This is a genomic window from Ruegeria sp. D6 (assembly GCF_056534365.1).
Window position 1 is genome coordinate 280,953 of sequence record NZ_JBQFPH010000004.1, and the last position, 54,732, is coordinate 335,684.

The following is a 54,732-nucleotide window of genomic DNA, read 5'->3' on the forward strand; positions in this document are numbered from 1 at the left end:
CCGCGCTGAAACCTTGTTGGAGCAGGTATGAGGGTTTACGGCGTCACCGGTTGGAAAAACGCGGGCAAAACCGGCCTAGTGGAACGGCTGGTGGCTGAAATCACCGGACGTGGGTATACCGTTTCCACCGTTAAACATGCGCATCATTCCGTCGACGTAGACCATCCGGGTACCGACAGCCAGCGGCATCGCGCGGCGGGTGCGTCCGAAGTGCTGTTGGCATCCGGCCAGCGGATCGCACTGATGCAGGAGTTGCGCGGTGCGCCCGAGCCGAAGCTGGACACCCTGCTGTCGCGTTTGTCTCCGGTCGACCTGGTGTTGATCGAAGGCTTCAAACGCGAGCGTCACCCCAAGATCGAAGCGTTTCGCGCAGAACCCGAAAATCCGCTGATCGCCACGGATGATGACACGGTTCGCGCGGTTGCAAGTGATACGCCTTTGGAATTGGATTGCCCGGTGTTTGATCTGGATGATACGGCGGTCATTGCAGATTTTATTCTGGAAGAGGTCGGATTATGAGCACGCCGGATATCTCACCTCCGCCCTTGCGCAATGATTGTTTCGCCTTGCCTGCAGGGGTGAACTGGACACCCGTTGATGAGGCTCTGGCGCTTTTGCGAGACAGATTGTCGGTGGTAGCTGGGGTTGAAAACGTGCCCGTGATGCGGGCGGCGGGCCGAGTTCTGGCGGTGGACGTGTCGGCCAAACGATCAAACCCGCCTCAGCCCAACACCGCTGTCGATGGGTACGGATTTGCCGGTCCGGTGCCGGACGGACCCTGTGTCATGCCATTGGTTGAGGGCCGGGCGGCTGCGGGTGTACCCTTTGACGGTGAGGTCCCAGAGGGCCATGCGATACGCATTCTTACCGGAGCTGCACTGCCAAAGGGTGTTAATACGGTCATATTGGAAGAGGATGTGACCTTTGATCAGGGGCACATTGCATTCCGAGGTCCGTTAAAACAGGGCGCGAACACGCGAAAGGCAGGCGAAGACGTGGTTGAAGGCGCGCTGACCTTGCCAGTTGGGCGGCGTTTAACACCAACGGATCTGGCGCTTTTGTCGGCGGTTGGTCTGACTGAGGTTTCTGTCCGCAAGGTTTTGCGGGTCGGAGTGCTATCGACCGGGGATGAGTTGGTCGAGCCGGGTGACAGCGCCGGACTGGGGCAGATTTATGATGCCAATCGTCCGATGCTGCTGTCACTGGCCGAGCGGATTGGATTCAAAGCGGTTGATCTTGGGCGCGCCGAGGATGATCGCGCGGCGCTGAAACAGCATTTGGATCGCGCGGCTCAGCAAGTGGATGTAATCCTGACCAGTGGCGGGGCCTCCGCCGGCGATGAAGATCACGTCTCGGCTTTGTTGCGAGAGGCCGGGGCGATGCAGGAATGGCGCATCGCACTAAAACCCGGGCGGCCTTTGGCGCTGGGCATGTGGGATCAGACGCCGGTGTTTGGCTTGCCGGGCAATCCGGTGGCAGCACTGGTTTGCACGTTGATCTTTGCCTGCCCGGCACTGAACCTGTTGGCGGGTGCAGGATGGCAAGAGCCGCAAGGCTTCGACGTGCCCGCCGCGTTCGAAAAGCGCAAGAAACCGGGTCGTCGGGAATACCTGCGGGCGCGCATCCGTGAAGGACAGGCCGAGGTATTCCATTCGGAAGGATCTGGCCGGATCAGCGGGCTGAGCTGGGCCGAAGGCTTGGTCGAAATCGAGGACGGTGCCCGCGATATCAAGCCCGGCGATCTGGTGAGGTTCATACCCTACGGGAATTTTGGGCTTTAATCGAACGTCCCTGCGACACGCCCCACCAGCATGAAGGCACGCGCTGTGCGGGTTTCGCTCAGGGCTGTAAGCTCGGCATCGCTGGCATTAGGTTCGAACTCGACGATCATATGGTCAAAGCGGCGCAGGAAATGGTGTGCGGCATCGCGAAAGATCGGATCCTGTTTCATCCGCGCCGCAGTCAGCGCCAGTGACGAACGGTCCCGAATGCCACCCAAGGCAGCCACCGACCGCCCGCGCGCGCCTTGGGCAAATTGCCGCCAGACTTCGGGTCGCGCCATATCGGGGCGCAGGTCATCCATATAGATGCCTTCCTGGCTGAGAAGGGTCAGAACATCTTGTGAGGCCTGCACAAGTTTCGAGGTCTTGCGATCTTTCAATGCAAGCCGCAGCGCGTTAAATCCCTCGGCATCGCTTTGCGTCTCGGGGAAGTTCAGGGCGCGGATAAAGATGTCGGTGGGCAACGGGGGCGCAATTTCTTCCGCTGAGGTGCCAAGTTCCAACGAAGTCTGATTGGCCATGTCCGACGCGGGCCTTTGGGTGCGCCCGGGTTCACCGCGATTGGTCGAGAATGTCGCCAGCGCGCTCTCGGTCTTTTTTGCGCTTTCGGCGATTTCATCCAGTTTCTTGCCGACCGTCGGCTCATACGTGCTTGCCGCGCGTTGTTGCTGAACGACATAGCTGTTGCGGATCGCATCGATGGCTGTCTGCAGGCGGGCGCTTTCTTCGCGCATCACTCGGCTGGCGCGCATCGCAAGGGCTGCGACCCAGATCATTGCGACCGGCATGAACACCGCCAGGAAGGTGACGATGAACCCTCCTTGTTGCCCGCCGGGCAGTACCAGAAACACGACCGACACCACCAGCCAGATCAGGCTGAGAACAACTGCTGCAATCTCGATCTCGGTGACCGAACGGTGCGCCGGACGGTCGTAGATACCCAGCGAGGTTGGTTTCTCGGGTTCTTGCTCAGGTTCAGACCCTGACATGACAAACGCTCCGGTCAGGCGTATTCGATATTCAGAACTTCATAAGAGCGCACGCCTCCGGGGGTGCGGACCTCAACACTGTCGCCTTCTTCTTTGCCAATCAGGGCGCGGGCGATGGGGGATTTGATGTTCAGAAGGCCCGCTTCGATATTGGCCTCATACTCACCCACGATCTGCCAGGTCTTTTCTTCGTCGGTATCTTCATCCACCAACGTGACCTTCGCGCCGAACTTGATAGCCCCTGACAGTTTGGCCGGATCAATGACATCTGCCAGCGACAGGATGCCTTCAAGCTCTTTGATGCGGCCTTCGATAAAGCCCTGCTTTTCGCGCGCCGAGTGGTATTCGGCGTTTTCTTTCAGGTCGCCCAGTTCGCGGGCTGAGGCAATCGCCTCGATGATCGCCGGGCGCTCGACGGATTTCAGATTCTTCAGCTCTGCCTCGAGCGCGGCATTGCCCGAAGGCGTCATGGGGATCTTTTCCATTGTCTTGTCGTCCACGCAGAAATTGTTACGCCCCGCCGCACAATAGCGTCGGGGCGAAGGATGGGTTGGCAATTACCTGACCCAAATGAGGCGTGAATTGCAAGAGGGGAGGTGTGCGTTGTCAGTAAACTCGCAACTTAGCGCCGCCGTTCCGGGGGGCGGGTGCGTCTGTGGCGCTTTCCCAACAATTCTCCACTTCGCCAACGGCTGGCTTCGTGCCCAAGCCACAGCATCTCAATCATACTGAACCACTTCGAATTCGATGCCATTGTCATCTTCGAAATAGAACCGCTTGCCTGGCTCATAGTCTGCGTGGTTGTGCGGTTCAAATCCCGCTTTGCGGACCTTTTCCTCGGTGGCGTCGATATCCTCGACCAGCACACCTACATGGTTCAAGCCGCCCACGAAATCATAGCTGTTTTCGCCTGATGGCTTGGGATCGCCGGGGGCGTAGAGCGCCAGATAGGTATGTGGGCTGCCCACATGCACCGTATAGCCACCGGCAATGGCAGGGCCTTCCCAGCGTGTTTTCCAGTCGAAGACTTTCTGCATCCACGCCGCAGATGCCTTTGGGTCGCGGACCGTGAAATTAGTATGTTCCAGCGTCGCCATCATGGGATTCTCCTTCCAATTTGAGGCTTGTCCCGACTCACTGTAATTTCTAAACCTAACTTTAGGTCAAGAGATTTCTTTGGGAGGATGTAATGGTTGTTTCGGAAGGTCTGGCGATTGGAGCATTGGCCCGGCGCACCGGGTTGGCGGTGTCGGCGATCCGATACTACGAGGCGCAAGGTTTGATATCTCCATGGCGTAACGCGGGTGGGCAGCGGCGTTATCAGCGCGCCGATATCCGACGGCTAAGCTTTGTGATGATCGCGCAGCAATTCGGTCTGACTTTGCCCGAGATCCGCGAGGTATTGTCGGGCTTGCCAGGAAACCGCACACCGACGCCTCAGGACTGGAAGAGTATCAGCGAACGGCTGCGCACGCATCTGGATCAGCGAATCGATACGCTGATGCGACTGCGCGACAATCTGGATGGATGTATTGGTTGTGGCTGCCTCAGCCTGCCGAAATGCAAGCTTTACAACCCCGATGACAGGGCCAAATCCCATGGTAGCGGTCCCAGATACCTTATGGGGGACGCACCCGAAGCCTGAAGTGTCGAATAGCGGCGTTGTTACGCCGTGTTTCGATTGACCAAAGTCTTTATGACCATGTAATCAGCCGTGAAACAATATTGCGCCGACCGCATGAAGAAAGCGCCAATTCGGAAAGTTAGCTAAGGAGCCCGCGATGGCCGAGATTGAACGCGAAGCGATGGAATATGACGTGGTGATCGTGGGCGCTGGCCCTGCGGGCCTGTCTGCGGCCATCCGTCTGAAACAGCTGGATGCCGACCTGAATGTCGTGGTTCTAGAGAAGGGTTCGGAAGTGGGTGCGCATATCCTGTCGGGTGCGGTGCTGGACCCTTGTGGTCTGGATGCTCTGATCCCCGATTGGAAGGAAAAGGGTGCCCCGCTGAACGTGCCTGTGCATGAAGACAATTTCTACATGCTGGGCGAGGCTGGCAAGATCCGCATCCCCAATTTCCCGATGCCGCCGCTGATGAACAACCACGGCAACTACATCGTCTCGATGGGCAATGTCTGCCGCTGGATGGCAGAGCAGGCCGAAGAACTAGGCGTCGAAATCTTCCCCGGCATGGCCTGTTCCGAGCTGGTCTACGGTGAGAACGGTGAAGTCAAAGGCGTTGTAGCCGGTGTATTTGGTCTGGAGCCAGACGGATCCTACGGCCCCAACACCGAGCCGGGCATGGAACTGCATGGCAAATATGTCTTCCTGTCGGAAGGCGTGCGCGGCTCACTGTCCAAGGAAGTCATCGCCAAATACGACCTGTCTGCCGGTAAAGAGCCGCAGAAATACGGCGTTGGCATGAAAGAGATCTGGGAGATTGATCCGGCCAAGCACAAAGAAGGCAGCGTCACGCACACCATGGGCTGGCCGCTGGGCAGCAACGCGGGTGGCGGGTCGTTCATCTATCACCTTGAAAATAATCAGGTCTATGTCGGTTTTGTGGTCCACCTTAACTACAAGAACCCGCACCTGTACCCCTACATGGAATTCCAGCGTTTCAAGCACCACCCGATGGTGGCCGAGCTGCTGAAAGGCGGCAAGCGTGTGGCTTACGGCGCCCGCGCGATCACCGAGGGTGGCTACCAGTCGATGCCGAAACTGGTCGCACCGGGTGTTGCGCTGTTGGGTTGCTCGGCCGGCATGGTCAACGTGCCGCGCATCAAGGGCAACCACAACGCGATGCTGTCAGGCAAGGCCGCGGCCGAGGCCGCCTATGACGCCATCAAGGCCGAGCGTTCGGGTGATGAGCTGACCGCTTATGAGGCCAACGTTCGCGATGGTGCAATTGGCTCGGATCTGAAGAAAGTGCGCAACGTCAAACCGCTGTGGTCGAAATACGGCCTGACCGCCAGTCTGGTACTGGGCGGTATGGACATGTGGACCAACACGCTGGGCTTCTCGCTGCTGGGCACGCTGGGCCACGGCAAGAACGACGCGGAATCGACCGAAGATGCCAGCAAGCATCAACCCATCGACTATCCGAAACCCGATGGCACACTGTCCTTTGACCGCCTGACGAACGTATCGTTTGCGGCCACCAACCACGAGGAAAGCCAGCCTTGCCATCTGAAACTGGCCGACCCGGACATCCCGGTTAAGGTCAACCTGCCCAAATTCGACGAGCCGGCACAGCGTTACTGCCCCGCAGGCGTCTATGAGATGGTCGAGGATGAAGACGGGCCGCGATTCGTGATCAACTTCCAGAACTGTGTTCACTGCAAAACCTGTGACATCAAGGATCCCAGCCAGAACATCACCTGGACTACACCGCAGGGCGGCGACGGGCCGAACTACCCCAATATGTAGGCAAGAACACGGGCGTTGGCAGGGTCGTGAAGGCTCTGCCATTGCCTCTCGCCCAGCAAAGCCCTAGCTTGTCGGTCAGTCAACGACAGCAAGGCAGATTATCAGTGGTTTCCCTGGTTCGACGCGCGGCTCTGGCCGTGATCCTCAGTTCTTCAATCGCGTTTCCTGCGGTATCGGATACCGGATCGGGGTCGTATCTGGCCGGGCGTCAGGCGATTTATGAGAGCGACTATCCCGCTGCCGAGCGTTACTATGCGCAGGCGCTTCGCGCTGATCCCCAAAATCCGAAACTGCTGGAAAACGTGGTCGTCGCCCGGCTCGCCTTGGGTGAGATTGAGCGGGCCCTGACCGTCGCCGAAGTTATCGAGGAAAATGAATTGCCCAGCCAGGCCGCTCGGATGGTGATCGCCGCCAATCTGGTGGCAGATGGCAAGCTGGATGAATTTCTGGCCCGCGATCCTGAAACGCAAGGGGTTGGACCGCTGGTTGATGGCCTGATGATTGCTTGGGCTCATATGGGGCAAGGCGCCATGACCAAAGCGATGGAACAATTTGACGTTGTTACCACGCAGGAAGGTCTGAAAGAATTTGCACTTTATCACAAGGCCATGGCGTTGGCGTCAGTCGGAGACTTTGAGGGGGCCGAGGCGATCCTTGCCGCAGATGATGGCCTGGTCGCCCGTTTTTCACGCCGGGCTGCGCTGGCGCGTGCCGAAGTGCTGTCGCAGCTGGATCGCAACGACGATGCGCTGGAATTTCTGGATAACGTCTTTGCCGCCGGCAGTGATCCGACCATCGAAGGTTACGTCACTCGGCTGTCCGATGGCGAAACGCTGCCCTTTACCCATGTCCGTTCTGCACAGGATGGCATGGCCGAGGTTTTCTTTACCGTTGGCGCTGCGCTGAGTGCGGAGGCCGCGCAGGATTATGTTCTGCTATATGCCCGGGTCGCGGCCTTTCTGCGGCCTGACCATATTGATGCGCTTTTGCTAAGCGCTGAGTTGTTGGATGGGCTGGAACAATATGATCTGGCGGTTGATGTCTATCGGCAGGTGCCTCCGGACAGCAGCGATTATCATGCCGCCGAACTGGGGCGCGCCGAGGTCCTCAGTCGCTCTGACAGAAAAGAAGCTGCCGCCGAAGTCCTGCAAAACCTTGCCGCTCAAAGCCCCGATTTGCCCGGTGTGCATGTAGCTTTGGCCGACCTGCGGCGCCAGCAAGAGGATTACGCGGCAGCGGTCACCTCTTACGACAAGGCGATTGGCCTGACGGAAGAGGGTGCAGGCGGAAACTGGTTCCTGCATTATGCCCGCGGGATATCGCATGAACGTCTGAAGAACTGGGACGAGGCCGAGGCCGATTTCCGCCGCGCGCTTGAGTTGAACCCGGACCAACCACAGGTGCTGAACTATCTCGGGTATTCGCTGGTCGAGCGGCGCGAGAAATTGGACGAAGCGTTGAATATGATCGAACGCGCCGTCGCAGCGCGCCCTGACAGCGGCTATATCGTTGACAGCTTGGGCTGGGTGTTGTTCCGCCTGGGCCGGTACGACGAAGCAGTTGACCACATGGAGCGCGCCGTTGAGCTGATGCCGGTCGATCCGGTGGTAAATGACCATCTGGGCGATGTTTACTGGGCCGTAGGTCGTGGGCGTGAAGCCGAGTTCCAGTGGAAACGAGCACTGTCTTTCATTGATCCTGAAGATACCGACGGCGAAGCCGATCCTGAACGCATCCGCCGCAAGATCGAAGTCGGATTGGATGCGGTTCTGGCCGAGGAAGGTGCCGAACCCCTGAAGGTCGCCAATGAAGGCTGAGGCATTTGCCCCCGCCAAGATCAACCTGACCCTGCATGTGACCGGCCAACGCGCGGATGGCTATCATCTGCTTGATTCGTTGGTTGCCTTTGCCGATGTTGGGGATCAGTTGAGCCTCATTTCCGGCCCCGAGCTGTCTCTGTCGGTCACGGGTGAGTTTTCGGATGGCGTACCGACCGATGATCGCAATCTGGTCTGGCAGGCCGCCGAGGCCGCAGGCTGGACCGGTCGCATTCATCTGAACAAACAACTGCCGCACGGTGGCGGTGTCGGGGGCGGCTCCTCGGATGCTGCGGCGCTATTGCGCACTGCGACGAAGGGGGGAGAGTGGCCCGATAGCGTGCCGCTGTCGCTTGGCGCGGATGTCCCGGTATGCATACATGCTGCTGCAGCGCGTGTGCGCGGGATTGGTGAACAGATTGAGCCGATGGCGTTGCCGCCCCTCCCGGCGCTTTTGGTCAATCCGGGTATTGAAGTTTCCACCGGCCCGGTGTTTTCCGCTTTGCAGAGCAGAGACAACGCACCGATGCCTGCTGAGATCCCTGCATTCAAAACACCGGAAGACTGCGCCACGTGGTTGCAGGTTCAGCGGAATGATTTAGAGGCACCTGCAATATCTGTAGCGCCGGGCATTGCGGAGGTCTTAGCGGCGTTGGAAGACACCCGAGACGCGTTGATGGTTCGTATGTCGGGTTCAGGCTCAACCTGTTTCGCACTTTATCCAACGCTCAAAGCAGCCCATTTTGCCGCCTATGAGATCGGCGCGGCCCAACCCGGCTGGTGGTACCGCGCAACGACGCTCAGTTAAGGCGCGATACGACGTAATCGGCCAGATCGCCTAACAGGGTGCGGATTTCGTGATCCGGAAGAGGCGCCAGCGCAGCCTTGGCCTTGGCCGCCCAACCAAACGCATCCGCGCGGGTTGCATCCAGCGTGCTGTATTTGGCCATCAGCGACAAAGCGTGATCCAGATCACCCTCTTCCTGCCGCCCGCGACCGATCGTCCGTTCCCAAAACGCGTGTTCCTCGGCAGTTGCCTGAGCCACGGCTTTGATCACTGGCAGGGTCAATTTGCGTTCACGGAAGTCGTCGCCGACGTTTTTGCCTGTGGCCGCACTATCGCCCTGATAATCCAAAAGATCATCTGCGATCTGGAACGCGATTCCAAGCGCATCGCCATAGTCATACAGCGCCTTGACCTGCGCCTCGGTCGCGCCTGCGATCACACCACCCACTTCGGTTGCGGCAGAAAACAGCGCCGCCGTTTTGCCGCGCACAACCTGCAGGTAGACACCTTCATCCGTGCCCAGATCGGTGGCTGCTGTCATCTGCAGCACCTCGCCTTCGGCAATTGTGGCCGATGCATTTGCAAGGATATCCAGAACCCGCAACGAACCGGTTTCGACCATCAACTGGAAGCTGCGGGAAAACAGGTAATCGCCAACCAGAACACTGGATTTATTGTCCCATAGCAGGTTTGCCGTGGGTCGCCCGCGCCGCTGCCCGCTTTCATCGACGACATCGTCATGCAGCAGGGTTGCGGTATGAATGAACTCGACCGTTGCAGCCAGCTTGACGTGATGGTCGCCTGAATAGCCGAACAGCTGCGCCGCCGCCAGGGTCAGCATCGGGCGCAGACGCTTTCCGCCCGCCTCGACCAGGTGCGCGGTCACTTCGGGAATGCGCGGGGCATGTTCCGACGCCATACGCGTCCGAATCAGCGTATTTACTGCTGCCATTTCGCCCGCAAGCATCTCTGCCAGACGCTCATGCGGTTTCGAGATCGTGCTGACGTTCATCACTCTCCTGATACAAGGCTCGACATCCCTGTCACCTTGCCCTTACATCCATCCCCATGAAAGAACTATTGCGCAGCACCGATCCGACAATCCTAGCCTTTGCAACGGCTCTCCTTGAGGGCGAGGATATAGACTGCTTTCAGATGGACGTAAATATGAGCATCCTAGAAGGCGGCATCGGAATCTTTCCCCGTCGCCTAATGGTGCGGGCAGATGATCTGACCCGCGCCGAACGGGTCATGCGCGATAACGAGATCCCGCTGGGGCGATGAGCAGCTTTTCCGACAGTGATCTGACCTGCAATGATTTTCTGGGCGGGCGTGTGCGTCTGTGGCAGCCGCGCTCAGGATATCGTGCAGGGGTCGATCCGGTCTTACTGGCGGCATCGGTCCCGGCACAAGCTGGCCAGTCGGTGCTGGAATTGGGCTGCGGGGCAGGGGCTGCTATTCAGTGCCTAATGGCGCGAGTGCCGCACCTGAAGGCAACTGGGGTTGAACTGCAGGCTGGCTATGCAGATCTGGCCCGCCGCAATTCGGAACAAAACGCAGCGATCACCGTGGTTGAGGCGGATTTGAACGCACTACCGAATGATCTGCGACAAGAACAGTTCGATCATGTGATCGCCAATCCGCCCTACTACCGGGCAGGCGCGCATAGCCCTGCCACCGACGCGGGTCGGCAGATCGCACTGGGTGAAGACACGCCGCTTGAGGACTGGATCAATGTCGCCGCCCGACGTCTGGCGCCGCGCGGTTATCTTCACATGATCCAGAGGGCAGACCGGCTGCCCGATATGCTTGCGGGGTGCGCGGGCCGCTTGGGCTCGATTCAGGTGCTACCTCTGGCCCCCCGTGTGGATCGCGGGGCTGAGCTAGTGGTTTTGCGCGCCAGAAAGGGCGGACGCGCCGCATTTCGGCTGCACGCTCCGCTGATTCTGCACCTCGGTGAACAGCACGTAGAAGACGGTGAAAGCTATACTCCTGTGGTTTCGGCGGTGTTGCGCGATGCGGCGGATTTGACCGGGCACTTTGCCTGATCGGCAATGACCAGCCGAATTTGTCGGATTTATTATAGATTTCGTGCGTCTGCAGCGTGACAGGCTGGAAATGATGTGATCAACTTCTTACGTGACACTTACAAACCAGAGAAGGAGGACCGCCATGAGCGTGAGCGCACATCTGACGGAGTTGAAGAAAAAACACGAAATTCTCGGTCTTGAAGTGGAAGAAGCGCAACGCTCACCTGGTATTGACGATCTCCATATCGCACAGCTGAAGAAGCAAAAGCTGAAGCTAAAAGAAGAGATCGAGCGCCTGTCGACCTAAGGTTCTAGGCCTTCAGGCTGGCGCGGGCCGCGATGGCAGCGCCACCGGTGACAAACAAGGCCGCGATCGCCAGGCCCCAGGACGGGGCGGCGATCCCGGCCAGAACCAACACAAGCGTCGATAGCAAAGGTGCCGCGTATGAGGCGGTGCCCAGTATTTGAATGTCCCCGCGCTTGACGCCGATATCCCAGACATAGAACGCCAGCCCAACCGGTCCCAGGCCAAGTGCAATGGTCGAGGCCCAGCCAAATGTGCCTTGCGGCCAGATCGTTTCTTCCACCGTGAAATGCAAGGCCCATGAGGCGATCGCCGTCAAAATGCAGAACACCGCGACCGAACTTGTCGGCACATCACCCAGCCGTCGCGATAGAACCGAGTAGCTGGACCATGTAAGCGCGCACAGCAAGGCCAGCCCGTAGCCGGGCAGATGCTGGACCTGAAACCCTGCGCTGCCACCACCCGTGATGATGACGGCGGCTCCAGCAAAGCCAAGGCAGGCTCCGATAAGGTGACCAGGTTTCAGATGTTCTCCGGGCAGCAGACCTGACAGAAGAACGATCAGCAAAGGCCAGAGATAAGCGATAAGCCCAGCCTCGGCTGCAGGGGCCATGCGAAGGGCTGAAAAGTACAGCGCGTGATAGCCAAAAAGGCCAATTGATCCAAGCAGGTATGTTGTCCACGCGACCCGACGCAGTTGACCCAGCCCGCCGCTGGCGAATGTCCAAATCAGACCCAGCGTACCGCCGATGGTAAAACAGATCGCGTTCAACAACAAAGGCGGCGTCGGGGCCGAACCCACAGTGAACAGCGCCAGCAGAGACCATAGCAAAACGGCGACAAAACCAATCGCGGTCGCGCCCATTCTGCTCATTCACCAGCTACCTTCTCAACAGGGATGATTTCAAACTCATCCGATATATGCGCGGTCTTTTCAATCTCGGATATGAACCAGTCGCGGAACGCTGCGATCTGCGGACGCTTCTCTGCCCCTTGCAGGCAGAGGAAACGAAATCGCCCGGCGGTCTCCAGTGCCACTTTGAACGGCGCGACCAGTCGCCCTTCGGTCAGGTCTTTCAGGATCATGGCGCGCCGCCCCAGAACCACGCCCACCCCGGCCACGGCAGCGTCGATGGCGTGATCGGCGTTCGAAAAATGCGCCCCATGGGTCGGAGTGAAATCCAATCCAACCGCACGGAACCACGCGGGCCAGTCGCAACGCGGCTTGAGGAAACTGATCGAATCGTCATGGATCAGGGGGGCGTCGCGCAACGACGCAGGCGTGGGGAATTGTTCGGCCAGCTCCGGGGTCATAACCGGTGTCAGCCACTCCTTGCGGACGGGAACCGAATAGAGCCCCTCATCCGGCCCGTAGCCAAACCGGATCGCCACGTCCACGTCATCGCGTTCAAGGTCCATGTTGCGCAGAGTGGCCGAGAATTTCAGGTCAATCCCCGGATTTGCACGGGCGAATTCATAAAGGCGCGGTGCCAGCCATTTCGCTGTCAGGGCAGGGCCTGCTGTAACCGTGAGGCTGGTTTCATCCTGCAGCCTCCGCGTCGCTTGCCACGCGGCTTGCAGGGCGGCAAAGCCATCTGCGGTTCCGGGTGCCAATGTGCGCCCGGCTTCGGTCAGTTCGACAGCGCGATTGAGCCGGCGAAACACGGGGTGGCCCAGATGCTCTTCTAACGACTTGATTTGAAAGGACAGGGCAGCCGGGGTCACATTCAGCTCCTCCGCCGCCTTGGCAAACGACATATGTCGTGCGGCGGCATCGAAGGCGCGCAAAGCAGTCAGCGGAGGCAGGCGGTCGGTCATGGCGGTTAAGTTTTTCTGAACTGAAGGATCGAAAACTCTCGTTTGTGTAATTTAAAATCAAAGGCCATGTTGATGGCAAGACAAATCCAACTTGATTGAGAAGGGTTCAGCATGATCGAGATGACAACAAACCCAGCCATTCAGAACGCCATTCACCGCGCGCATGAAGAGCGCGGCAAGGCGGTTGTAGGATTCTGGTCCTGGCTATTCGGTTCCCGCTGATCGCAGCGCGCGTGATCTTACGGGATAAAAGAAGGGCCGGTCCTTGATGGACCGGCCCGTTTTCATTCTCAGATCGTCGGTTTAGACGAAGAACTGTGCACCGTTTGCGGAAATGGTCGAGCCGTTGATGAACTGCGAATCGTCCGACGCCAGGAAGGCCACGCAACGCGCGATTTCTTCCGGTTCACCCAGACGACCAGCCGGGATTTGACCGATGATCGATTCGCGCACTTTTTCCGGCACGGCCATGACCATTTCGGTCGCGATATAACCGGGGCAGATCGCGTTGGCCGTGATACCGGCCCGCGCACCTTCCTGCGCCAGAGATTTCACGATGCCCAGATCGCCCGCTTTGGTTGCGGCATAGTTGACCTGCGCAAACTGGCCTTTCTGACCGTTGATCGAGCTGATCACGATGATACGACCAAATTTACGCTCGCGCATACCCGGCCATACCGGGTGCACGGTGTTGAAAACACCAGTCAGATTGGTGTCGATGACCTGATGCCACTGTTCAGGTGTCATCTTGTGGAACGGTGCGTCGCGGGTGATACCGGCGTTGGCGACCACGATGTCGATCGGGCCGACCTCGGCTTCGACTTTTTCGATACCCGCTTTGGATTCGTCGTAATCCGCAACATTCCATTTATAGGTTTTGATACCGGTTTCGTCGGTGAACTTTGCGGCGGCTTCGTCATTGCCTGCATAAGTGGCGGCAACATTGTATCCTTCGGCCTTCAGCGCCTTGGAAATTGCTGCGCCGATGCCGCGGGAACCGCCGGTTACGAGTGCTGTACGTGCCATTTAGGACTCCTCCAAATTTAGTCGTCTTGGTAATTCTGTTACTCTGAGAGTTAAGGATGCGCAATATCGTTTCGTGATCGATCTTGTCTTTCTGTCCGGCGATATTGTCGCATCTAAGGGGTATGATCCGATTGTAACAAAAAAGGGCGCCCAGTGGACGCCCTTTTGTATTTAGTTTTCAGCGCACTTAGTCACGCTCCACACACAGGGCGACACCCATGCCGCCGCCGATGCAGAGGGTCGCGAGACCTTTCTTGGCATCCCGGCGCTTCATTTCGAACAGCAGGGTGTTCAGAACCCGGCAGCCGGACGCGCCGATTGGGTGTCCGATGGCAATTGCACCACCATTGACGTTTACGATCGACGGATCCCAACCCATGTCTTTGTTTACAGCGCAGGCTTGCGCTGCGAAGGCTTCGTTTGCTTCGACCAGATCCAGATCATCGACCGACCATCCAGCTTTCTCCAGCGCCTTGCGCGAAGCGTAGATCGGGCCAACGCCCATGATCGACGGGTCAAGTCCGGCGGTCGCGTAGGATGCAATTCGGGCCAAGGGCTCAATCCCACGCTTTTCGGCATTCTCAGCCGACATCAGCAGGGTGGCAGCGGCACCGTCATTCAGGCCCGAAGCGTTTGCGGCCGTGACAGAACCGTCCTTGGCGAAGGCGGGGCGCAGTTTGCCCATGGCTTCGATTGTCGCGCCGTGGCGGATGTATTCGTCCTTGTCCATCACGATGTCGCCCTTGCGGGTCTTGATGGTGAAGGGCACGATTTCATCGGCGAACTTGCCAGCGTTCTGGGCCGCTTCGGCTTTGTTTTGCGAGGCGACCGCAAATTCATCCTGCATATCGCGGCTGATCTGCCATTTCTCGGCGACGTTCTCAGCCGTTTGACCCATGTGATAGCCGTTGAAGGCATCCCACAGACCATCGCGGATCATCGTGTCGATGTATTTCATGTCACCCATCTTATGACCGGCGCGCAGGGCGGCGGCATGGGGCGACAGGGTCATGTTTTCTTGTCCACCAGCCGCAACTATGTCGGCATCGCCCAATTGGATATGCTGTGCACCCAGAGCAACAGCACGCAGACCCGAACCGCAGACCTGGTTGATGCCCCAAGCCGCGCTTTCCTGCGGCAGGCCCGCATTTATATGCGCCTGGCGCGCTGGGTTCTGACCTTGGGCGGCAGTCAGGACCTGGCCCATGATGGTTTCGCTTACTTCGCCCTTGTCGATCCCGGCACGTTCGACAACTGCTTCAAGGACGGCAGCGCCCAAATCATGTGCGGGGGTGTTCGCAAACGAACCGCTAAAGCTACCGACGCCCGTACGTGCGGCGGATGCGATTACTACGTTGGTCATAAAGTCAATCCTTTACCGTCATGGTCCTGTGGGAAATCTGACGGCGCGGTTTGAGGAGAAGTCTTCTCCGGGTGCAAGAGCGCCTCGTGATCCCCCGCTCAAGCATCTTCTGCAATAGCGCAATGCTGCATCTGCAGCAACGGACAGCTTGTCTCAGAGTGAGCCTTGGCGGTGTTCCGCGTGACCAGCTGCTATCAACTGCCCGTTTTTGCAGCTTTTTCCGAGCTCCAGGGCGGAGTGACTGAAGGCGCTCCATACAGAAAGCCCTGCAGACAATCGACACCGTTTGCGATCAGGAAATGAGCATCTTCGTCACTTTCGACCGATTCGGCAGTGACAAGAATTTCGAATTCCCGCGCAACTGCAATCAGTGCGCGCACCAGCGATTGATTGTCGGGATTGCTGCTGATGCCCCTGATGAACTGCCCATCGATCTTGGCGGCATCGAACAGAAATTCACGAAAGTGGCGAAAGCCAAAGTTACTGGCCCCAAAATCATCCAGCGCAAAGGCGATACCGCGGGCTTGTTGGCGATCCATGAAATCTACCACCAGTTCGGGCACCTGCATCGCCGAAGATTCTGAGATTTCCAGAATCAACCTTTCGCCCAAGCTTGCGTCTTTTTTCAGAAACCTATCCAGCACACGCGACCAGTTGGAATAACCGATGGACCGCGCGGACATGTTGATCGACAGGCGGATGCCAGGGTTGCGGATCAGAGTGCGCAGCCCCATTTCAAGCGCGACGCAATCAAGGTCCCGGCCAATTGGCGTGTTCTCAACCTGTGGCATGAACTCGCGCGCGGGGATGACGCGGCCGGTTTCATCCAATACACGGATGAACCCTTCGTAGAACGCGATTCCCTGAGGAGGATGTGCTTGAACGACAGGCTGGAACGCCAGCCTGCATTGTCTATGCTTTACGGCTTCGGTCGCCATCTGTACCACCGATCGATCCCGTGAAGTGACGGCGGCGCTTAAGGGGTCGTCCGATCCCTCGGGCAGGTCTGCGCGTTTCCTGTTTCCCATGACGTACCGTTCCCCTGATCCCGATGATTTTGGCCGGGGCCAGTTTCAGGGAAGACAGGTAAAACCGGGGTTAACGCTCAAAATTTTATCGCAGGTGGTGGGGCGGAAGATCAGTGTGTTGATTGCCATGCATGACGCAGCGAAGCAGCTGCACCGATAAGCGCTCCTAAAAGTCCCAGCGCGGCCATGACAAATCCCAGCCCCAATAGCGCGGGCATTGCTCCGTTGAGTGCGGCTGTCATTGTGATGACGAGGCCCAGCAAACCTGTGATCGTAGAAATTCTCATCAGCTTTGACATGCGGGCCTCCGGAAATGCACTCTTAAAACATCTCAGGGGATATGGAGCGCTTGTGCCAAATTTCAAGCAAAGAAAAGGTCTTTTTGAGACCTAGGCCCGCTTGGCTGTGGAAGCAGGTGATTTGGTGCCGAACTGCTCGAATCCCGGTGTGCCATGATCTTGCGGATGGCGGACAAGGTGCTTGGCCTTGATCTGTTGGGAATTGTCGCGGCTTCCATCGTGGCTATAGCCCGGAGGGGCAAAACAATAAGCCAGACGTTGGCGCAAGGACAGGCCCGGTTGGGTGGCGTCCCGCCAGATTCCAACCCATTCATGAAACGCCACGCGCAGCGGATTGAACGTGCCGATATTGTGGACAAGCCCATAGTCGACCTTGTCATCTTCTTGCTCGGGGACAAATGTGCCGAACATCTTGTCCCAGATGATAAAGACACCCGCATAGTTGCAATCAAGATATCGCGCATTTCGCCCATGATGGGCGCGGTGGTGACTGGGCGTATTCATGACGGCTTCGAACCAGCGCGGCATTTTGCCGATCGCTTCGGTATGGATCCAGAATTGGTAGATCAGGTTCAGACCTCCGACGAACAGCACCATCGCCGGGTGAAAGCCTAGTAAGATTAGCGGCGCACGTACCACCATCATGAAGGTGAATGTATAGGTCCAGGTCTGCCGCAGCGCCGTTGTGAGGTTGTAATGCTGTGAGCTGTGGTGGTTCACATGACTGGCCCAGACCCAGCGAATGCGGTGCCCAAAGCGGTGCACCCAGTAATACCGCAGATCGTCCAGTACAAAGCACAAGATGATGACCGGGATCGAGGCCCCTAGGTTGAGCGGTGTGATCTGCCACAGCCACATGAAAAACGCATATGCGATGAAGCCCAGCAAAAAGCCCGAGGCGATATTGCCTGCCCCCATGATTAGCGAGGTCAAGGCATCGCGGGTTTCGTACCTACCGCCCCGGCCTTTGATCGCGATCCAAAGGAATTCGGCCAGAATGGCCGCGATGAAGAAGGGCACGGCCCATTGCACCGCGTCGGGAAAACTCACTTGATCGGTCATGCGGGATCCATCAGATTTTGCCAGTGCTGGCGTTCGGTCTCATCAAGGTGGACGATGACCCGAGGAGTGCTGAAATCGTGGAACAGGACTTCAAAGCCTTCGGGATGATCCAGCCAATCGAAATCCCGTAAATGGCGGGCCACGGTATCGGCACCAAAGGACCACAGCAGGCCGGCTCCGGTTTCGGTTCGGATAAGGGCGGCGTGACCATCATGGGCAACGGTCACGTCAATGATGGAATCATCTGGAAAGTGACGCAGCCACTGTTCGTGCGCTGTCTCGGGCGTCAGCACTTGCAAGCGAGACTTGCCCGTCAGATGCAGCAGCAAGGCGACCCCGGCAATGCCGCCGACGACGAGGATCAATAGTATTTCCAGCGGCATTCCATCCTCCTGCAGATAACCTGCAAGCGGCCGATTTGTCTGTCAAAGGTGGCGTGGCGTCAGCCGCTTTCCAGGCTTTCCAGAATCTCATGCTGGACGATGCGTGCGACAAACGGCATTAACCCGTCAGGGCCAGAGGCCCGATCTTTGAGATGGATGCAGATATCGGGCCTGCGCGCGGCGATGATGCCAACCATTTCTCCGCGTATCTTGTCATCAAGACCCGCGCCCATGATCGCACAGGCGATGCGCGGTTCCGCGTCCAGCTGCCGCCGCACCTCATCCTGATCATGCGCGCCCAGCCACTGAATCGGCAGGTGATCCAGTTGTTGTGCCACGTTGCCGATTACATTCGGCAACCGCCCAATCAACAGAACTACCGGTTTCATCGGAGTCTCCCTTTCTTCCGGTCGCAAACGAAAACCGGCCCGTTGGGGCCGGTCTCATTCTAACACAGATTTTCTGCAAGAGCGCGCGGGACCTCAGCTATTGCCTTCGACAAGCGCTGAAATTATCGCCTTGGCACTGTCCGAGTTCCATTCTGCATCACCGATCAGGCGTGCGATCTCATTGCCATCGGGGTCGATGATCACAGTGATCGGCAGGCCAATCACTCCCATTTCGCGTGCAACCGCCTGTTTCGGATCCTGATGACGCGGCAAGTTGTCGATGCCGTTTTCGTCAAAGAACTTCTTGATCCCGGCAGGTGTGTTGCGACCGGTCGCCAGGGTCAGAACCTCGAATTTGTCACCGCCAAACTCCTGTTGCAGTTCAGCGATCTGAGGCATTTCTTTGCGGCACGGCGCACACCATGTGGCCCAGAAGTTCAGCAGCACATACTTGCCTTTGTAGTCGGCCAGCGATCCGGTGCCACCATCATCTTCTAGTTCAAAATCGACCACTTTGACCGGCTTGGGCTCACTATGCAGGATCAGCCGCTTCAGGCTGCCCTCACGCAATGGGCCAAGCGTTGCCGCATCTGTTGCCAAAGCGGCGTTTGCACCCAGCGCTAGGGCCATATAAAGGGGGATCAGACGTAACAGGCGCATATCAACTCCGGGTTTTCTTTCATGACCGATCAATCTTCGAACCAGATGTGGGGCGGCCGCTTTGCCGCTGGTCCAGACGCGATCATGGAGGCGATAAATGCCTCGATCGGGTTCGATCAGCGGATGGCAGCCCAGGACATCGCAGGCTCGCGCGCCCATGCCGCCATGTTGGCTGCCACAGGCGTTATTACTGATAGTGATGCGCACGCCATTCGGGAAGGCCTGCTCACCGTTTTGTCAGAAATTCAGAACGGAGAATTTCAGTTCTCGACTGCGCTGGAAGACATTCACATGAATGTCGAGGCGCGACTGAAAGAGGTGATCGGAGAACCCGCAGGCCGTCTGCACACGGGCCGGTCGCGAAACGACCAGGTGGCGACCGATTTCAAACTCTGGGTTCGCGACCAGCTAGATGCCGCAGAATCCGGTCTTCTGGCTCTGATCCGCGCGCTTTTGGCGCAGGCCGAGGCCGGGGCAGACTGGGTCATGCCCGGTTTCACCCACCTGCAAACCGCGCAGCCAGTAACCTGGGGTCACCACATGATGGCCTATGTCGAGATGTTTGGCCGCGATCTGTCCCGCGTGCGCGACGCCCGTGCCCGGATGAACGAATCCCCCTTGGGCGCAGCCGCGTTGGCCGGGACCTCTTTCCCAATCGACCGCCAGATGACAGCTGAGGCGCTGGGCTTCGACCGCCCCGCAGCCAACTCATTGGACGCTGTCAGCGACCGCGACTTCGCGTTGGAGTTCCTGTCGACCGCCTCGATTTGCGCCATGCACTTGTCGCGCTTTGCCGAGGAATTGGTAATCTGGTCCTCGGCCCAATTCCGGTTTGTATCACTGTCTGATCGCTTCTCGACTGGTTCATCAATCATGCCGCAAAAGAAGAACCCCGATGCAGCTGAGCTCATCCGTGCCAAGGTTGGCCGCATATTTGGTGCGAATACTGGCCTCATGATGGTGATGAAGGGGCTGCCGCTGACCTATTCCAAGGACATGCAGGAAGACAAAGAACAGGTATTTGATGCGGCAGATAACTGGATGCTGGCACTTGCCGCGATGGAAGGCATGGTCAAGGACATGACCGCCAATCGCGAAAGCCTGGCTGCCGCTGCCGGGTCTGGCTTTTCAACTGCGACCGACCTGGCCGACTGGTTGGTCCGCGTGCTGGGCCTGCCCTTCCGCGATGCGCACCATGTCACTGGATCGCTGGTGGCCATGGCTGAAAGCAAGGGCTGCGACCTGCCGGATCTGACGCTGGAGGACATGCAATCGGTCCACGCGGACATCACCGACGACGTCTATTCTGTTCTTACCGTCGAAAATTCGGTAAACTCTCGCCAATCCTATGGCGGCACCGCACCGGATCAGGTGCGGGCCCAGATCAAGCGATGGAAGGCGCTGGTGTAATGCAGATACGACGGGTGGTGCTATTGATTGCGGTCGCAGCGGCCTTGGCCGGGTGTGGTGCCGATGGCGAACCCATACAGCCCACCATGAGCGCAAGCGTCGGCGTAGGCAGCAGCGGCACCTATGGCGGTGTTGGCGTTGGTCTCAGACGCGGTGGGCTGGGCGTTTATCTGGGGCTCTGAACTCCAAAATTGCAATTTACTGATCGCACACCCATCTGCATCTGACACGTCCTGAATGACAAAGAGAAAATGCATGAGACCTGTCGGCCTGATCCTCTGCCTCGCCGTACTTGCAGCTTGCGACCCGTCAGGCGCACCCCGAACGGAACCAACGGCCGCACCTAGCGGGTCCGGGGTCTCGGTTTCAGGATATGCGAGGGTTGGCGCGTCAAAGACGTTCTGAACCGCGACGGTGACCACAACCCTACCGGAATCATTTGATCCACATACCTCTTTTGGTCTAAGCGCGCGGTATGGATCATTTTCTCTACCGCGACGGCGCGCTTTTCGCCGAGGATGTGCCAATCTCCGAAATCGCTGCCGCGGTCGGAACCCCGTTCTATGTCTATTCGACGGCGACGCTGCAGCGGCATTTCAAGCTGTTCGATGACGCGCTTGAGGGCACTGATCACCTAGTCTGCTATGCGATGAAAGCGGCCAGCAATCAGGCCATCCTGAAGACGCTGGCGCAGGCAGGTGCGGGAATGGATGTGGTTTCGGGCGGGGAATATCTGCGCGCCAAAGCCGCGGGCGTGCCCGGAGACAAGATTGTCTTTTCGGGCGTCGGCAAGACAGCGGATGAGATTCGCACCGCTCTGACCGGTGGCATTCGTCAGTTCAACGTCGAATCTGAGCCTGAAATGCAGGTGATTAACGCGGTTGCACAAGAACTGGGCAAGGTCGCGCCGATTACCGTTCGGGTGAACCCGGACGTGGACGCAAAGACCCACGCCAAGATCGCCACTGGCAAGTCCGAGAACAAGTTCGGCATCCCAATCTCGCGTGCGTCCGAGGTTTATGCACTGGCCGCAAGCCTTCCGGGACTGGAGGTGATTGGGATCGATGTCCATATCGGCTCACAACTAACCGAGCTTGAGCCGTTTGAACTGGCTTATATGAAGGTTGCGGAACTGACAGAGCGCCTACGCGCAGAGGGGCATAACATCCGCCGCCTCGATCTGGGCGGTGGTTTGGGTATTCCTTATGCCCGTTCCAACGACGCGCCTCCGCTGCCGGTTGAATATGGTGCGATGGTCAAGAAAACACTGGGCCATCTGGGCTGCGAGATCGAGATTGAGCCCGGTCGACTGATCGCTGGCAATGCGGGTCTGATGGTGTCCAAGGTCATCTATGTTAAATCCGGCGAAGACCGCGATTTCCTGATCCTCGATGGCGCAATGAACGACCTGATCCGCCCCGCGATGTATGAGGCGTATCATGATATAGTGGCGGTCGAAGAACCTGCCGCAGGGGTCGAACAGCGCCCGTATGATATCGTTGGTCCGGTCTGTGAATCCGGGGATACCTTTGCAAAACAACGCAACATGCCGGCTTTGAAATCGGGCGATCTTATCGCATTCCGCAGTGCAGGTGCCTACGGTGCAGTCATGTCTAGCGAATACAATACGCGGCCCCTGATCCCTGAGGTTCTGGTGAACGGGGATCAATTTGCCGTAATTCGTGAACGCCCAAGCTTTGACGAAATCATAAACCGCGATACCATACCTGAGTGGCTTTGACGCGATAGGCGCGTCGGGCCGATCAGGAGGCCCGCCTTGCGCGACAACCAGACCTTGCCAATTCCAAGACTGTCCCTGTGGCTGACGCACGGGGGTATGCTGGCTGAGCAGGTGATGCGCGCCTTCTGGCCGTTCTTTTCTATTCTTATGGCGCTGCTGGCCGCCCTGATGCTGGGTCTGCACGATCTTGTGCGCATTGAAGCCGTTTGGATTTCTGCAGCGATCGGATTGATTGCTTTAATTGCGACAGCGGTTTTGGGAATCAGACGGTTCCACCTGCCAACCCGGGCCGAGGCGCTGGTTCGGCTGGATGAAACCCTGCCCGGACGCCCGATACAAGCACTGATGGACGATCAGGCAATCGGTGCGATGGATGCGGATTCGGTGGCACTGTGGCATGCGCACCAGACGCGCATGGCAGATCGTGCATCAAAGGCCGATCCGGTGAAACCCGACTTGCGGCTGGCGTCTCGCGATCCCTATGCGCTTCGCTATGCTGCCTTATTGGCACTCGTCGTTGCGGCTCTGTTCGGCTCGTTCTGGCGGATAGGCTCGGTCGCTGACATGACGCCGGGGACCGCTCAGGCGGGGCAGGGCCCGACTTGGGAGGGTTGGATTGAACCGCCGCGCTACACCGGGCTGCCAACGCTCTACCTTGCCGATCAGACCGATCCGACGTTGACGGTGCCTAAAGGCAGCCGCATCACACTTCGGTTCTACGGCGAGATCGGCGCGCACAGCCTGACAGAATCTTCGACACCTCTGGGCACCGAAGCCGCGACGGACCCGGAACAGGAATTTGTTGCGGAACGCTCGGGCCAAATGCGGATTGATGGCCCGGCAGGGCGCGATTGGGCGCTTGAGATCCTTCCGGACACTGCGCCCAGGATCGCGACGGCAGGAGTGGCGCAATCAGAGGCTGGCGGACAGATGAAGCTGCCCTTCGCTGCTGCGGATGACTATGGAATCGTCTCCGGCACAGCCCGGATCGAATTGGACCTGCTAGCGGTCAACCGTCAATTCGGTCTTGCGACCGAGCCAGAACCGCGCGAGATCATTACGGTCGAGTTGCCAATGCCGATTACAGGCGATCGGACCGATTTCACCGAAGACTTGATCGAGGATTTCTCGCAGCACCCTTGGGCACATTTGCCGGTGAAAATAACCCTCATGGCCATCGATGCGGCGGATCAAGAGACGGTGGCAGAACCTTATCTGACAGAACTGCCGGCCCGTAGGTTCTTTGACCCATTGGCTGCTGCGGTGATCGAACAGCGGCGCGATCTGCTCTGGTCGCGCGAAAATGCGCTGCGTGTATCGCAATTGCTGCGCGCGGTTTCGCACCTACCCGAGGACCTGTTCCGCTCAGATACAGCGTATCTGCGTCTGCGTGTGATCCTGCGGCGGCTGGAGACCTTCGACAAATACGGCGCACTGAACGTCAAACAGCAGGAAGAAATTGCGCAAGCGCTGTGGGATCTGGCGGTTCTGATCGAGGATGGCACGCTGGCCGACGCACTGGAACGGATGCGCCGTGCGCAGGAGCGTCTGACCGAAGCGATGCAGAACGGTGCCAGCGACGAAGAGATTGCCGAACTGATGCAGGAGCTGCGCGAAGCGACACAGGATTACATGCGGCAACTCCAGCGTCTGGCGCAGGAAAACGGTGAGACGCAGCAAGGACAGCAGGGCCAGAACGGCGAAACCCTGCAGATGACGCAGGATGACCTGCAGCGAATGATGGACCGCATTCAGGAGCTCATGGAACAAGGCCGCATGGCCGAGGCGCAGCAGGCATTAGAAGAGTTCCAGCAAATGATGGAAAACATGCGCGTCACACAAGGGCAGGGCCAAGGTGGCCAGTCCGAAGGACAGCAGGCCATGGAAGGGCTGGCAGAAACCCTGCGCGAACAACAGGGCCTCAGCGATCAGGCATTCCGCGACCTGCAGGAACAGTTCAACCCCGGTGCGCAAGCGGGCGAAAGTCAGGGCAATGAGGGTCGCAACGGTGGTCTGGGACGCGGCCAGAGCCATGAAGGCCAGGGCGGCCAGGGCCAGGGTCAGGATGAGGCTGGTGAAGGCCAGCAAGGTCAGGGGTCACTGGCGGATCGGCAGCAGGCGCTGAGGGATGAGTTGAGACGGCAACAACAAGGTCTGCCCGGCGGTGGTACACCTGAAGGCGACGCTGCGCGCGAAGCATTGGGCCGTGCGGGCCGGGCCATGGACGACGCCGAAGACGCCTTGCGCAGCGATGATCTGGCCGAGGCGATTGACCGTCAATCCGAGGCGATGGAAGCCTTGCGCGAAGGCATGCGTTCACTGGGCGAAGCCCTGGCGCAGAACCAGCAGAACCAGCCGGGTCAAGGGACCGAGGCCGGCGACATGCAGGCCAATAACCGCGATCCATTGGGTCGTACGCCAGGTTCCGCGGGATCAATCTCGACCGACGACAACTTGCTGCAAGGCGAAGATGTATATCGTCGTGCGCGCGAGTTGCTGGATGAAATCCGCCGTAGGACCGGTGAACAGGATCGGCCTCAGATCGAGTTGGAATACCTCAAGCGATTGCTCGAAAGGTTCTAGTTCTGCCCTGCGCCCCCGGTCTGTGTCTCAAGCCAAAGGCGCGCTTGATCGACCAGTGAGACATATGATTTCAGCATCGGATCAGCCTGAGGAACCGCCTCGCTGATCTGAGTGGCATTGCCATAAATCAGAAACAGAATGACGCCGATGATAATGATCAAGGCAAAGCCACGCAGAAACCCACCGGATTTGCGGGCCGGAGCAACGGCTTCAGCTTCGTCCGATGTCAAGTCGCTGCGCAGACCCGAGTTGATCGCCTCAACATCCGGCAGCTCATCTTTCTGACCTGCGTCAGCGGCGGTTTCAGTGGCCGAGGGCCGTTTCGGTTTGACCTTGGGCTCTTCAGGCGGATCCAATGCCAGATCAGGTTGGCTTTCCAGATTGCTGCCTTCACGCTCGCGCAGCTCTGCCTCGCGTGCAGCCTCTTCCTTGAGGATGCTGGATACCGCCGGGTCTACGTTTCCAACACTCAATTCCTCGGGCGCATCGGGTTCTGGTGTGTCTTCTGCCTTAACCTTTTCTGGCTCGGCCTTGGCCGTATCGGGTTCTGGCGCATCCTCTGACTTATCATCTTCCGGTTCGGCAAAGGCTGCCTGGATTGCAGTCGCAGATTTCGCTTCCGGCTCTGCTTTGCTGGCGACTGGATACTTTTCCTGAAACCAGGTCTCTTCGCAAGCCGAGCATTGAACTTCGCGCCCGTCCTCGGGGATCACTTCGTCCGGGACTTCGTACTGGGCGCTGCAATTCGGACACGTTAAACGCATTCTGCCTCCTGGCCTTCAAGGCTGGCCTGATAATAGTTTTTTCAGGGATGATATTCCGTTAAGACCCAACAGCAAAGCGTGTTTTCGGTTTCGCGGGCCAAGTGTCGCCAATTGGCCCCGCCCAAGGCATTGAATCCACCGCTGCGCTCGGGCAAGAGGTGAGCAGAATAAAGGGGGCAGGCGTGATCGAGCTGGAGAATATCAGCTATACCTACGGCGGTGGTGAGTTGCTAAGCGATGTTTCGCTGCAATTACAGCCCGGATCGTTCCACTTTCTGACCGGGCCTTCGGGTGCGGGCAAGACCACATTGCTGAAACTCTGTTATGGCGCGTTGTTGCCAACCTCGGGCAGGTTGATGGCCTTTGGCGAGGATATCGCCCGCATGGACCGTGATCAGATGGCGCTGCTGCGCCGCCGAATTGGCGTGGTGCATCAGGATTGCCGATTTTTGGATCACATGACGCTGGCCGAGAATGTCGCGTTGCCGCTGATGGTCTCGGGGCGCTCTGAAAATGGGCAGCAGGACGATCTGACCGAACTGCTGGGCTGGGTCGGGCTTGGCAGCAGGCTTGAGGCGCACCCGCCTGAACTATCGGGGGGCGAACGCCAGCGTGCCGCATTGGCCCGCGCAGTCATCCTATCGCCCGATGTGGTGCTTGCGGATGAACCCACCGGCAATGTGGACTGGGAGATGTCGCAACGACTTCTGCGCCTGCTGGTTGAATTGAACAGGATGGGAAAAACCGTGCTGATCGCCACCCATGACCTAAGCCTGATCCGCGCCGCCAAAAGCCAGGTTCAGGCTCGCGTTCTGCGCATCGCGCAGCGCCGGGTGCAGCTTGCGGGGGCGGATCTATGAGCAAGGGCACGATCCGCAATTTGCTGCGCCGTGACAGCCGCGCCGACCGGGTGGTGCCACCCACGGGCTTTACCGCGCAATTGACCCTGTTCGTGTCTGGTGCAATGGCCTTTCTGGCGGTTTTTGCGCTGGCTCTTTCGTTAGCCTCGGGCCGTGTGGCGGATCGTTGGGCTTCAGAGTTGGCGGGGGCAGCGACCTTGCGGATCAATGCCCCTGCAGATCAACGTGCGGCGCAAACCGAGGCTGCTTTGAATGTCCTCCAGCAAACGCCGGGTGTGGCTTCGGCTCGCGCGTTGACGAGCGAAGAGCAGGCCACACTGCTGTCACCCTGGTTCGGACCGGACTTGCCTCTGGACACTTTACCAATCCCGCAGCTGATAGAGATTATCGAAGGTGAGCCGGGTCTTGATGCGGCTGGCCTGCGGCTGCGGCTAGGGGCTGAGGTGCCGGGCGCAGTGCTGGATGATCACACTCGCTGGCGCGAGCCATTGGTTGATGCGGCCAATTCACTGCGGCGTCTGGGCTGGATTTCGATCCTGCTGATCGGTGGCGCCACTGCCGCCATGATCACGCTTGCCGCCAACGCCTCGCTTGCCGCCAACGCGCAGATAATCGAGGTTCTGCGTCAGGTCGGCGCGCGGGACCGGTTCATCGCCGGAGCGTTCGTGCGCCGCTTTACGTTCCGGGCGCTGTTTGGGGCAGCGGTTGGCACCTTGCTGGGTATGACGGGTGTATTGTTGCTCCCTGAAGCCTCGGATGCGGGTGGTTTTCTCACTGGCCTTGGGTTTCAGGGTATCGGTTGGATCCTGCCCGTGCTGATCCCGGTATTGGGCGCGGCCGTTGCGTTTCTGGCCACATGGTCAGCCGCGCAGCGCAAGTTGAAGGAGCTTTCGTGATGTTCATGGCTATTCAATGGGTCCGGTCGCTGATCTTTATGATCACCATCTATGCCTGGATGCTGGTGCTGGGGCTTGTCTTTGCCCCCTATGCGCTGTTCGCCAAGCGTGGCGCATTGCGAGCATGCAAAACCTATGCGCGCACAACCAAGTGGTTGGCCCGCTGGATGGTTGGTATTCGCTGCGAAGTGCGCGGGGAAGTCCCACATGGCGAGGTTGTGATCGGCGCCAAGCACCAGTCGTTTCTGGACATCATCATAATCTTCGACGCCATCCCACACGGCAAATTCATCATGAAGCGAGAGCTTCTGTGGACGCCGGTAATCGGAATGTATGCGCGCCGTTTGGGATGTATCCCGGTCAATCGCGGCAAACGCGGGGCGGCGGTTGCGAAGATGGTCAAGGATGTTGCGCGCGAGTTCAGCGAACCCGGTCAGTTGGTGATCTACCCGCAAGGTACGCGCGTCGCGCCAGGGGTACACAAGCCTTACAAGGTTGGAACGGCGGTTCTGTATGAAGGGCTCGGGTTCCCGTGCGTGCCAGTTGCCACCAATGCGGGCGTCTTCTGGCCCAGAACCGGTGTCATGCGCAAGCCAGGCACCGCGATTGTCGATTTCCTCAATCCAATCGAACCCGGCGTTGCGCGGAATGCCTTTCTTGAGCAGCTGGAAAACGTGATTGAGACACGCTCGAACGAATTGATGAGAGAAGTGGGGTTTGACCCGGATGGAATTCGTTAAGGATATCACTGCCCTTGAGGCTCTGTATGGCACGCCCGGCGCAGCCTCCATACGCAAAGTGGCGCGGCGGCTAACACCGCTCTACCGCAAATGGATTATGGCCTCACGCCTGTGTGTCCTCAGCACCGTCGGCTCCGAAGGTGTCGATGGCAGCCCGCGTGGAGATGAAGGGCCAGTTGTGTTGGAACTGGACCAAGGCACCCTGGCACTGCCGGATTGGCGGGGAAACAACCGCTTGGATTCCCTGCGAAATATCGTACTCGATCCACGCGTCTCATTGTTGTTCATGGTGCCCGGTTCGAACAATGTGGTTCGGGTAAATGGGAACGCTCAACTGACTGATGATGAAGCCCTGCGCGCCCGGTTCGAAAAACACGGAAAACGCCCCGCAACCGTCATCGTAATCGAGATATCCGAGATTTACACACAATGCGAGCGCGCCCTGATCCGGGCCAGAACCTGGAGTGGCCACGATGAAAGCGAGGGCCTGCCGACGGCTGGCGAGATATTGTCGGAAATGACGTCAGGAGAGGAAGGCGGCGCGCAATATGATCAGGAATGGGGTGCCCGCGCCGCTAAAACCATGTGGTAGGCAAGGATGGCTCTGATTCAGCCGATCACCTCACCGATCAGCATCTGCGGTTTGACATTGGTGAAGTTTGGCAGATCGGCCAGGACAGGGCCTGCCTTTGACATAGCGTCGTTCATGGCGTCCTGATCTTCAAATATGATCGTTGCGATCGCGTAGTGACCCGCCGCCTCATCCGGGCCTCCCGCAATGCCTTTGGTTACGACCGTACGTTCGATATGTGACCCCATGTGCTCGCCGACAAGCGGAAGATGTGTGCCGACATAATAGTCGAAATCGAAATGTGTTTCTGTACCTATGGGATAGATCACCTGTAAACTGACGCTCATCTGACTTCCTTTCCAAAAGCAATGGAGTCAGTAAACCGCGTCTGATCACCTGCCGCAAATGGTTTTGAGCGACACGGGGTGCCGCTCAAGGAGACTAGGTAGAGGACCTGCTCAGGTTGGGTCAGCTGTGAATTGGCCCGTCACCACAGGCGAGCGCCGCCTCGCGCACTGCTTCGGAATAGGTCGGGTGAGCGTGACAGGTCAGGGCCAGATCTTCGGCTGATGCGCCGAATTCCATGGCGACGCAAACCTCGTGGATCAGGTCTCCGGCCGCGGGGCCGATGATATGCGCGCCCAGAATGCGATCGGTTTCTTTGTCTGCCAGAATCTTGACGAACCCGTCGGCTGCGAAATTCGCCTTGGCCCGGCCATTGCCCATGAACATGAACTTGCCGACCTTGTAGGCGCGGCCCTGTTCTTTGAGTGTCGCTTCGGTCTCACCCACATTGGCCACCTCGGGCCAAGTGTAGATGACCCCAGGAATAACACCATAGTTCACATGACCATGCTTGCCTGCAACCTGCTCGGCTGCGGCCATGCCCTCGTCTTCAGCCTTGTGGGCCAGCATCGGGCCTTCGGTCACGTCGCCGATGGCGTAGATGCCCGGCACGTTGGTCTGCCAATCACTGCCGACCTTGATCTGGCCGCGCGGGGTCATCTCGACGCCTAAAGCATCCAGCCCCAGACCCTCCGAATAGGGCTTGCGCCCGGTGGCCACCAGCACGGCATCAGCATCGATGACGTGCTCGCTGTCATCCTTGAGCAGCTTGTACGTTACCTTGGCTTTGGTCTTGGTGGCTTCGGTCTTTTGCACCGCAGCGCCCATGACGAACTTCAAACCCTGTTTCTTCAGGATGCGCTGGAAAGTCTTCTGAACCTCGGGGTCCATACCCGGCGTGATTTCCTTGAGGAATTCGATCACCGTCACCTCTGCGCCCAAACGGCTGTAGACCGAGCCCAATTCAAGCCCGATCACACCGGCACCGATCACAATCATTTTCTTGGGAACTTTGCCCAGAGACAACGCGCCAGTCGAAGTCACTACGACCTTTTCGTCAACCTCGACGCCGGGCAGCGCTGACGGCTCAGAACCCGACGCGATAATGATGTTCTTGGTCTCATGGACCTCATCACCAACCTCGACCTTGCCCGCAGCAGGGATTGAGCCCCAGCCTTTCAGCCAATCGATCTTGTTCTTCTTGAACAGAAACTCGATGCCCTTGGTGTTGCCATCGATGACCTCGTCCTTGTAGGCCTGCATCTGCTTCCAATCGACCGAAGGTGACTTCCCCTTCAAACCCATCTTTGCAAAGTTGTGTTCGGCTTCGTGCAACTGATGGCTGGCATGCAACAATGCTTTCGAGGGGATGCAGCCCACGTTCAGGCAAGTCCCACCCAGCGTCTCGCGCCCCTCGACAACTGCGGTTTTAAGGCCCAGTTGGGCGCAACGGATGGCGCAGACATAGCCGCCGGGTCCGGCGCCGATTACGATGACGTCATAATTTGCCATTACATTCTCCTAAATCGACCGGGTGATCCGGCAGCGTCCCGATCCGGTGTGGTGGGTCGGGTACCTATATTTCAAACGGGTTCCAGCAGCTTGATTGATATATGCGCAATGCCGCCGCGTTCGTGGTGCATCGCCAGTTCTTCGGACCCAAAAAAGGCTTTGGCCTTATCCAGATTCATAACCTCGAACATCGCTATCGCATGATCCCGCTGATCTGGATCGCGCCAGACATGCAGGTCGCGGATACCCGCGGCCTTGCGCATCGGTTGATCCTCGCGGAACACTTTCAGCCAGGCATCGAAATCGGCCACATCGGCTTGCCACAGTACATGAGTCGCCATCTTAAAGATCCATCAGCAGGCGACGCGGGTCTTCCAGCGCCTCTTTTACGCGGACAAGGAATGTCACAGCACCCTTGCCGTCCACAATACGGTGATCATAGGACAGCGCCAGATACATCATCGGGCGGATTTTGATCTCACCATTGATGACCATGGGACGATCCTGGATCTTGTGCATGCCCAGAATGCCCGATTGCGGCGGGTTCAGGATCGGTGAAGACATCAGCGAGCCGTAGACGCCTCCGTTCGAGATCGTGAAAGTGCCGCCCTGCATTTCCGCCATCGAGAGTTTACCATCACGGGCGCGCTTGCCCTTTTCGGCGATGGCTTTCTCGATCGCTGCGAAAGACATCGAGTCCGCATCCCGGATGACTGGAACCACCAGCCCTTGCGGCGTACCTGCGGCCACACCCATATGCACGAAGTTCTTGTAGACGATGTCATTGCCGTCGATCTCGGCATTCACTTCGGGCACTTCTTTCAGCGCATGACAGCAGGCCTTGGTGAAAAAGGACATAAAGCCCAGACGTACGCCATGCTTCTTCTCGAACTGGTCCTTGTACTGGTTGCGCAAGGCCATCACCTCAGTCATGTCCACCTCGTTATAGGTGGTCAGGATCGCGGCGGTGTTCTGCGCGTCCTTCAGGCGCTTGGCGATGGTCTGGCGCAGACGGGTCATGCGCACGCGCTCTTCGCGGCTCGCATCCTCGGCAGCCACAGGCGCGCGCGGAGCTTGGGCAGCGGGGGCGGGCACAGCCGCCGCAGGCGCTGGGGCCGTAGCTGCTGCAACTGCCTTTTCCACGTCTTCTTTCATGATACGACCATCGCGTCCGGTGCCAGTGACCTGATCCGCAGACAGACCAGCTTCGGCCATCGCTTTCTCAGCCGATGGAGCGTTGGACACGTCTTTACCGGTGCTGGCTGCAGCCGGAGCAGCGACGACCGCCACCGGAGCCGCTGCCGCACCTGCGGCTGCGCCCGAGATCACCGCCAATTTGGCAGAAGCATCGACCGTGCTGCCTTCAGGCGCAACGATTTCAGCCAGAACGCCTGCCGCCGGGGCAGGGACCTCGACCGAGACCTTGTCGGTTTCCAATTCGCACAGCATTTCATCCTGTGCAACGCTGTCGCCGACCTGTTTGAACCATGTCGAGACTGTAGCCTCGGTGACGGATTCACCCAATGTCGGCACCATCACATCTACACTGCCGCCTGATGCTGCGGGTGCCGCTGCCGCCGGGGCCGGGGCCGGGGCCGCCGCTGCCGGAGCAGGCGCAGCCCCTTCGCCCGCCGCAATCGTGGCAAGCAGGGCATCGACGCCCACGGTCTCACCTTCGGCTGCAACGATCTCACCCATCACGCCAGCAGCGGGTGAGGGCACCTCGACCGTGACCTTGTCGGTCTCAAGTTCACATAGCATCTCATCTACGGCGACTGCATCGCCGGGTTTTTTGAACCAAGTCGCAACGGTGGCTTCGGTGACAGACTCGCCCAGCGTGGGAACACGAACTTCAATCGTCATCGTTTACTTTCCTTCAATGCTCAGCGCTTCGTTCACCAGCGCTTCTTGTTGGGCTTTGTGTTGGCTGGCCAGACCCGTCGCGGGCGAGGCCGAAGTTGCGCGACCGGCATAGACCGGACGAGTGTGTTTTGCGCCAATGCGGGTCAGAACCCATTCGATATTGGGCTCAATAAAGGTCCAAGCCCCCTGGTTCTTGGGTTCTTCCTGACACCAGACCATCTCGGCCCCCTTGAAGCGCTCAAGCTCGTTGATCAGCGAATGCGCAGGGAAAGGATAGTATTGCTCGATCCGCATTAAGTAGATGTCGTCGATGCCGCGCGCATCGCGTTCCTCAAGCAGATCAAAATAGACCTTGCCCGAGCACATGACGACCCGCTTGATCTTGTCATCTGCCACCAGTTTAGTGTCCGAGTTGCCCTGTTGAGCATCATCCCACAGCACCCTATGGAAGCTCGAGCCTGTGGTGAATTCCTCGGCCTTGCTGACCGCCAGCTTATGGCGCAGCAGCGACTTCGGCGTCACCAGGATAAGCGGCTTGCGGAAGGTCCGGTGCAATTGACGGCGCAGGATGTGGAAATAGTTCGCAGGCGTTGTGCAGTTCGCCACGATCCAGTTGTCCTGACCGCACATCTGCAGGAACCGCTCAAGCCGTGCGGACGAGTGCTCGGGGCCTTGCCCTTCGAACCCATGTGGCAGCAGCGTGACCAGACCAGACATCCGCAGCCACTTCGATTCACCCGAACTGATGAACTGATCGAACATGATCTGCGCCCCGTTGGCGAAATCGCCAAACTGTGCCTCCCAGAGAACAAGCGCGTTGGGCTCGGCCAGTGAATAGCCATATTCGAACCCAAGCACCGCGTATTCGGACAGCATCGAGTCAATCACGTCATAATGTGATTGGCCCTTGCGGATATTGTTCAGCGGGTAATACCGTTCCTCGGTTTCCTGATGGACAAATCCGGAATGGCGTTGGCTGAACGTGCCACGCGTCGCGTCCTGTCCGGCCAAACGTACAGGGTAGCCTTCGGTCAGCAGAGAGCCAAACGCCAGAGCCTCGCCCGTTGCCCAGTCAAAGCCGGTTCCGTTTTCGAACATCTGTTTCTTGTGGTCCAGCAACCGGCCCACGGTTTTGTGCATCGCAAAACCTTCGGGGGCGCTGGTCAGAGCAGTGCCGATCTCGGCCAGCGTCTCTGGTGTAATTGCGGTTTCACCGCGCATGTATTCGTCTTTGTGCTTGTCCAGATGCGACCAGCGCCCATCCAGCCAGTCGGCTTTGTTTGGCTTGTAGTCTTTCCCGGCATCGAACTCTTCATTCAGATGTGCCTGAAAGGCCGCCTTCATGTCTTCAATCTCGCCTTCGGGGATAAGCCCGTCCCTGACAAGGCGCTCGGTATACAACGACAACGTGGTCTTATGCGTCTTGATCTTCTTGTACATGATCGGGTTGGTGAACATGGGCTCGTCACCCTCGTTGTGACCAAACCGGCGGTAGCAGAAGATATCCAGCACCACGTCCTTGTGGAACTTCTGGCGGAACTCGGTCGCCACCTTGGCGGCATGCACCACCGCCTCGGGGTCGTCGCCATTCACGTGGAAGATCGGAGCCTCAACCATCAGCGCGATATCCGTGGGATAAGGGCTGGAACGGCTGAAATGTGGCGCGGTGGTGAAACCGATCTGGTTGTTTACCACGATATGCATGGTGCCGCCGGTCTTGTGCCCTTTCAGACCCGACAGGCCGAAGCCTTCGGCCACAACACCCTGTCCGGCAAAGGCCGCATCACCGTGCAGGAGGATGCCCATCACCTTGGTGCGGTCTTCGTCGTTCAACTGGTCCTGCTTGGCGCGGACCTTACCCAGAACCACCGGGTTCACCGCCTCAAGGTGGCTTGGGTTTGCGGTCAGCGACAGGTGAACGCTATTGCCATCGAACTCTCGGTCGCTTGACGCGCCGAGGTGATATTTCACGTCGCCTGATCCATCCACGTCTTCGGGCTTGAAGCTGCCGCCCTGAAACTCGTTGAAGATCGCGCGATAGGGCTTGCCCATCACGTTGGCCAGAATGTTCAATCGGCCCCGGTGGGGCATGCCGATCACGATATCGCTGAGGCCCAAGGCACCGCCGCGCTTGATGATCTGTTCCATTGCGGGGATCAGCGCCTCGCCACCGTCCAGACCGAACCGCTTGGTGCCCATGTATTTCACATGCAGGAATTTCTCGAACCCCTCGGCCTCGACCATCTTGTTCAGGATCGCCTTGCGGCCTTCCTTGGTGAAGGCGATTTCCTTACCGAACCCCTCGATGCGTTCTTTCAGCCACGCGGCCTCTTCCGGGTTCGAGATATGCATGTATTGCAGCGCGAAGGTGCCGCAATAGGTCCTCTTCACAATCTCGACGATTTGGCGCATGCTGGCCATCTGCAGGCCCAGCACGTTGTCAATAAAGATCGGTCGATCCATGTCAGCATCGGTGAACCCGTAGGTCTTCGGGTCCAGCTCGGGATGCGTACTGGCGGCGCGCATGCCCAGCGGGTCCAGATCAGCTGCCAGATGTCCCCGGATACGATAGGCCCTGATCAGCATCAGCGCCCGCAGGCTGTCCAGCACCGCGCGCTTGATCTGGTCATCGCTGACCTCAACACCCTTGGCCGCCGCCTTGTCCTTGATTTTGTTGCCCGCTGCTTTGGCGTCGATCTCGGCCCACTCGCCAGTCAACGCACCCGTCAGATCATCGGCAGGCATCGGAGGCCAATCGCTGCGCGCCCACGAAGGGCCCTCGGCCTCGCGCTGCACATCCGGCGCGTCATCGCCCATGGCCTTGAAGAACTCGACCCAGGCTGCGTCGACCGCACCGGGGTTCTTGGTGTACTGGGCATAAAGCTGCTCCAGATATTCGGCATTATGCCCCTGCATGAAGCTTGAGGCATGAAAGGCGGTGTTGGGCGAGTGTTCGGTCATTGGGCTACCTCATATGGGTTGGGACCGTATTGGTTGGTGCCTGGTTCGCTGGGGCGGGTCAGCCACCACAGAACCAGGAGGGGCGACACAAACAGGACAAGAAGTGTCGGAATGACAATAAGAAGAGTTGCGCGGGTGAACAGGATATCCAACGTGCCGCCATGGAACTGGCTGGCAAGGCCGATGCCAAAGATCAGGACGGCAAGCGCACCAAGTATCAGCAGGATCGGCAGCAGAGCATAAAGCCCGCTGCGCCCGGTATCATGCATCCGCCGCCATGCAACGGCCAGATGCGGGAAGAAGACAATCAGGCTGACGATGCTTTGGACCGGGCCTGTTGAGGTGGCCGTGACGGATTTGGATGTTTCGGTTTCAGTCACTGCGACCTGAGTGAAGAACTGCCAGTCGATGATCCCGGCAATGATGCTCCAGATCACGATGAACAGGAAAAAAAACCAGTATTCGGGCCGCGAGGCACGGCCCGAAAAGGTGAAAAACTTGGAGAAACAGGTTTTAATGGCTTCGCCGAAAGTCATGTTTACCGCTCCTCCCAAAGCAGTCAAATTCTGGTCAACCGATGGCTTCCAGCACAGCCTCACCCAGCTGCGCCGGGCTTTCGGCCACGACGATACCAGCCGAGCGCATGGCTTCGATCTTGTCCTCGGCGCCACCTTTGCCGCCGGCGACGATGGCGCCCGCGTGGCCCATGCGGCGGCCAGGAGGGGCCGTGCGGCCCGCGATGAACCCTGCCGTGGGCTTCTTGCGGCCTTTCTTGGCCTCATCCGCAAGGAACTGCGCAGCTTCTTCCTCGGCCGAGCCACCGATTTCACCGATCATGATGATCGACTCGGTTTCGTCATCAGCCAGGAACCATTCCAGCACGTCGATATGCTCGGTCCCTTTGATCGGGTCGCCGCCGATGCCCACGCAGGTGGACTGGCCCAGACCTACATCGGTGGTCTGCTTGACGGCCTCATAAGTCAGGGTGCCCGAACGCGACACAACGCCGACCGAGCCGCGCTTGTGGATGTGGCCGGGCATGATGCCGATCTTGCAGGCGTCGGGCGTGATGACACCGGGGCAGTTCGGGCCGATCAGGCGCGAGTTCGATCCTTCCAGCGCACGCTTCACCTTCATCATGTCCAGAACCGGGATACCTTCGGTGATGCAAACGATCACTTCCATCTCGGCATCAATCGCTTCGAGGATCGAGTCAGCCGCAAACGGCGGCGGCACGTAGATCACGCTGGCATTGGCTTCGGTCACATGCTTGGCCTCGTGGACCGAGTTGAACACTGGTAGACCCAAGTGCTCCATCCCGCCTTTGCCTGGTGTCACGCCGCCGACCATCTTGGTGCCATAGGCGATTGCCTGTTCGCTGTGGAATGTGCCCTGCGAGCCGGTAAAGCCCTGACAGATCACTTTGGTATTTTCGTCGATGAGGACTGCCATCTGGCGTTCTCCTTTATACGGCAGGCTTCTGCCCGCCAAAATCTTGGGAAAGGCGGGCTGAAGCCCACCCTACGGGATGACACTCAGCCTTTGACGGCCTTCACGATTTTCTCGGCACCGTCTTTCAGGTTGTCCGCTGCGATCACATCGAGGCCCGAGGTGTTGATGATCTCTTTGCCTTTCTCGACATTCGTGCCTTCCAGACGCACGACCAGCGGGACCTGCAGGCCCACCTCTTTCACCGCGGCAACGACGCCCTCGGCAATCACATCACAGCGCATGATGCCGCCGAAGATGTTGACCAGAATGCCTTTGACGTTCGGATCCGAGGTGATGATCTTGAACGCCTCGGTCACTTTCTCTTTGGTCGCGCCACCGCCAACATCCAGGAAGTTGGCAGGCTCGGCACCGTAAAGCTTGATGATGTCCATCGTGGCCATCGCAAGACCGGCACCGTTGACCATGCAGCCGATCTCACCGTCCAGCGCGATGTAGTTCAGGTCGTATTTGGACGCTTCCAGTTCCTTGGGGTCTTCCTCGGTCGTGTCGCGCAACTCGGCAATATCCGGGTGGCGGTATACCGCGTTACCATCAAAGCCGACTTTTGCGTCCAGTACTTTCAGGTCGCCCTTGTCCGAGACGATCAGCGGGTTGATCTCCAGCATCTCCATGTCCTTCTCGACGAAGGCATTGTAGAGCTGGTTCATCAGCTTGACGCATTGTTTGACCTGCGCGCCTTCCAGTCCCAACGAGAACGCGATGCGGCGGCCGTGATAGGGCTGATAACCAGTGGCGGGATCAACCGAGAAGGACAGGATTTTCTCAGGCGTCGCAGCGGCCACCTCTTCGATGTCCATGCCGCCTTCGGTCGAGCATACGAATGAGATACGGCTGGTCTGGCGGTCCACCAGCAGGGCCAGGTAAAGTTCACGTTCGATGCCCGAACCGGCTTCGATGTAGATGCGGTTCACCTGCTTGCCTGCGGGGCCGGTCTGATGGGTGACCAGCGTGCGGCCCAGCATCTTTTTGGCTTCTTCGGCGGCTTCTTCCACCGATTTGGTCAGACGGACACCGCCTTTTTCACCGGCGTCGGCCTCTTTAAAGGAACCCTTGCCGCGACCACCCGCGTGGATTTGCGCCTTGACGACCCAAAGCGGCCCGTCCAATTCACCGGCTGCGGTTTTGGCTTCCTCGGCGCGCAGAACTGCGCGACCATCGGAGACCGGAGCGCCATAGCTGCGAAGAAGCGCTTTGGCTTGATATTCGTGAATGTTCATCGAAATTGTCCCGTCTGACTACGATTACACCGTTATAGGGGTGTCTAAGCGCCAAAATTAAAGAGTTTTTTGACCGGTCACGGGAAATTGTCGAAGATTTTCAGTATTTGTGATCACAGGTTTTTGGGGTGTGATCACAAAAAATGCGGGGCGTGGAAATTGATTCGATGATCCGGGATCATGCCCACAAAACACATTCATAGATGAGTTTTGCGACGTTTGCGCGAACATCTTTTAGCCAGCTTGGCACCGTGTAAAAGAAAACCGGCCCGTGAAGAGGGCCGGTTCATTGGTTCTAGGGTTCGTGACTTAGGCCAGCGAGCTGTCGATGCCCTTGCATGCTTCGATCAGGCCCTTAACGGCATTGACCGAATTGTCGAAACCGGCCTGTTCTTCTTCGTTCAGCTTGATGTCGACGACGCGCTCGATACCACCTGCACCGATTACGGTAGGCACGCCGACATACATGCCGTCGACACCCAGTTCGCCGTTGCAATAGGCAGCACAGGGCAGAACGCGCTTCTGATCTTTCAAATAGGCTTCGGCCATTTCGATCGCCGAAGTCGCCGGTGCATAGAAAGCCGAGCCGGTCTTCAGCAGGCCAACGATTTCTGCGCCGCCGTCACGGGTGCGCTGAACGATGGCGTCCAGTTTTTCCTGCGTGGTCCAGCCCATCTCAACCAGATCGGGCAGCGGGATACCGGCAACGGTCGAGTAGCGTACCGAAGGCACCATCGTGTCGCCATGGCCGCCCAGAACAAAGGCGGTGACGTCGCGCATGGACACATTGAACTCTTCCGACAAGAAGTGTGCGAAACGGCCCGAGTCCAGAACGCCCGCCATGCCGCAGACTTTGTTGTGCGGCAGGCCCGAGAATTCACGCAGCGCCCAAACCATCGCGTCCAGCGGGTTGGTGATGCAGATGACGAACGCATCCGGAGCGTTTGCGGCGATGCCTTCACCGACCGATTTCATGACCTTCAGGTTGATGCCCAGCAAGTCGTCGCGGCTCATGCCCGGCTTGCGCGGCACGCCAGCGGTGACGATGCAGACGTCGGCACCGGCGATATCCTCATAGGACTGGGTGCCTTTCAGCTTGGCGTCGAAGCCTTCCGAGGGACCGGATTCGGCGATGTCCAGCGCCTTTCCTTCCGGGGTGCCTTCGGCGATGTCGAACAGCACGACGTCACCAAGTTCTTTCATTGCAGCGAGGTGGGCGAGCGTGCCGCCGATCTGACCTGCGCCGATCAGCGCGATCTTGGGTCTGGCCATTTGGAATATCTCCGGTCGGTTTTGAAATCGCGGTTGTGCTAGTCGCAAAAGCGGCGTCACGCAAGCCTTCTGCGGCGCGGCATGCCACCGCATACCGTTTGCACCCACCCCGCCGATTGCGCTAAACCGCCTGTGAATCATGCATATTTCCGGGGTGCCTGATGTTCGAGATGAACCTGATGTTTTTTGCAGTGGCGATCCCGGCGGTGATCTTCGCGGGCATCTCGAAAGGTGGGTTCGGCTCGGGAGTGGCGTTTGCATCTTCGTCGATTCTGGCTCTGATACTGACGCCAGGACAGGCGCTAGCGCTAATGCTACCGATACTGATGGTGATCGATCTGGCGACGTTAAAGCCGTATTGGAAACGCTGGAGCTGGCCGGATTCGCGCCTTCTGATGTTGGGCGCAGTACCCGGTATCGCGCTGGGCGCGTGGCTTTATCGTGCGACGGATGACGATCTGCTACGTCTGTTGATTGGCGGAATATCGGTCGGTTTCGTGATCTGGCACGTTGCCCAGACCAGAGGCTGGGTACGGGGTTTTGCCAACCGGTTGCCTCCATCGGCGGGCCTGTTTGCCGGGCTTATCGCCGGATTCACCAGCTTTGTCAGCCATGCGGGCGGCCCACCCGCCGCCGTGTACCTGCTGTCACAACGCCTGACGAAAACCGAATTTCAAGCCTCGACCGTGCTGGTCTTCTGGGTAATCAACGCCGTCAAATTCGTGCCCTTCGCCTATCTGGGCCTCTTCACCTGGCACACAGCCTTGGCAGACCTCTTGCTGACCCCGTTTGCGATCCTCGGGGCCTGGCTGGGCGTCCGGGCGCATTTCATGCTCTCCGAACGATTGTTTTTCAACATTGCCTACGTCTTGCTGACCCTGACGGGAAGCAAACTTATTTGGGATGCACTGGTTTAGGCGTTGGGCGGCAATGCTTCGGCCAGTGTTTCATAAGACTGGCCTGAGGCGATCAGGCAGGTCACGCCCTCAGGCAAGGTCACAACAATGGTCCAGCTGCCGGTTTGGTCCGAGGCAAAAACCTCCATCACCGCTCCCCGACGCGCAATACCGATGCCTCGTCGGGTTTCGCCATATGACTTTGTCAATCGCTTGATCACGTCTTCGCGTGGCGCACAATTCTGTGCGCTGACTTGTTGCGCTGCCAGTACCATGATGCCCAAGCCAATCGTCATTTTCAGCATAATCGTTTTCATTGGTCACCCCTTTCAAGCTCTTCCTCAAAGCAGCGTGCCGTAGGCAAAAGGACATCGCGTTAAGGCAACGCACGTTGCGCAGCGCAGGAAATGCTGCGCTGCGGCGATTTTGTTCTTGAACTTTCCGTCAAAAAATGCCCCATTCCGCGCAACATTATTTCAATGGGAGAGTCCAGTGGACCCGCGCCAACGCCCCTATCGCTCGGTACTATACATCCCCGGCTCGCGTGAACGCGCGCTTGATAAGGCCCGCACATTGCCGGTGGACGCCATCATCTTTGATCTTGAAGACGCGGTTGCGGCTGATGAGAAAGAGAACGCGCGCGAGACCCTCAAGGCGGCTTTGGCCGCCGGAGGCTATGGTGCTCGGGTCAAGATTGTGCGGATCAACGGGCTTGATACCGAATGGGGGCGCGCGGATGCCGAAGCCGTGCGCGAGATGGATGCAGATGCCGTTCTGTTGCCAAAGGTGAGTTCTGCTGCGGATGTGGATGCGCTGACCTCAATCACCGGAGACCTGCCGATCTGGGCGATGATGGAGACGCCGCGCGGGATGCTGAACGCAGCCGAAATTGCCGCACATCCGCTGATGGCAGGCTTTGTCATGGGGACCAACGATCTTGCGAAAGAGCTTCAGACGCGCTTCCGCCCCGACCGTTTGCCGATGATGACCTCGCTTGGCCTGTGCCTGTTGGCGGCCAAGGCAGAGGGGCTGATCATCGTCGATGGCGTCTACAATGCCTTCAAGGACACCGACGGTCTGGCCGCCGAGTGTGCCCAGGGACGCGACATGGGCTTTGATGGCAAAACCCTGATCCACCCGGCCCAGGTCGACATCGCAAACTCCGCCTTTGCCCCTTCCGAGGATGAGATTGATCTGGCTCGCCGTCAGATTGCCGCTTTCGAGGAAACCGAGTCGCAGGGGCAGGGGGTCGCCGTTGTCGATGGCAAGATTGTTGAAAACCTACACGTTGTAACTGCCCGCGAAACTCTGGCAAAAGCAGAGGCGATAGTAGCTTTGCAAGCGGGGTAAGCCAGTATGGGCTTTGTTCTTCTGATCCTTGGTGTGGCACTTTGGTGGGCCGCACATCTTTTTAAGCGCGCGATGCCGGAACGACGTGCCGCCATGGGCGACGCGGGCAAGGGCGTCGTGGCGCTCGCCTTGGTGGCCTCGGTATTGTTGATGATCTTCGGTTATCGCATGACCGATTTCATATATGTCTGGGCGCCGCCAACCTTTCTGATTCACGTCAACAACCTGCTGGTGTTGATCGCGTTCTATCTGGCCAGCCCTGCGGGAACCAAAGGTCGCCTGTTGAACAAGGTCCGTCACCCCATGCTGGGTGGCTTTAAACTCTGGGCCTTTGCGCACCTGTTGGTGAACGGTGATCTGGCCTCGATCATCCTGTTTGGTGGCTTGCTGGCCTGGGCGATTGTCGAAGTGATCGTGATCAACAAATCCGAACCAGACTGGGCGCCGGGCGAACCCGGCACATACGGCAAAGATGCAATGTTCTTTGTGGGCTCCATCGTGCTGCTGGGCGTTGTGGGCTATATTCACGGGCTGGTTGGTCCGTCTCCGTTTGGTGGATAAGGGGCCTAATCAATGGCGAAACTTTATCGTTTGTTGACCGAGGAAGACACATCAGCCTTCTGCCACAAGGTCTCGGACGCGTTGGCAAAGGGATGGGAGCTTTATGGCGACCCGTCCTATGCCTTTGACGCCGCAAATAACGTGATGCGTTGCGCGCAGGCTGTGACCAAAGAGGTCGCCGCTGATTACACCCCCGACATGAAACTGGGACAGCAATAATGGCAAAAACCAATCCGGGTAACTTTTTCGAGGATTATTCAGTCGGGCAGATCCTGCATCACGCCGTGCCGCGCACGGTGACGGATGGCGAGCGCGCGCTTTATCACGCGCTCTATCCCGCGCGACACGCACTCTATTCCTCGGATGAGTTCGCCCGGAATTGTGGCCTGCCGCAAAGTCCGATTGACGATCTGGCGGCCTTCCATGTGGTGTTCGGTAAAACGGTTCCCGATATCTCGCTGAATGCAGTCGCCAATCTGGGTTATGCCGAAGGGCGCTGGCTGCAACCGGTCTACCCCGGTGATACGCTGCGCGCTGAATCTGAGGTGATCGGCCTCAAGCAGAACTCGAATGGCAAAACCGGTGTGGTCTGGGTCCGTACCCGCGGGCTGAACCAGCGCGACGAAGTGGTGATCGAGTATGTTCGCTGGGTCATGGTGCGCAAATCAAACCTCGATGCGCCTGCACCAGAGACGGTGGTGCCCAATCTGAAAAAGGCGCTTGATGTCAGCGATCTGGTGGTACCACAGGGGCTCGATTTCTCGAAATACAATTTTGTACAATCCGGCGAAAACCACCGCTGGGATTCGTACAACACGGAAGAAACGATTGATCACGTCGATGGCGTGACCGTCGAAGAGGCCGAGCACATGCTGGCCACCCGCCTGTGGCAGAACACCGCCAAAGTGCATTTCGACCTCACCTTCCGACCAGAGGGACGGTTGATCTATGGCGGCCACGTTATCTCAATGGCGCGTACCTTGTCGTTTAATGGCCTGGCGAATGCGCAGATGATCGTTGGTCTGAACGGAGGTGCCCACGCCAACCCTTGTTTCTCGGGCGATACGATCAAAGCCTGGTCCGAGGTTTTGGACAAGGCCGAGACCGGAACTCCCGGAATCGGTGCCATCCGCTTGCGCCTTGTTGCGACCAAAGGCGGCGAGCCCTTCGTTCTGCGCAATGACGAGGGGAGATATCTTCCTAACGTTCTGCTAAATTTGGATTATTGGGCTCTTATGCCGATGTAGCCAATGCCTTCTGGCGGCTGACATTCAAGTGATCACGGTCCGCGAAATCCATGCTACGCTTGGCGCATGATGATGTTTCGTTCGCTCGCCGCCAGCCTGTATCTGGCATCTCAGGCTTATGCTTGTGATTTGGCTCTGGCCTTGGCCGTAGACGTTTCAGGCTCGGTTGATTCCGAGGAATATCGTATCCAAATGGACGGTCTTGCCGCAGGTCTGCGGGACCCGATCGTATCCGAGGCCTTGGTGCGCGGACAGGCTCGGCTGATGCTTGTGCAATGGACAGGCAGTTCTCGCCAGAGGATCACGATCCCCTGGACCCGGATCGATAGTTTTAACACCTTGGACAGTTTTGCTGATCAGGTCGCAGCTGATCCTCGTGTCTGGCGTAACTTCTCAACTGCGATAGGTGAGGCGCTCGATATGACGGTTGCCAGCTTTGACGACGTGCCCGAATGCGAAAGGCATCTTATTGATCTTTCGGGCGACGGAATTTCGAATGAAGGAATCGAGCCGTCGACCATCCACGCCAAACTGCGGGATCGCGGCATCACCGTGAACGCGATCGCGATTGAAGAAAGTGAACCCGATCTGACAGCCTATTTCTTCGAGAACGTCATCGTTGGCGAGGGGGCCTTTGTCGTCTCTGCAGCAGGCTTCGCGGATTATCCCGAACGTATTCGCAAGAAGCTTTTACGCGAGGTGACACAGCAGACTGCAGGGCTGACGCCGCTCCAATAATAGATTCGTGATCACATTGCTTTTTCATTGAAAACGCTAACATTGGCGGTATCGAATGTGATTTGTGATCACGAGAATATTTTGTGTGATCACAAACGCGGCTTATCAGCGATTTTGCGTTAAATTTACTGGATTTTGCACCTGCAGCGCGTGACAGAGTCGTAAAAAACAGTAAAACGTTCGGTAGCCAACCGAAAAGGAGCCAACATGGCCGATGTAAATCGAGGCAACCGCCCGCTTTCTCCACATTTGACGATCTATCGTCCACAGATGACGTCCATATCTTCGATTATGGTGCGCATCACGGGTCTTGCGTCTTTTGGTTTGGCTTTGTTGGTCGTCTGGTGGTTACTTGCTGCGGCCACATCGGAAAGCGCCTTTGAGCTGATCAATGGATTGATGACCAGTTTCCTGGGTGATCTGATCATGTTCGGCGCGGCTTGGGCCATTTTCTATCACATGCTGGGCCGTTTGCGGCACGTCATCTGGGATCTGGGATATTGCGTGAATGTTGAAGTGTCCGAGAAGATGGGCATTGGCATGTTCGTGCTGGCAACTGTTCTGGCTCTGATCACGGCCGTAGCGCTTTAAGGGGAGGTTCGCGATGCAGTTTCTCACAGACCGTAAACGCGCGCAGGGCATGGGGGCCGGACGTGCAGGTACACATCACCACTGGCAAATGATGCTCAGCTCGGCGGCATTGGTCATCCTTGTTCCGCTGTTTGTATTTACCTTCGGGCACGCCCTAGGTGGAACCTACGAAGAGGCTCTGGCCTATTACAGCCGCCCGTTCCCGGCGATTATCATGGGTCTGACACTGGTTGTTGTCGTCCCGCATTTGTTGCGCGAAGCCCAGGAAGCGATTGAGGACTACGTGCATGGCGTCGCGGAAAAGCTGGCGCTGATGGCAGCGCAGGCCTTTGCATACACACTGATTGCTGCGGGTCTCTTTGCGCTCGCGCGTCTGGCTCTCGGATATGCGCAGTAAGGAACAAGAACAATGACAGCAGCATATGAATACGAAACCCACGAATATGACGTGGTGGTTGTCGGTGCCGGTGGCGCGGGTCTGCGTGCAACATTGGGCATGGCCGAGCAGGGTTTGCGCACCGCTTGCGTGACGAAGGTATTCCCGACCCGGTCACACACAGTGGCCGCCCAAGGCGGCATTGCGGCGTCCTTGTCGAATATGGGGCCAGACCATTGGCAGTGGCACATGTATGACACCGTCAAGGGCTCGGACTGGCTGGGTGACACCGATGCGATGGAATACCTCGCGCGTGAAGCACCCAAAGCTGTATATGAGCTAGAACATTACGGAGTGCCATTCAGCCGGACCGAAGAAGGCAAGATCTATCAGCGCCCATTTGGTGGCCACACCACCGAATTTGGCGAAGGCCCCGCTGTGCAGCGGACCTGTGCCGCCGCCGACCGGACCGGTCATGCGATCCTGCACACGCTGTATGGTCAGTCGCTGAAGAACAACGCTGAGTTCTACATCGAGTATTTCGCCATTGATCTGATAATGTCTGAGGACGGACAGTGTCAGGGTGTCGTGTGCTGGAAGTTGGACGACGGCACGATGCACGTCTTCAACGCCAAGATGGTTGTTCTGGCGACCGGCGGCTATGGCCGCGCCTATTTCAGTGCAACCTCGGCACATACCTGCACCGGCGACGGTGGTGGTATGGTGGCCCGCGCGGGTCTTGCACTGCAGGATATGGAATTTGTTCAGTTCCACCCAACCGGCATCTACGGATCGGGCTGCCTGATCACCGAAGGTGCACGTGGTGAAGGCGGATACCTAACCAACTCGGAAGGCGAGCGATTCATGGAGCGCTATGCGCCTCAGTACAAAGACCTCGCGCCGCGCGACTACGTTAGCCGTTCAATGACCATGGAAATTCGCGAAGGGCGCGGACATGGTGACAACGGCGACCACATCCACCTGAACCTCAGCCATTTGCCAGCCGAAGCTTTGGCGGAACGCCTACCGGGCATTTCAGAATCTGCGCGCGTCTTTGCAGGGGTTGATGTTACCAAGGAACCGATCCCGGTTCTGCCGACCGTGCACTACAACATGGGCGGTATCCCGACGAACTATTGGGGTGAAGTTCTGAACCCGACAGCCGACAACCCAACCGCCGTGGTCCCTGGTCTGATGGCTGTGGGCGAGGCCGGGTGTGCCTCGGTTCACGGGGCAAACCGTCTTGGTTCAAACTCGCTGATCGACCTCGTGGTCTTTGGCCGCGCTGCGGCGATCCGAGCGGGCAAAGTTGTGGATGCCGACGCGTCGAACCCGGTTCTGAACCAGGCCTCTGTCGATAAGGCGTTTGACAGGTTCGATGCGGCGCGCAACGCCAGCGGTGCAATTCCAACCGCAGATCTGCGGCTTGAGATGCAGCGCACCATGCAAGAGGACGCGGCGGTTTTCCGCACCTCGAAGACCATGGCTGAGGGCGTCGAGAAGATGACTGCGATCGCCGCCAAGATGAATGATCTGAAGGTTTCTGACAGATCGTTGGTCTGGAACAGCGATCTGATGGAGACGCTCGAGCTTACCAACCTGATGCCAAGCGCGCTCGCCACCATCGTTGGTGCCGAAGCGCGTAAGGAATCCCGCGGTGCGCACGCCCATGAAGATTTCACCGAGCGCGACGATGAGAACTGGCGCGTCCACACGGTCAGCCGTGTCGATGGCAACAAAGTAGAGCTTAGCTACCGTCCGGTTATCGTTGATCCGCTGACGACCGAAGACGAAGGCGGCATCAGCATGAAAAGAATCGCGCCCAAGGCGCGGACGTTCTAAGGAGAGGAACTTATGGTACAACTGACCCTCCCCAAGAATTCCCGGATCACCACCGGTAAAACCTGGCCCAAGCCCGATGGCGCGACCAATGTGCGCAAATTCCAGATCTATCGCTGGAACCCGGATGATGGCCAGAACCCGCGTGTCGATACCTATTTCGTCGACATGGACACTTGCGGCCCGATGGTTCTGGACGCGCTGATCAAGATCAAAAACGAGATTGACCCAACCCTGACTTTCCGCCGGTCCTGCCGCGAGGGCATCTGTGGTTCCTGCGCGATGAATATCGACGGGATCAACACGCTGGCCTGTATCTATGGCATGGATGAGATCAAGGGCGACGTGAAAATCTATCCGCTGCCTCATATGCCAGTGGTCAAGGACCTGATCCCTGATCTGACTCATTTCTACGCCCAACACGCCTCGATCATGCCGTGGTTGGAGACTAAGACCAATCGTCCGGCAAAAGAGTGGAAGCAATCCATCGAAGACCGCAAGAAATTGGATGGTCTCTATGAATGTGTGATGTGTGCCAGTTGCTCGACCTCGTGCCCCAGCTACTGGTGGAACGGCGACCGCTATCTCGGCCCTGCCGCGCTGTTGCATGCTTACCGCTGGATCATCGACAGTCGGGATGAGGCCACCGGTGAGCGTTTGGACGAGCTGGAAGATCCTTTCAAGCTGTATCGCTGCCACACCATCATGAACTGCGCCAAGACCTGTCCCAAGGGTCTGAATCCGGCCAAAGCGATTGCAGAAATCAAGAAGATGATGGTGGACCGCGCGGTCTGATCACGCACCAAAACAAAGCACTTGCCGGGTTGCGGCAAGTGCATGCCGCCTCTGCAAAACTATGCGATGCGCTTGTACGAGCGCGGATCTAAAGTTGGCGCAGGGAGGAGTGATGAGTTCGAAAAGAGGTCACTCCGATGAACATGCAAAACCAAAAACACGACGCGGCCAAAGCGTTGGAATTTCTGGAGCAAGCTTGGGCCTATTATACGCCCGAGCCCAAAGTTCCGGCCAAAGACGAAACACCAGAATTGTTTGAATATGCGAACGCGGCGTAACCGTGTCGCGCGGGCTTGAAAATTACGACACAATAGGCAATGCAGAGCTATGCCCGTTCTATTGCTTCTGCTCGCCGCTGGCGTTTTTGCCTATTTTTTCTGGCGGTCCCGCACGTCGTCTCTGACGCGCGACTGCAGGTGGCGGCAACATCGAAGCGAGGGCCAGTGGCGCTGTGCTTACTGTGGCGCGGTGTCAAAATCTGACGTTGAGCCCACGCAGTGTCTGAAAGGGCAATAGCTGCTGTTGGGGGTTTCCCACCGGGCCGAACTGCGCCACTCTCGGCCCATGTCAGAATCTCGGAATACTCCCCGCCCACCCATGGATGCAGATGCGCGCCGCGCGATTGCGCCCGTTATTTGCTACCCGAATGAAGGGCTACCAAAACCCGATCTAGGGCTCTATCAAACTGCGCGTGATACAGCGCACAAAACGGGTGAGGTGTTGGTGCCACCGCGAGATGCGCAATGCTTTGAGGTGCCTGCAGGACATTTCTTTCGGATCACTTCTGTTGAAGGATCGCAAGTTGGCGATCTAAACCTGTGGAACCTCAACGACCTTTCCGAGCGGTTCTATTCCGGCAAGACGCGCGCGTTGCATGGCACACATATCACCGTGGGTGAGCGCATGTGGTCGAGCTTTCCACATATGCGACCGATGGCGACAATCATTGCAGATACGCTGGGGTGGTACGGAATCGATGATTTCGGCGGGTCGGTGCACGATGTGATCGGGACCCGATGTGATCCCTATACCGGTAATCTGCTAACTGGATCCCAGTACCATCACTGTTGCCATTCGAATCTGACACGCGCGCTGGCGGATCATTTGGGCGTCTCTTTGGCCGAAGCCGAGCCTTCGGTACATGATGTATTGAACGTGTTCATGTGCACCGGTTTCACGCGTGATACCGGGCAGTATTTCATGAAAGCCTCACCTGTCCGTCCGGGAGACTATCTTGAGTTTTTCGCCGAGATTGACCTGCTGGGAAATCTAAGCGCGTGCCCGGGCGGTGATTGCTCGTCCGAGCATTCATCGGATACCGCAGCCTGTTATCCCCTGCTGGTAGAAACCTTTGCCCCGGCTGAAGGTGCGCTTGAGGGATGGCGCAGCCCCGCGCGCAACGGATATGACCGCACGCACGGGCTCTAGATATCGCGCAATTCAGCTGTCCGGGAACGCCGCCTGCAGCGCGATTTCGACCATATCGCCAAAACTGCTTTCTCGGTCCGAGGAGGGCAGGGCTTCGCCGGTCAGCAGGTGGTCCGAGACTGTCAGTACCGCCAATGCGCGGCATTTGTGACGCGCGGCAAGGATGTAAAGCTCTGCCGCTTCCATCTCGACACCCAAAATACCGTGCCGAACCATTTGTTCGTTCAGGTCCGGGCGTTCGTCATAAAAGACATCGGATGAATAGATGCCGCCAACATGGGTTGGCGTACCTTTGGCTTGTGCAGCCAATGCTGCAGACTGCAAAAGACCCCAATCCGCGCAAGGGGCGAAGTTCATTTCTCTCATGATCCCGCGCGAAGGGGTGCTGAGTGTGGTCGACGTCATCGCCAGAATAACATCACGCACATTCACACTGTCTTGCATCCCGCCACATGACCCGATCCGGATCAGAGTTTTGGCGCCGTAGTCACGGATCAATTCGTTCACGTAGATCGACAGAGACGGCATCCCCATGCCACTACCCTGAATGGTAACACGATTTCCTTTCCAGGTGCCGGTGAACCCCAGCATGCCACGCACTTCGTTTACCAGCTTTACGTCTTCAAGAAACGTTTCGGCCGCCCATTTTGCGCGATACGGGTCGCCGGGCAAAAGAACGGTTTCGGCAATCTCGCCTTTTTGGGCTCCAATATGGATAGTCATTTTGCCACTTGCCCCCGATCAGATTTCCAGATCAGTAATATCGGTACCGGCTTTTATGGCGTCATGAACCCACTGCGGTTTGCGGCCCCGCCCGGTCCAGGTTTGCGACGGATTGTTCGGATTTTGATACTTCGCTTTAGATGATTTTACCGATTTAGCGCTGTCTCCTGACAATTCAGACAACGAAAACCCATATTCCGCCGCCGCCTTTTCGGCGGCTTTCAACGCTTCTTTTCGCTCACGCACTTCGGCGGTTTTTAGCGCCTTTTCGACCCGATTGCGCAATTCGAGCAGTTCTTTGCGCGACATTTTTTCAAGATCGATTGCCATAATCTTCTCCATTTCGGCTATTCCCCTACTTATTGCAGGGGAAATTGAATAAACCCGAACCTATCTATTCCCATTTTACCGGAAATAGAAATGGAGATTTCTGTAATATGCTTTTCTATTCAGCCGCAATTTCCGTTGGGTCAACCAATGTGACGATATCGCCCATGATTGCATTCAATTCGAAATTTTTCGGCGTATAGATTTTCGATACACCCATGGAACGCAATTGATCCGCGTCCTCATCGGGGATGATCCCACCTACAATGACGGGAATATCGCTTAGCCCTGCTGCTTTCAGCCGCGTCATCACGTCCTTCACCAAAGGCAGGTGGCTGCCAGAGAGGATCGATAGACCAATCACATGCGCTTTGTCTTCTTGTGCCGCAGTTACGATTTCTTCGGGCGTAAGACGAATACCTTCGTAACTGATGTCCATGCCACAGTCGCGTGCGCGGAAGGCGATCTGTTCGGCTCCGTTCGAGTGTCCGTCCAGACCAGGTTTGCCAACAAGAAACTTCAGCCTGCGCCCCAGACGGTCGCTTACCGCATCTACGGCTGCGCGCAAGTCTTCCAGACCTTCGGTTTTGTTCGAAACAGATCCCGAGACGCCGGTTGGTCCACGATATGTACCGTAGGCCTTGCGCATTTCCTCGGCCCATTCGCCAGTTGTGACACCGGCCTTGGCCGCAGCGATTGAAGGTGCCATCACGTTGGCACCGGATCGCGCTGCTTCGCGCAATGCTTGCAGCGCCGCGGCCACTGCTGCGTCATCCCGATCCGCGCGCCAGTCGTTCAAGCGCCCGATTTGTTCCTGTTCAACCGCCGGGTCGACGACCATGATGCCGCCATCCTCGGTCTGCAAAGGTGAGGCTTCGCCCTCGGTCCATTTGTTTACGCCAACGACAACGGTTTCATTGCGTTCAATACGGTTCAGGCGCTCGGCATTGGACTCGACCAGCCGCGATTTCATGTATTCGATCGAGGCTACCGCGCCGCCCATCGATTCGAGATTAGCCAATTCGGCTCGTGCGCCATTTTTAAGTTCTTCGACTTTGGCGTCGACAACCGGATTGCCGTCGAACAAATCGCCATATTCCAGCAGATCGGTTTCATAGGCGAGGATTTGTTGCATCCTCATCGACCATTGCTGATCCCAGGGACGAGGCAGGCCGAGCGCTTCGTTCCATGCAGGCAACTGCACCGCACGTGCGCGGGCACGTTTGGATAGCGTCACCGCAAGCATTTCAATCAGTATGCGATAAACGTTGTTTTCCGGCTGCTGTTCGGTCAGCCCCAGCGAGTTTACCTGAACGCCATAACGGAATCGGCGGAACTTGGGGTCTTCAATGCCATAGCGCTGCTGCAGAATTTCGTCCCAAAGATCCACAAAGGCGCGCATTTTGCACATTTCGGTGACAAACCGGATGCCCGCATTCACAAAAAACGAAATCCGCCCGCAGAGTGCCGGGAAGTCTTCAGCCGGAACGCGCGGGCGAAGTTCGTCCAGCACTGCAATGGCAGTCGCCAGAGCATAGGCCAGCTCTTGCTCAGGCGTCGCGCCTGCTTCTTGCAGGTGGTACGAACACACATTCATCGGGTTCCATTTGGGCACGTTATCGTAGCAATATTCGGCCACGTCCGCGATCATCTTCAGCGATGGCTTTGGTGGGCACACATAAGTGCCGCGGCTCAGGTATTCCTTGATCAGGTCGTTCTGGACGGTCCCCTGCAATTTCGAGACATCCGCGCCCTGTTCCTCGGCAACTGCGATATAAAGCGCCAAAAGCCAAGGAGCAGTCGCATTGATCGTCATCGAGGTATTCATCTGTTCCAGCGGAATTTGATCGAACAGAACCCGCATGTCCCCCAGATGGCAGATCGGAACCCCAACTTTTCCAACTTCGCCGCGCGCCAAAGTGTGATCGCTGTCATACCCTGTTTGGGTTGGCAGATCGAAGGCCACGGACAGGCCGGTCTGACCTTTGGCCAGGTTCGCACGATAAAGCGCATTTGACGCTTTGGCCGTTGAGTGACCGGCGTATGTACGGATGAGCCAGGGGCGATCTTTCTGCAACTGCGTCATGGGTCGTGCCTCGCGGATCGGTGGGTAACAAAATTACGTTCTATGGTGGTAAATAGTAATTTTCAGTACATGTCAATTCGCTGCGTTGCGGCATCGACGGTTTCTGCAGATTGTGGGTGGTCGCGTTTGATGGCACTGTGCCCGAATGATGCAGACTGTGGAAATCCCGCTTTGGCTGTTTGTGCTGATCGTGCTGTTTGCCGCGGTCACACTTGCCTCGCATTTTTTGTTTCCGTCGGTGCGCTGGTTTTTCCGCCGCCGCCTTGAGCGCGCCGTCGCACGGTTGAACAAGCGCCTTCAGCGCCCGATCCAACCGTTCAAATTGGCGGGGCGGCATGACATGATTCAACGGCTTATCTATGACCCGCAAGTAAGCCGGGCGGTGCAGCATCATGCCAAAGAAGAAGGTGTGCCTGACGCTGTTGCCTCAGAATTGGCACGGCGTTATGCGCGCGAGATTGCGCCCTCATTCTCGACAGTGGCGTATTTCAGCATCGCGATCCGTTTTGCCCGCATGCTGAGCAACGCCTTTTACAAGGTGCAGTTGGGTTACGAGGACAAAGCCGCGCTGGACAATATCGATCCCGATGCGACGGTCGTTTATGTCATGAACCACCGCAGCAATATGGATTACGTGCTGGTCACCTATCTGGCGGCAGACCATTCGACCTTATCCTATGCTGTGGGCGAATGGGCCCGTGTCTGGCCTCTAAGTCGATTGATTCGCGCGATGGGGGCCTATTTCATTCGCCGCAAGTCGGGTAGCGACCTATATCGACAGGTCCTTGCAAGCTATGTAAGACACGCGACCGAAGCGGGCGTGACGCAGGCCATGTTCCCTGAGGGCGGGCTGAGTCTGACTGGCAAACTGGGGCGCCCCAAGCTGGGATTGTTGAAGTATATCCTTGACGGAGTCGAACCGCAGGGGCGGGATGTGGTGTTTGTTCCGGTTGCTTTGAACTATGATCGGGTGCTTGAAGATACCGTATTGACGGCAGCAGCGAAGGATAGTGAACGCCGCTTCCGCGCGCGGATCGGGGTTATCACCCGTTGGTCGCTCAAGCAGATCTGGCGCAGGCTAGTCGGGCGCTACAAGAGATTCGGGATTGCCTCGGTGCGGTATGCGACACCGATTTCTCTGAAGGAATTTCGAGTCGCGCACGAACGGGACCTAACGACCGATCTGGCCCGCGAGTTGATGCGCAGGATCGGCGCCGCAATTCCCTTTGTTCCAGTGCCTGCTGCGTGTCGGCTGGTTCAGGAAGAAGGTGAGATGTCAGAGCAGGAGTTGAAGGCGCGTTTGCTGACGTTGGGCGGCGACGCGGTTGCCCAGGATGATGGAGAGGCTGTTGACGATGCCATCAATCAGTTGGTCGAGCGACGGATTCTGCGTCGCGAGGCTGGAGTGTTGCGCCCATCAGGCGAGCGATCAGAGCTGCTTACTTATTACGCGGCAGCATCAGAACCCGTTGTTCGGGCTGAGAATGATGCAAGTGCAGAAAGTATTTCTGCAACTGCTGGGTCATAAAATTACAAAATAGATACCAAAAACGGTTGCAATATTACTCAGGGGCTAATATTTCGTCTTTGGAAAGCCGCGATTCTGCGGCGCGGCAACAGTTGGAAAAAGGAGGCCAGCATGGCTTTGGATGTCGACAGCGGTATCGCGTCGTATGAGGCGCCGGAAAAGGACCTCTACGAGATGGGTGAAATCCCCCCGATGGGGTACGTTCCCAAGCAAATGTATGCCTGGGCCATCCGGAAAGAGCGCCACGGTGAGCCAGACACAGCGATGCAGCTGGAAGTCGTTGATGTCCCGAAGCTGGACAGCCACGAAGTGCTGGTTCTCGTTATGGCGGCGGGTGTGAACTACAACGGCGTCTGGGCATCGCTTGGCAAGCCGATCAGCCCGTTTGATGGCCACGGCCAACCCTTTCACATCGCAGGTTCAGATGCGTCGGGCATCGTCTGGGCGGTTGGTGACAAAGTGAAGCGCTGGAAAGTCGGCGATGAAGTCGTGATTCACTGCAACCAGGACGATGGCGATGACGAACACTGCAATGGTGGTGATCCGATGTATTCGCCCAGCCAGCGCATCTGGGGATATGAGACACCTGATGGCTCGTTCGCGCAGTTTACAAATGTTCAGGCACAGCAGCTGATGCCGCGTCCCAAGCACCTGACCTGGGAAGAAAGCGCCTGCTACACGCTGACCTTGGCAACAGCCTATCGGATGCTTTTTGGGCACGAACCGCACGATCTGAAGCCGGGCCAGAACGTCCTGGTTTGGGGCGCATCGGGCGGTCTGGGCTCTTACGCGATACAGCTGATCAACACTGCGGGTGCCAATGCGATCGGCGTGAT

The 54,732-nt window shown here is 57.9% G+C and carries 60 protein-coding genes (2 of these 60 running past the window's edge); 32 read left to right on the plus strand and 28 right to left on the minus strand.

Going from position 1 to position 54,732, the window contains the following annotated elements; all coding sequences use genetic code 11:
* The 3 genes in view from mobA to ACR0A1_RS15500 are tightly spaced (each overlapping or abutting the next) and all read left to right on the plus strand, a layout consistent with a single transcriptional unit that may run on beyond the window.
* A protein-coding gene (mobA, locus tag ACR0A1_RS15490; RefSeq protein WP_480763389.1) for a molybdenum cofactor guanylyltransferase MobA crosses the window boundary here: on the plus strand, positions 1-31 show its end. 626 nt of this gene lie to the left of the window's left edge; 31 of the gene's 657 nt are visible here — the last part of the coding sequence; its start codon lies off the left edge, out of view; it ends in the stop codon at positions 29-31.
* Positions 28-519: a molybdopterin-guanine dinucleotide biosynthesis protein B gene (mobB, locus tag ACR0A1_RS15495; RefSeq protein ID WP_480763390.1), complete on the plus strand. Its 492-nt coding sequence runs from the start codon at positions 28-30 to the stop codon at positions 517-519. The genes mobA and mobB overlap by 4 nt, the downstream gene beginning before the upstream one ends.
* Complete coding sequence (locus ACR0A1_RS15500) at positions 516-1,781, plus strand: molybdenum cofactor synthesis domain-containing protein (protein WP_480868263.1); 1,266 nt, start codon at positions 516-518, stop codon at positions 1,779-1,781. The genes mobB and ACR0A1_RS15500 overlap by 4 nt, the downstream gene beginning before the upstream one ends.
* Here ACR0A1_RS15500 and ACR0A1_RS15505 read toward each other — a convergent pair.
* The 3 genes from ACR0A1_RS15505 to ACR0A1_RS15515 all read right to left on the minus strand — a co-directional run bounded on the left by ACR0A1_RS15505 (position 1,778) and on the right by ACR0A1_RS15515 (position 3,870).
* Positions 1,778-2,770 carry a hypothetical protein gene (locus tag ACR0A1_RS15505; protein ID WP_170612841.1) on the minus strand — a complete coding sequence of 331 codons (993 nt, stop codon included), beginning with the start codon at positions 2,768-2,770 and terminating at the stop codon, positions 1,778-1,780. The genes ACR0A1_RS15500 and ACR0A1_RS15505 overlap by 4 nt on opposite strands.
* Positions 2,771-2,784: 14 nt before the next feature.
* Positions 2,785-3,255 (minus strand): transcription elongation factor GreA, encoded by a 471-nt coding sequence (greA, locus tag ACR0A1_RS15510; RefSeq protein ID WP_170408364.1) that lies wholly within the window; start codon positions 3,253-3,255, stop codon positions 2,785-2,787.
* 234 nt (positions 3,256-3,489) lie between these two features.
* Complete coding sequence (locus ACR0A1_RS15515; protein WP_170408363.1) at positions 3,490-3,870, minus strand: VOC family protein; 381 nt, start codon at positions 3,868-3,870, stop codon at positions 3,490-3,492.
* Positions 3,871-3,959: 89 nt separating this feature from the next.
* Between ACR0A1_RS15515 and soxR the strand changes: the two genes are divergently transcribed.
* From soxR to ACR0A1_RS15535, 4 genes are all read left to right on the plus strand, one after another.
* Positions 3,960-4,415 carry a redox-sensitive transcriptional activator SoxR gene (gene soxR, locus ACR0A1_RS15520; protein ID WP_170395726.1) on the plus strand — a complete coding sequence of 152 codons (456 nt, stop codon included), beginning with the start codon at positions 3,960-3,962 and terminating at the stop codon, positions 4,413-4,415.
* Between the two features lie 136 nt (positions 4,416-4,551).
* Positions 4,552-6,198 (plus strand): electron transfer flavoprotein-ubiquinone oxidoreductase, encoded by a 1,647-nt coding sequence (locus ACR0A1_RS15525; protein ID WP_170395728.1) that lies wholly within the window; start codon positions 4,552-4,554, stop codon positions 6,196-6,198.
* Between the two features lie 104 nt (positions 6,199-6,302).
* Positions 6,303-8,015: a tetratricopeptide repeat protein gene (locus tag ACR0A1_RS15530; protein ID WP_170395730.1), complete on the plus strand. Its 1,713-nt coding sequence runs from the start codon at positions 6,303-6,305 to the stop codon at positions 8,013-8,015.
* A complete protein-coding gene (locus tag ACR0A1_RS15535) occupies positions 8,005-8,823 on the plus strand; it encodes a 4-(cytidine 5'-diphospho)-2-C-methyl-D-erythritol kinase (RefSeq protein ID WP_480868266.1) in 819 nt (272 codons plus the stop codon). The genes ACR0A1_RS15530 and ACR0A1_RS15535 overlap by 11 nt, the downstream gene beginning before the upstream one ends.
* Here the strand turns inward: ACR0A1_RS15535 and ACR0A1_RS15540 are convergent.
* Entirely contained in the window at positions 8,816-9,814 is a 999-nt protein-coding gene (locus tag ACR0A1_RS15540; protein ID WP_170395734.1) for a polyprenyl synthetase family protein, read from the minus strand. The two genes, ACR0A1_RS15535 and ACR0A1_RS15540, sit on opposite strands and share 8 nt — an antisense overlap.
* A gap of 56 nt (positions 9,815-9,870) precedes the next feature.
* Between ACR0A1_RS15540 and ACR0A1_RS15545 the strand changes: the two genes are divergently transcribed.
* The 3 genes from ACR0A1_RS15545 to ACR0A1_RS15555 all read left to right on the plus strand — a co-directional run bounded on the left by ACR0A1_RS15545 (position 9,871) and on the right by ACR0A1_RS15555 (position 11,139).
* On the plus strand, positions 9,871-10,086 hold the full coding sequence (locus tag ACR0A1_RS15545) for a putative signal transducing protein (RefSeq protein WP_008755664.1): 216 nt from the start codon (positions 9,871-9,873) through the stop codon (positions 10,084-10,086).
* Complete coding sequence (locus tag ACR0A1_RS15550) at positions 10,083-10,850, plus strand: methyltransferase (RefSeq protein WP_170395736.1); 768 nt, start codon at positions 10,083-10,085, stop codon at positions 10,848-10,850. Before ACR0A1_RS15545 ends, ACR0A1_RS15550 begins: the two co-directional genes overlap by 4 nt.
* A 124-nt stretch (positions 10,851-10,974) precedes the next feature.
* Positions 10,975-11,139 (plus strand): YdcH family protein, encoded by a 165-nt coding sequence (locus ACR0A1_RS15555; RefSeq protein ID WP_170395738.1) that lies wholly within the window; start codon positions 10,975-10,977, stop codon positions 11,137-11,139.
* A 4-nt stretch (positions 11,140-11,143) separates the two neighbouring features.
* On the opposite strand, the gene yddG is transcribed toward ACR0A1_RS15555, so the two are convergent.
* The 10 genes from yddG to ACR0A1_RS15605 all read right to left on the minus strand — a co-directional run bounded on the left by yddG (position 11,144) and on the right by ACR0A1_RS15605 (position 19,164).
* Positions 11,144-12,010, minus strand: coding sequence for an aromatic amino acid exporter YddG (yddG, locus tag ACR0A1_RS15560; RefSeq protein ID WP_480868269.1), 867 nt, complete (start codon positions 12,008-12,010; stop codon positions 11,144-11,146).
* Positions 12,007-12,954 (minus strand): transcriptional regulator GcvA, encoded by a 948-nt coding sequence (locus tag ACR0A1_RS15565; protein WP_170513880.1) that lies wholly within the window; start codon positions 12,952-12,954, stop codon positions 12,007-12,009. Before ACR0A1_RS15565 ends, yddG begins: the two co-directional genes overlap by 4 nt.
* Positions 12,955-13,257: 303 nt before the next feature.
* The gene (gene phbB / locus ACR0A1_RS15570; protein ID WP_170395744.1) at positions 13,258-13,980 is read right to left on the minus strand and encodes an acetoacetyl-CoA reductase; all 723 of its coding nucleotides are present in this window, start codon (positions 13,978-13,980) and stop codon (positions 13,258-13,260) included.
* Between the two features lie 187 nt (positions 13,981-14,167).
* Entirely contained in the window at positions 14,168-15,343 is a 1,176-nt protein-coding gene (locus ACR0A1_RS15575) for an acetyl-CoA C-acetyltransferase (protein ID WP_170395746.1), read from the minus strand.
* Positions 15,344-15,537: 194 nt separating this feature from the next.
* Positions 15,538-16,371, minus strand: a complete 834-nt coding sequence (locus ACR0A1_RS15580; protein WP_170626183.1) for an EAL domain-containing protein — start codon at positions 16,369-16,371, stop codon at positions 15,538-15,540.
* Between the two features lie 110 nt (positions 16,372-16,481).
* Positions 16,482-16,670 carry a hypothetical protein gene (locus ACR0A1_RS15585; protein ID WP_170395750.1) on the minus strand — a complete coding sequence of 63 codons (189 nt, stop codon included), beginning with the start codon at positions 16,668-16,670 and terminating at the stop codon, positions 16,482-16,484.
* A gap of 90 nt (positions 16,671-16,760) precedes the next feature.
* Positions 16,761-17,732, minus strand: coding sequence for a sterol desaturase family protein (locus ACR0A1_RS15590; RefSeq protein ID WP_480763396.1), 972 nt, complete (start codon positions 17,730-17,732; stop codon positions 16,761-16,763).
* A complete protein-coding gene (locus tag ACR0A1_RS15595; protein WP_170408353.1) occupies positions 17,729-18,115 on the minus strand; it encodes a hypothetical protein in 387 nt (128 codons plus the stop codon). Before ACR0A1_RS15595 ends, ACR0A1_RS15590 begins: the two co-directional genes overlap by 4 nt.
* A 59-nt stretch (positions 18,116-18,174) precedes the next feature.
* Entirely contained in the window at positions 18,175-18,504 is a 330-nt protein-coding gene (locus tag ACR0A1_RS15600) for a hypothetical protein (RefSeq protein WP_170395756.1), read from the minus strand.
* Between the two features lie 93 nt (positions 18,505-18,597).
* On the minus strand, positions 18,598-19,164 hold the full coding sequence (locus ACR0A1_RS15605) for a TlpA disulfide reductase family protein (RefSeq protein ID WP_170395758.1): 567 nt from the start codon (positions 19,162-19,164) through the stop codon (positions 18,598-18,600).
* A 21-nt stretch (positions 19,165-19,185) separates the two neighbouring features.
* On the opposite strand from ACR0A1_RS15605, the gene argH reads away from it, so the two are divergent.
* The 4 genes from argH (at position 19,186) to ACR0A1_RS15625 (ending at position 24,898) form a co-directional block, all read left to right on the plus strand.
* Positions 19,186-20,574 (plus strand): argininosuccinate lyase, encoded by a 1,389-nt coding sequence (gene argH, locus ACR0A1_RS15610; RefSeq protein WP_170408352.1) that lies wholly within the window; start codon positions 19,186-19,188, stop codon positions 20,572-20,574.
* Positions 20,574-20,756: an argininosuccinate lyase gene (locus tag ACR0A1_RS15615; protein WP_170395762.1), complete on the plus strand. Its 183-nt coding sequence runs from the start codon at positions 20,574-20,576 to the stop codon at positions 20,754-20,756. The genes argH and ACR0A1_RS15615 overlap by 1 nt, the downstream gene beginning before the upstream one ends.
* Positions 20,757-21,049: 293 nt before the next feature.
* A complete protein-coding gene (lysA, locus tag ACR0A1_RS15620; protein WP_480868273.1) occupies positions 21,050-22,315 on the plus strand; it encodes a diaminopimelate decarboxylase in 1,266 nt (421 codons plus the stop codon).
* Positions 22,316-22,411: 96 nt separating this feature from the next.
* On the plus strand, positions 22,412-24,898 hold the full coding sequence (locus ACR0A1_RS15625; RefSeq protein WP_480707226.1) for a TIGR02302 family protein: 2,487 nt from the start codon (positions 22,412-22,414) through the stop codon (positions 24,896-24,898).
* Here the strand turns inward: ACR0A1_RS15625 and ACR0A1_RS15630 are convergent.
* Positions 24,895-25,662 carry a zinc-ribbon domain-containing protein gene (locus tag ACR0A1_RS15630; protein WP_480868275.1) on the minus strand — a complete coding sequence of 256 codons (768 nt, stop codon included), beginning with the start codon at positions 25,660-25,662 and terminating at the stop codon, positions 24,895-24,897. The two genes, ACR0A1_RS15625 and ACR0A1_RS15630, sit on opposite strands and share 4 nt — an antisense overlap.
* A gap of 182 nt (positions 25,663-25,844) precedes the next feature.
* Here ACR0A1_RS15630 and ACR0A1_RS15635 point away from each other — a divergent pair, with 182 nt between their 5' ends.
* The 4 genes from ACR0A1_RS15635 to ACR0A1_RS15650 are packed head-to-tail and all read left to right on the plus strand — an operon-like array spanning position 25,845 to position 28,750.
* Positions 25,845-26,522 (plus strand): cell division ATP-binding protein FtsE, encoded by a 678-nt coding sequence (locus ACR0A1_RS15635; RefSeq protein WP_170423929.1) that lies wholly within the window; start codon positions 25,845-25,847, stop codon positions 26,520-26,522.
* Complete coding sequence (locus tag ACR0A1_RS15640; protein WP_170408348.1) at positions 26,519-27,418, plus strand: FtsX-like permease family protein; 900 nt, start codon at positions 26,519-26,521, stop codon at positions 27,416-27,418. The genes ACR0A1_RS15635 and ACR0A1_RS15640 overlap by 4 nt, the downstream gene beginning before the upstream one ends.
* Complete coding sequence (locus ACR0A1_RS15645; protein WP_170395772.1) at positions 27,418-28,158, plus strand: lysophospholipid acyltransferase family protein; 741 nt, start codon at positions 27,418-27,420, stop codon at positions 28,156-28,158. Before ACR0A1_RS15640 ends, ACR0A1_RS15645 begins: the two co-directional genes overlap by 1 nt.
* The gene (locus tag ACR0A1_RS15650) at positions 28,145-28,750 is read left to right on the plus strand and encodes a pyridoxamine 5'-phosphate oxidase family protein (RefSeq protein ID WP_480868277.1); all 606 of its coding nucleotides are present in this window, start codon (positions 28,145-28,147) and stop codon (positions 28,748-28,750) included. The genes ACR0A1_RS15645 and ACR0A1_RS15650 overlap by 14 nt, the downstream gene beginning before the upstream one ends.
* 17 nt (positions 28,751-28,767) lie before the next feature.
* Here the strand turns inward: ACR0A1_RS15650 and ACR0A1_RS15655 are convergent, their stop codons facing one another.
* The 9 genes from ACR0A1_RS15655 to mdh form a co-directional block, all read right to left on the minus strand.
* On the minus strand, positions 28,768-29,076 hold the full coding sequence (locus ACR0A1_RS15655; protein WP_170664026.1) for an EthD family reductase: 309 nt from the start codon (positions 29,074-29,076) through the stop codon (positions 28,768-28,770).
* A gap of 121 nt (positions 29,077-29,197) precedes the next feature.
* Entirely contained in the window at positions 29,198-30,586 is a 1,389-nt protein-coding gene (lpdA, locus tag ACR0A1_RS15660) for a dihydrolipoyl dehydrogenase (RefSeq protein ID WP_480868279.1), read from the minus strand.
* A gap of 71 nt (positions 30,587-30,657) precedes the next feature.
* The gene (locus ACR0A1_RS15665) at positions 30,658-30,927 is read right to left on the minus strand and encodes a hypothetical protein (protein ID WP_170395780.1); all 270 of its coding nucleotides are present in this window, start codon (positions 30,925-30,927) and stop codon (positions 30,658-30,660) included.
* A gap of 1 nt (position 30,928) precedes the next feature.
* Positions 30,929-32,449: a 2-oxoglutarate dehydrogenase complex dihydrolipoyllysine-residue succinyltransferase gene (gene odhB / locus ACR0A1_RS15670; protein ID WP_480868281.1), complete on the minus strand. Its 1,521-nt coding sequence runs from the start codon at positions 32,447-32,449 to the stop codon at positions 30,929-30,931.
* Between the two features lie 3 nt (positions 32,450-32,452).
* Positions 32,453-35,410 (minus strand): 2-oxoglutarate dehydrogenase E1 component, encoded by a 2,958-nt coding sequence (locus ACR0A1_RS15675; protein WP_170513076.1) that lies wholly within the window; start codon positions 35,408-35,410, stop codon positions 32,453-32,455.
* The gene (locus ACR0A1_RS15680; protein ID WP_170408341.1) at positions 35,407-35,946 is read right to left on the minus strand and encodes a DUF805 domain-containing protein; all 540 of its coding nucleotides are present in this window, start codon (positions 35,944-35,946) and stop codon (positions 35,407-35,409) included. The genes ACR0A1_RS15675 and ACR0A1_RS15680 overlap by 4 nt, the downstream gene beginning before the upstream one ends.
* A 34-nt stretch (positions 35,947-35,980) precedes the next feature.
* Positions 35,981-36,862, minus strand: coding sequence for a succinate--CoA ligase subunit alpha (gene sucD, locus ACR0A1_RS15685; protein ID WP_170522246.1), 882 nt, complete (start codon positions 36,860-36,862; stop codon positions 35,981-35,983).
* A gap of 83 nt (positions 36,863-36,945) precedes the next feature.
* Positions 36,946-38,139, minus strand: coding sequence for an ADP-forming succinate--CoA ligase subunit beta (sucC, locus tag ACR0A1_RS15690; protein WP_170395786.1), 1,194 nt, complete (start codon positions 38,137-38,139; stop codon positions 36,946-36,948).
* A 309-nt stretch (positions 38,140-38,448) separates the two neighbouring features.
* Complete coding sequence (gene mdh, locus ACR0A1_RS15695) at positions 38,449-39,411, minus strand: malate dehydrogenase (RefSeq protein WP_170353522.1); 963 nt, start codon at positions 39,409-39,411, stop codon at positions 38,449-38,451.
* 161 nt (positions 39,412-39,572) lie between these two features.
* Between mdh and ACR0A1_RS15700 the strand changes: the two genes are divergently transcribed.
* Positions 39,573-40,328, plus strand: coding sequence for a sulfite exporter TauE/SafE family protein (locus tag ACR0A1_RS15700; RefSeq protein ID WP_170395788.1), 756 nt, complete (start codon positions 39,573-39,575; stop codon positions 40,326-40,328).
* Here ACR0A1_RS15700 and ACR0A1_RS15705 read toward each other — a convergent pair.
* Entirely contained in the window at positions 40,325-40,624 is a 300-nt protein-coding gene (locus ACR0A1_RS15705) for a hypothetical protein (RefSeq protein WP_170408338.1), read from the minus strand. The genes ACR0A1_RS15700 and ACR0A1_RS15705 overlap by 4 nt on opposite strands.
* A gap of 175 nt (positions 40,625-40,799) precedes the next feature.
* Here ACR0A1_RS15705 and ACR0A1_RS15710 point away from each other — a divergent pair, with 175 nt between their 5' ends.
* The 11 genes from ACR0A1_RS15710 to ACR0A1_RS15760 all read left to right on the plus strand — a co-directional run bounded on the left by ACR0A1_RS15710 (position 40,800) and on the right by ACR0A1_RS15760 (position 49,232).
* Positions 40,800-41,657 (plus strand): HpcH/HpaI aldolase/citrate lyase family protein, encoded by an 858-nt coding sequence (locus ACR0A1_RS15710; protein WP_170395792.1) that lies wholly within the window; start codon positions 40,800-40,802, stop codon positions 41,655-41,657.
* A gap of 6 nt (positions 41,658-41,663) precedes the next feature.
* Entirely contained in the window at positions 41,664-42,218 is a 555-nt protein-coding gene (locus ACR0A1_RS15715) for an NnrU family protein (RefSeq protein ID WP_170395794.1), read from the plus strand.
* A gap of 12 nt (positions 42,219-42,230) precedes the next feature.
* A complete protein-coding gene (locus tag ACR0A1_RS15720) occupies positions 42,231-42,437 on the plus strand; it encodes a DUF1737 domain-containing protein (RefSeq protein ID WP_170408336.1) in 207 nt (68 codons plus the stop codon).
* A complete protein-coding gene (locus ACR0A1_RS15725) occupies positions 42,437-43,465 on the plus strand; it encodes a MaoC family dehydratase (RefSeq protein ID WP_480868285.1) in 1,029 nt (342 codons plus the stop codon). Before ACR0A1_RS15720 ends, ACR0A1_RS15725 begins: the two co-directional genes overlap by 1 nt.
* 66 nt (positions 43,466-43,531) lie before the next feature.
* A complete protein-coding gene (locus ACR0A1_RS15730; protein ID WP_480868286.1) occupies positions 43,532-44,203 on the plus strand; it encodes a DUF1194 domain-containing protein in 672 nt (223 codons plus the stop codon).
* Positions 44,204-44,410: 207 nt separating this feature from the next.
* On the plus strand, positions 44,411-44,794 hold the full coding sequence (sdhC, locus tag ACR0A1_RS15735) for a succinate dehydrogenase, cytochrome b556 subunit (RefSeq protein WP_170395798.1): 384 nt from the start codon (positions 44,411-44,413) through the stop codon (positions 44,792-44,794).
* A 13-nt stretch (positions 44,795-44,807) separates the two neighbouring features.
* Positions 44,808-45,191: a succinate dehydrogenase, hydrophobic membrane anchor protein gene (locus ACR0A1_RS15740; RefSeq protein WP_170395800.1), complete on the plus strand. Its 384-nt coding sequence runs from the start codon at positions 44,808-44,810 to the stop codon at positions 45,189-45,191.
* Between the two features lie 12 nt (positions 45,192-45,203).
* On the plus strand, positions 45,204-47,012 hold the full coding sequence (gene sdhA / locus ACR0A1_RS15745; protein ID WP_480868289.1) for a succinate dehydrogenase flavoprotein subunit: 1,809 nt from the start codon (positions 45,204-45,206) through the stop codon (positions 47,010-47,012).
* 12 nt (positions 47,013-47,024) lie between these two features.
* Positions 47,025-47,804, plus strand: coding sequence for a succinate dehydrogenase iron-sulfur subunit (locus tag ACR0A1_RS15750; RefSeq protein WP_170408332.1), 780 nt, complete (start codon positions 47,025-47,027; stop codon positions 47,802-47,804).
* Positions 47,805-47,941: 137 nt separating this feature from the next.
* A complete protein-coding gene (locus ACR0A1_RS15755) occupies positions 47,942-48,082 on the plus strand; it encodes a hypothetical protein (protein WP_170395806.1) in 141 nt (46 codons plus the stop codon).
* Positions 48,083-48,368: 286 nt separating this feature from the next.
* A complete protein-coding gene (locus ACR0A1_RS15760; RefSeq protein WP_480868291.1) occupies positions 48,369-49,232 on the plus strand; it encodes an urea carboxylase-associated family protein in 864 nt (287 codons plus the stop codon).
* A 12-nt stretch (positions 49,233-49,244) separates the two neighbouring features.
* Here the strand turns inward: ACR0A1_RS15760 and deoD are convergent, their stop codons facing one another.
* The 3 genes from deoD to ACR0A1_RS15775 form a co-directional block, all read right to left on the minus strand.
* Positions 49,245-49,955: a purine-nucleoside phosphorylase gene (gene deoD / locus ACR0A1_RS15765; RefSeq protein ID WP_170395810.1), complete on the minus strand. Its 711-nt coding sequence runs from the start codon at positions 49,953-49,955 to the stop codon at positions 49,245-49,247.
* 18 nt (positions 49,956-49,973) lie between these two features.
* Positions 49,974-50,285 carry an H-NS histone family protein gene (locus ACR0A1_RS15770; protein ID WP_170395811.1) on the minus strand — a complete coding sequence of 104 codons (312 nt, stop codon included), beginning with the start codon at positions 50,283-50,285 and terminating at the stop codon, positions 49,974-49,976.
* A 115-nt stretch (positions 50,286-50,400) separates the two neighbouring features.
* On the minus strand, positions 50,401-52,368 hold the full coding sequence (locus ACR0A1_RS15775; RefSeq protein ID WP_170626168.1) for a protein meaA: 1,968 nt from the start codon (positions 52,366-52,368) through the stop codon (positions 50,401-50,403).
* A gap of 145 nt (positions 52,369-52,513) precedes the next feature.
* Between ACR0A1_RS15775 and ACR0A1_RS15780 the strand changes: the two genes are divergently transcribed.
* Positions 52,514-53,896 (plus strand): 1-acyl-sn-glycerol-3-phosphate acyltransferase, encoded by a 1,383-nt coding sequence (locus tag ACR0A1_RS15780; protein WP_480868293.1) that lies wholly within the window; start codon positions 52,514-52,516, stop codon positions 53,894-53,896.
* 111 nt (positions 53,897-54,007) lie between these two features.
* Positions 54,008-54,732, plus strand: partial view of a crotonyl-CoA carboxylase/reductase gene (gene ccrA, locus ACR0A1_RS15785; RefSeq protein ID WP_170395824.1) — the 5' portion only. Its footprint extends 562 nt past the window's final position; the window shows 725 of its 1,287 coding nt (coding positions 1-725); its start codon is at positions 54,008-54,010; its stop codon lies beyond the right edge, outside the window.

Excerpts from the sequence above, each read along its gene's own strand:
- mobB (WP_480763390.1), top strand. The coding sequence starts at position 28 with ATGAGGGTTTACGGCGTCACCGGTTGGAAAAACGCGGGCAAAACCGGC.
- ACR0A1_RS15500 (WP_480868263.1), top strand. The coding sequence starts at position 516 with ATGAGCACGCCGGATATCTCACCTCCGCCCTTGCGCAATGATTGTTTC.
- ACR0A1_RS15505 (WP_170612841.1), bottom strand. The coding sequence starts at position 2,770 with ATGTCAGGGTCTGAACCTGAGCAAGAACCCGAGAAACCAACCTCGCTG.
- greA (WP_170408364.1), bottom strand. The coding sequence starts at position 3,255 with ATGGAAAAGATCCCCATGACGCCTTCGGGCAATGCCGCGCTCGAGGCA.
- ACR0A1_RS15515 (WP_170408363.1), bottom strand. The coding sequence starts at position 3,870 with ATGATGGCGACGCTGGAACATACTAATTTCACGGTCCGCGACCCAAAG.
- soxR (WP_170395726.1), top strand. The coding sequence starts at position 3,960 with ATGGTTGTTTCGGAAGGTCTGGCGATTGGAGCATTGGCCCGGCGCACC.
- ACR0A1_RS15525 (WP_170395728.1), top strand. The coding sequence starts at position 4,552 with ATGGCCGAGATTGAACGCGAAGCGATGGAATATGACGTGGTGATCGTG.
- ACR0A1_RS15535 (WP_480868266.1), top strand. The coding sequence starts at position 8,005 with ATGAAGGCTGAGGCATTTGCCCCCGCCAAGATCAACCTGACCCTGCAT.
- ACR0A1_RS15540 (WP_170395734.1), bottom strand. The coding sequence starts at position 9,814 with ATGAACGTCAGCACGATCTCGAAACCGCATGAGCGTCTGGCAGAGATG.
- ACR0A1_RS15545 (WP_008755664.1), top strand. The coding sequence starts at position 9,871 with ATGAAAGAACTATTGCGCAGCACCGATCCGACAATCCTAGCCTTTGCA.
- ACR0A1_RS15550 (WP_170395736.1), top strand. The coding sequence starts at position 10,083 with ATGAGCAGCTTTTCCGACAGTGATCTGACCTGCAATGATTTTCTGGGC.
- ACR0A1_RS15555 (WP_170395738.1), top strand. The coding sequence starts at position 10,975 with ATGAGCGTGAGCGCACATCTGACGGAGTTGAAGAAAAAACACGAAATT.
- yddG (WP_480868269.1), bottom strand. The coding sequence starts at position 12,010 with ATGAGCAGAATGGGCGCGACCGCGATTGGTTTTGTCGCCGTTTTGCTA.
- ACR0A1_RS15565 (WP_170513880.1), bottom strand. The coding sequence starts at position 12,954 with ATGACCGACCGCCTGCCTCCGCTGACTGCTTTGCGCGCCTTCGATGCC.
- phbB (WP_170395744.1), bottom strand. The coding sequence starts at position 13,980 with ATGGCACGTACAGCACTCGTAACCGGCGGTTCCCGCGGCATCGGCGCA.
- ACR0A1_RS15575 (WP_170395746.1), bottom strand. The coding sequence starts at position 15,343 with ATGACCAACGTAGTAATCGCATCCGCCGCACGTACGGGCGTCGGTAGC.
- ACR0A1_RS15580 (WP_170626183.1), bottom strand. The coding sequence starts at position 16,371 with ATGGGAAACAGGAAACGCGCAGACCTGCCCGAGGGATCGGACGACCCC.
- ACR0A1_RS15585 (WP_170395750.1), bottom strand. The coding sequence starts at position 16,670 with ATGTCAAAGCTGATGAGAATTTCTACGATCACAGGTTTGCTGGGCCTC.
- ACR0A1_RS15590 (WP_480763396.1), bottom strand. The coding sequence starts at position 17,732 with ATGACCGATCAAGTGAGTTTTCCCGACGCGGTGCAATGGGCCGTGCCC.
- ACR0A1_RS15595 (WP_170408353.1), bottom strand. The coding sequence starts at position 18,115 with ATGCCGCTGGAAATACTATTGATCCTCGTCGTCGGCGGCATTGCCGGG.
- ACR0A1_RS15600 (WP_170395756.1), bottom strand. The coding sequence starts at position 18,504 with ATGAAACCGGTAGTTCTGTTGATTGGGCGGTTGCCGAATGTAATCGGC.
- ACR0A1_RS15605 (WP_170395758.1), bottom strand. The coding sequence starts at position 19,164 with ATGCGCCTGTTACGTCTGATCCCCCTTTATATGGCCCTAGCGCTGGGT.
- argH (WP_170408352.1), top strand. The coding sequence starts at position 19,186 with ATGACCGATCAATCTTCGAACCAGATGTGGGGCGGCCGCTTTGCCGCT.
- ACR0A1_RS15615 (WP_170395762.1), top strand. The coding sequence starts at position 20,574 with ATGCAGATACGACGGGTGGTGCTATTGATTGCGGTCGCAGCGGCCTTG.
- lysA (WP_480868273.1), top strand. The coding sequence starts at position 21,050 with ATGGATCATTTTCTCTACCGCGACGGCGCGCTTTTCGCCGAGGATGTG.
- ACR0A1_RS15625 (WP_480707226.1), top strand. The coding sequence starts at position 22,412 with ATGCTGGCTGAGCAGGTGATGCGCGCCTTCTGGCCGTTCTTTTCTATT.
- ACR0A1_RS15630 (WP_480868275.1), bottom strand. The coding sequence starts at position 25,662 with ATGCGTTTAACGTGTCCGAATTGCAGCGCCCAGTACGAAGTCCCGGAC.
- ACR0A1_RS15640 (WP_170408348.1), top strand. The coding sequence starts at position 26,519 with ATGAGCAAGGGCACGATCCGCAATTTGCTGCGCCGTGACAGCCGCGCC.
- ACR0A1_RS15645 (WP_170395772.1), top strand. The coding sequence starts at position 27,418 with ATGTTCATGGCTATTCAATGGGTCCGGTCGCTGATCTTTATGATCACC.
- ACR0A1_RS15650 (WP_480868277.1), top strand. The coding sequence starts at position 28,145 with ATGGAATTCGTTAAGGATATCACTGCCCTTGAGGCTCTGTATGGCACG.
- ACR0A1_RS15655 (WP_170664026.1), bottom strand. The coding sequence starts at position 29,076 with ATGAGCGTCAGTTTACAGGTGATCTATCCCATAGGTACAGAAACACAT.
- lpdA (WP_480868279.1), bottom strand. The coding sequence starts at position 30,586 with ATGGCAAATTATGACGTCATCGTAATCGGCGCCGGACCCGGCGGCTAT.
- ACR0A1_RS15665 (WP_170395780.1), bottom strand. The coding sequence starts at position 30,927 with ATGGCGACTCATGTACTGTGGCAAGCCGATGTGGCCGATTTCGATGCC.
- odhB (WP_480868281.1), bottom strand. The coding sequence starts at position 32,449 with ATGACGATTGAAGTTCGTGTTCCCACGCTGGGCGAGTCTGTCACCGAA.
- ACR0A1_RS15675 (WP_170513076.1), bottom strand. The coding sequence starts at position 35,410 with ATGACCGAACACTCGCCCAACACCGCCTTTCATGCCTCAAGCTTCATG.
- ACR0A1_RS15680 (WP_170408341.1), bottom strand. The coding sequence starts at position 35,946 with ATGACTTTCGGCGAAGCCATTAAAACCTGTTTCTCCAAGTTTTTCACC.
- sucD (WP_170522246.1), bottom strand. The coding sequence starts at position 36,862 with ATGGCAGTCCTCATCGACGAAAATACCAAAGTGATCTGTCAGGGCTTT.
- sucC (WP_170395786.1), bottom strand. The coding sequence starts at position 38,139 with ATGAACATTCACGAATATCAAGCCAAAGCGCTTCTTCGCAGCTATGGC.
- mdh (WP_170353522.1), bottom strand. The coding sequence starts at position 39,411 with ATGGCCAGACCCAAGATCGCGCTGATCGGCGCAGGTCAGATCGGCGGC.
- ACR0A1_RS15700 (WP_170395788.1), top strand. The coding sequence starts at position 39,573 with ATGTTCGAGATGAACCTGATGTTTTTTGCAGTGGCGATCCCGGCGGTG.
- ACR0A1_RS15705 (WP_170408338.1), bottom strand. The coding sequence starts at position 40,624 with ATGAAAACGATTATGCTGAAAATGACGATTGGCTTGGGCATCATGGTA.
- ACR0A1_RS15715 (WP_170395794.1), top strand. The coding sequence starts at position 41,664 with ATGGGCTTTGTTCTTCTGATCCTTGGTGTGGCACTTTGGTGGGCCGCA.
- ACR0A1_RS15720 (WP_170408336.1), top strand. The coding sequence starts at position 42,231 with ATGGCGAAACTTTATCGTTTGTTGACCGAGGAAGACACATCAGCCTTC.
- ACR0A1_RS15725 (WP_480868285.1), top strand. The coding sequence starts at position 42,437 with ATGGCAAAAACCAATCCGGGTAACTTTTTCGAGGATTATTCAGTCGGG.
- ACR0A1_RS15730 (WP_480868286.1), top strand. The coding sequence starts at position 43,532 with ATGATGATGTTTCGTTCGCTCGCCGCCAGCCTGTATCTGGCATCTCAG.
- sdhC (WP_170395798.1), top strand. The coding sequence starts at position 44,411 with ATGGCCGATGTAAATCGAGGCAACCGCCCGCTTTCTCCACATTTGACG.
- ACR0A1_RS15740 (WP_170395800.1), top strand. The coding sequence starts at position 44,808 with ATGCAGTTTCTCACAGACCGTAAACGCGCGCAGGGCATGGGGGCCGGA.
- sdhA (WP_480868289.1), top strand. The coding sequence starts at position 45,204 with ATGACAGCAGCATATGAATACGAAACCCACGAATATGACGTGGTGGTT.
- ACR0A1_RS15750 (WP_170408332.1), top strand. The coding sequence starts at position 47,025 with ATGGTACAACTGACCCTCCCCAAGAATTCCCGGATCACCACCGGTAAA.
- ACR0A1_RS15755 (WP_170395806.1), top strand. The coding sequence starts at position 47,942 with ATGAACATGCAAAACCAAAAACACGACGCGGCCAAAGCGTTGGAATTT.
- ACR0A1_RS15760 (WP_480868291.1), top strand. The coding sequence starts at position 48,369 with ATGTCAGAATCTCGGAATACTCCCCGCCCACCCATGGATGCAGATGCG.
- deoD (WP_170395810.1), bottom strand. The coding sequence starts at position 49,955 with ATGACTATCCATATTGGAGCCCAAAAAGGCGAGATTGCCGAAACCGTT.
- ACR0A1_RS15770 (WP_170395811.1), bottom strand. The coding sequence starts at position 50,285 with ATGGCAATCGATCTTGAAAAAATGTCGCGCAAAGAACTGCTCGAATTG.
- ACR0A1_RS15775 (WP_170626168.1), bottom strand. The coding sequence starts at position 52,368 with ATGACGCAGTTGCAGAAAGATCGCCCCTGGCTCATCCGTACATACGCC.
- ACR0A1_RS15780 (WP_480868293.1), top strand. The coding sequence starts at position 52,514 with ATGATGCAGACTGTGGAAATCCCGCTTTGGCTGTTTGTGCTGATCGTG.